This window comes from Phocicoccus schoeneichii, assembly GCF_014635565.1.
Lineage (GTDB): Bacteria > Bacillota > Bacilli > Staphylococcales > Salinicoccaceae > Phocicoccus > Phocicoccus schoeneichii.
The window spans coordinates 229,916-287,586 of the sequence record NZ_BMDB01000001.1 but is presented as its reverse complement, the minus strand read 5'-3'; the positions used below and the strand labels follow the sequence as shown (position 1 = coordinate 287,586).

Sequence of the window (57,671 nt, the reverse complement as noted above, 5' to 3'; positions counted from 1 at the left end):
TAATAAAAACAATACACATAATCAAAAAACACAGAAATCTAAAAATGAACAAAATGATACAAAGAAAAAATTAGCTGCTGGTGTAACTTTAACTGGACTTGCCACAGGAGCTAAGAAATCTATCCTTACTGCTAGAGATAAGTACAGTAAACAGCTTGATTCAGAGTTAGGTGAATCTAAAGATAAACTTAAAGGCCTGAAAAGTACCATGCTTACAGGCTTACGATCTGATAAAAATAAGCGTAAGTTAAGAGGATTATTACTCTTGATTCTTATTCCAATCACGTTACTATTTGCATTTATGATTGTGAGTAACTTCTGGCCAGAAGCCGAGGACTATACAGCAGATAATTCTGGTCAAGAAACAGAACAAGTCGATAACTCAGATAAAAGAGAAATCAATAAAGAATTCGAACAGAAAAAAGCAGAATTAGAAAAAGAGTTTGCTGCACGTGATAAAGAAAGCTCTGATAAGTCTTCAGATAGTTCTAATGACAAGCAATCAGCGGCTAGAGAATACTCGGATTCTGAAAAAGAATCTATGAAATCAGAAGCAGATAAAGCAATTGAAGAAAAAAAATCACAAAATAGTTCTACAAACTCGTCTGAATCTAATTCAGAAGCTACATCAACAGAAGACACAGATACTTCATCTGAATCAGAAAGTGATGAAACTGAGTCTGAATCAGAAAGTGACTCTGAAACTGACAAAGATGAAGCGACTGCTGTACATGTTGTAAACGGTAAGGATAATTTATACCGTATTGCAATTCAGTACTACGGAAGTGGTTCTGAAGAGAATGTACAAAAAATCAGAGACGCTAATGGTATTTCAGGTAATGAAATTAGCGTTGGACAAGAACTCATTATCCCTTAATTAAAAAGATTGGAAGTTGAATTTACATGATAAACATTGCAATTGACGGTCCTGCAGCAGCGGGCAAAAGCACAATCGCAAAAAGAGTTGCAACAAACTTAGGTTATAAATATTTAGACACAGGTGCAATGTACCGTGCAATTACACTTTTCTTTCATGAAAATAGTGATACAGATTTAAATAAACTGGCTGAACTGATCGATATCGAATTTTCACAAGAAGGCAAACTGTTTCTAAATGATAAAGATGTAACAGATAAAATTCGTGAAAGTCATATTACAAAGAATGTTTCTCAAGTAGCAAGTCTAAGAGAAGTCAGAGAATTTTTAGTTGATTTACAAAGAAAAATCGCATCGAAAAAAGGATATGTATTAGACGGCAGAGATATCGGTTCAGTCGTACTTCCTGATGCAGAACTTAAAGTATTTATGACAGCAAGTCCTGAAGTACGTGCAAAGAGACGTTTGATTGAAGAACACTCAAGAGGCAACATGATTGAATTATCTACATTGATTGATGAAATTATTGAAAGAGATACGAGTGATATGACACGTGACATATCACCGCTCATTCAAGCTGATGATGCTGTACTTGTATCTACAGATGAACTCTCAATCGATGAAGTGACGAATGAAATTGTAGAACTCGCTAACAAGAAAGTTATAGGTGAAAAATAATGTTATACAGCACAGTAAAATTTATCGTAAAAATATTTTATAAACTAAGATTTAAAATTAATGTTGTTGGTGAAAATAATATACCGAAAGATGGTCCCGTGTTACTTACAAGTAACCATTCATCTTTGTATGATCCACCTCTTGTTGCGATATTCTCAAATAGAGAAATGTCATTTTTTGCGAAATCCGAACTTTTCAAATATCCAGTATTTGGACAACTCATTAGAAGGCTAAATGCGATCCCAGTAAATAGAGGTAAAGGTGACCGAGCTGCACTAAAAACTTCTGTAGATGCTGTTAAAGACGGTAGAATGCTTCTCATCTTCCCTGAAGGTGGTAGAAACTTAACAGGTAAATTAAAACCTCTTCAAGAAGGTGCAAGCTTTATTGCAATGAAGAGTAGAGCAAAAATAGTTCCGGTTGCAATCAAGGGTTCATACAACAGAAAAGAAGGTATTACCTTAGTATACGGTAAACCGATTGATGTAGATGCGTTAGTAGAAGAAGGTAAAAAACGTAAGGAAATTACAGAAATATTAGAAAATCGCTTAAAAAATATGCTAAAAACACCCGTTATCCTTGACAAAAGAGACAAAATATAAGAACTTTATAATATTAACGGTTTTATATTGGAGGCTATCACATGACTAACGAAGAACACTTAGAAGAAAATTTAGAAGTTAATGTAACTTCTGAAGAAACACAGAACGAAAAGTACAGTGAAGGTGACACAGTTTCAGGAAAAGTATCTAAAATCGAAGAAAAATTTGTAGAAGTAACGCTCGAAGACGGTGTCATTGGTATTGTTCCAATCAGCCAACTGACTTCAAAGCGTATCGAAACTACAGATGAAGCAGCAACACTTGATCAAGATGTTACTGCAAAAGTAATTAAAGTCGAAGATAATACGACACTTATATTATCAATTCGTCAATACGACAATGAAGCTGCATACAAAGCGCTTGAATCACAAAAAGACAATGATGAAACAATCAGTGCAACAGTGATTGAAGTTGTTCCTGCAGGACTCGTTGTAGACGTTGGTGTTAGAGGATTCATTCCAGCATCACTAATTTCAACAGAATATGTTGAAAACTTAAGTCAGTTTGATGGACAAACTTTAGAAGTTAAAATTGAAGATGTTGATGAAGAAAACAACAGAGTGATCCTAAATAGACGTAAATTAGAAGAAAAAAGCCAACACGAAGAACGTCTAAAAGTTCTTGAAGATCTACAAGTTGGAGACATCGTTAAAGGTGAAGTTGTTCGTACGACTAACTTCGGTGCATTCATTAATGTTAACGGTGTAGATGGGTTAGCTCATATCTCTGAATTAAGCTACGAAAGAGTAGAAAATGTTGAAGATGCTGTTACAATCGGTGAAACTGTAGACGTTAAAGTTCTAAACGTTGATCCTGAGTCAGAAAGAATCTCTCTTTCAGTTAAACAAGCTGGCGAAAGTCCATTCCAAAAATTCTTTAACGAACATCAAGTTGGTGATTCAGTTAAAGGAACAGTAAAACGCTTAGTTGACTTCGGTGCATTTGTAGAAGTAGCTGCTGGTGTAGAAGGATTTGTACACGTGTCAGAGATTTCACATGACCATGTTGGCCATCCTGAAGACGAACTTAAACCTGAACAAGAAATAGATGTTAAAATTATCGGATTTGATCCTGATAAAGAGAAAACATCATTATCAATCAAGGCACTTACAGAAAAGCCAAAAAATGATAACAAAAATAAGAATACAACAGTGTACACTGATTCTGACGAAGAATCATTAACACTCGGTGATATTCTTGGCGACAAACTAAAAAAATTAGATCTATAATTTTACTTTAGAGCGATGCAAATCGCTCTTTATTTTTTTGTTCAGTTAATTTAACAATAAAATATGGTAAAATATTATTGAAATGAGGGAAATATATGAACATGCCTACAGTTGCAGTTGTTGGTAGACCAAACGTTGGTAAATCAACTCTGTTTAACCGTATTATTGGTGAAAGAAAATCAATTGTAGAAGATACACCAGGCGTAACCAGAGATAGAATTTACGCGACTGGAGAATGGTTAGGTAAGGAATTCCATATCATCGATACAGGTGGTATAGAAATTAAAGATGAGCCGTTCCAAAAACAAATTGCAATGCAAGCTGAGATTGCAATTGATGAAGCAGATATTATTGTCATGGTTGTCAACGGTCGTGAAGGTGTTACAGAAGATGACACTCACGTCGCTCGTATTTTACAACGTGCAAAAAAACCAATTGTATTAATGGTAAATAAAATTGATAACTTTGAAATGAGAAACGACATCTATGAGTTCTATTCACTCGGAATCGGAGATCCATTCCCTGTGTCTGGTTCACACGGACTAGGCTTAGGAGACGTATTAGACGAAGTCATTTCTCATTTCGATAACTTAAATATTGAAGAAGAGACTGATGATTCTATTCATGTGTCACTTATCGGAAGACCAAACGTGGGTAAATCTAGCTTGATTAACGCAATCATTGGTGAAGAGCGTGTAATCGTGTCTGATGTTGCAGGTACCACTCGCGACGCAATTGACACGAAGCACACAGTGGACGGTGTAGACTATACTTTTGTTGATACTGCTGGTATCAGAAAACGTGGTAAAGTATATGAATCTACAGAAAAATATTCTGTACTTCGCGCAAATGTAGCAATTGAGCGCAGTGATGTCTGTATCTTAGTTTTAAATGGAGAAGAAGGCATCCGTGAACAGGATAAGAGAATCGCAGGTATCGCACACGAAGCAGGGCGTGCAATGGTTATTGTCGTAAATAAATGGGATGCAGTAGAGAAAGATGAACGTACGATGAAAGAATTCGAAGAAGAAATTCGTAAAGAGTTCTTATTCTTAGACTACGCACCAATTACTTTTGTTTCTGCTAAAACAACTCGAAGAGTACAAACAATCTACCCATTAATCAATCTTGTAGACGAATCACATAAACGTCGTGTTCAATCAAGTACACTAAATGAAGTGTTAGTAGATAGTATCTTAATGAATCCAACTCCAAGAGATAAAACAGGTAAAAAACTAAATATTTTCTATGGTACACAAGTAAGTGTTGCACCACCAACATTCGTCATGTTTGTAAACGACACAGAGCTCATGCACTTTAGTTATAAGAGATATTTAGAAAATAGGTTAAGACAAGCGTTTGATTTTACTGGTACACCAATCCATATCATAACGCGTCAAAGAAACTAGAATAGAGGGATTATATGAAGATTTCAATGATTGGTACCGGAAGCTTCGGGACAAGTTTGGCAATGGTATTAGACTCAAACGGTCACGATGTTTTAATGTATGGTCGTAATAAAAATACCGTTAATGAAATCAATCAGGAACATTCAAATAAAAACTATTTAAAAGATATAGAGTTAAAAGACTCAATAAAAGCAACAAATGATCTTGAAGAAGCCGTTGACCACGGTGAAATGCTCGTACTTGCTGTTCCAGTAAAAGCTATGAGAAGTATGGCAAAAACACTTAACGAGATGCTTACTAAACAGAATAAGAAGGTCTTAATTTGTCATGTAGCAAAAGGGTTAGAACTAGGTACTCATAAACGTGTATCAGAAGTTCTCCAAGAAGAATTTGATGAAAACAACTACACAGATATTGCTGTACTAAGTGGTCCTAGCCATGCTGAAGAAGTTTCTTTAATGTTGCCGACAACAGTAAGTGCAGCATCAGTAAATGAATCTGGCCGAAAAATTGTTCAAGATACATTCATTACCAAGCATTTTAGAGTGTATGAGAACAAAGACTTAATCGGAGTAGAAGTAGGTGGCGCACTAAAAAACATCATTGCAATCGCAATTGGTATTTTAGACGGCCTTGGTTTTGGAGACAATACAAAATCAGCTGTAATTACAAGAGGTCTGCATGAAATTGCTAGACTTGGTACTAAGATGGGCGCAGATCCACTAACATTTATGGGACTGACAGGTGTCGGTGACTTAATCGTTACAGCAATGAGTGAACACTCACGTAACTTTAGATGTGGTAAAATGCTCGCAAGTGGTCAATCTCTAGATGATATCATTGAAAATATGGGTATGGTCGTTGAAGGTGTTAATACAACTAAAGCCGCATATGAACTTTCTAATCAATTTGAGATTGATATGCCAATTACGAACGTATTATATCTCTATCTATTTGAAGGACTTTCTGAAGATGAAGCATTCTTTAGTCTAATGATGAGAGAAAAAACATCTGAAACAGATGGATTAATTAAACTTATGAAAAATAGAGTAGATTCGGAGTAAATTAAATGTTTGATATTTCAAGAATGGATTTAATGTGGGTTTCATTTTATTCTATGGGGGCTATGGCGCTTGCTGCCGTTTTAATCTTCCTTGCTAGATATAAAATCCCGTATCGATTTTTAAGTATTATCGTTTCAATTATTGCATGGGTACTACTTATTTTTAGTTTTATAACTATGATTTTAGTCTTAGGTGGTAGTAGTCATGGATAAGTTATTTAAATCATTAATTGTAATGTGTGCTGTATTCATGCTGTCTGGCTGTCTTTATCCACAAAGCGAAAGAGCGAAAAATGATGCGCCTAAAGAAGATCAAGTTTTAATTGTTCAAAATGCTGTCGACACGTTTCAAGAATCAAACGATGGGATATTACCGATAAAAACCCTGTCTGACCAACGTGAGTATTTAGAGCATCAAATTGACTTCGGTAGATTAGCTCTATATCTCTCTGAAATACCAACAACTGCATATGAAAACGGTGGTTATTATCAGTATGTCATCATCGATGCTGAAGAAGATCCAAAAGTTAAAGTTGCAGATTTAAGGATTACAGAAGAAGTAAGAAGTTTAACAACGCGTCTTAATATACTTGGTGATAATGTTAAACTCGGAGAAATGATAGGTCCAAACGTATATCAACTTGACCTGGATGCATATCACTTGAAAGATAATCCAACTGTAGAGAGTCCGTTTACAGGAAGAGATTTAAACGTATTTTATAACGGCGGCCGTGAGTTCATTATTGATTACCGAGAGGACGCACAAAAAATCATCGATGATAATGATTTAAAGTATAAAACAGGTGAGGATGTACGCTCTGTATTCTATGAATATACTGAAGTCGTACCACTTTATAGTCCTGAGCTTACGGTTGATGATAATAACAAAGTCATTTTTATGACGAGTAAACATAAGGAAAAATAAAGTATGTTTTTTGTTTTAAACAGTGAAAACCATTGAAGTGATAGGCTTCATATGGTAAAGTACAAACATAATGATTATTTCATTATACAGATAATAGGAGGTCATTTGACATGAACAAAACTGACTTAATTAATGCAGTAAGCGACAAAGCTGATTTAACTAAAAAAGACGCTGGAGCTGCTGTAGACGCGGTGTTTGAAGCAGTTCAAGAAGCTTTAACAGCAGGCGAGAAAGTACAACTTATCGGATTCGGAACTTTCGAAGTTCGCGAACGTGCTGCTAGAAAAGGCCGTAACCCACAAACTGGTGAAGAAATTGAAATTGCTGCATCAAAAGTACCTGCATTCAAAGCTGGTAAAGCACTTAAAGACGCAGTAAAATAATTATTTTTAGACCTAACTTCTGTTAGGTCTATTCATTTATAAAGGTGGATTTTCTTTGTTTAACATGGATATCTTATCTCATTTTAATGATGAGTACACAAAACCTCTTGAACCTATTATCACGTACGTAAATAATGAAACACATATATTGAAGGACTATGAAATAGTAAAAGCAGTCGTGACTTTTAACTTAGCTTTACTATTACTTGATAATGAGCCTGACAAAACAGACATGGAAAACCATGTCCTTTATGGGGACTTATACTTATCTATGTTTTATATCACTTTGTCAAAATACGAAGCATATGACATCTTAACAGACGTGTTAGATATCTCTAAAGAAATCATTAACTTAAAATCCTTATATTTAAAAGATAAACAACTCAAATCAATTGAAAAAACATACATACTTTTTGGTCCAATTCTCTATTTAAGAGATCGTTTTTTTATAGACCAAGATATAGATCAAGTGCTCGAACTAATAATGCAAAACGGTGATTTTAATGGCTAATAATAGAATTCAAACAATCTTTAACACAGTTTCAAAAGATTACGATAAGATGAATGATATCATCAGTTTTAAACAACATGATATATGGAGAAACCGTACAAACAAGGAAATTTTTGTTCATGATACTTCAGATGTTCTTGATTTATGTTGTGGAACTGGGGACTGGACAATCCAACTTTCTAACATGAATAAAAAAGCAAATATCATTGGATTAGACTTTAGTGAGAATATGCTCTTAGTAGCAAAACAAAAAACAGCACACATCAAAAACATCTCACTCACTCAAGGAGATGCAATGAATTTACCTTATGATGACAATTCATTTGATATTGTGACGGTCGGTTTTGGCCTTAGAAACCTTCCAGATTATCAAGCAGCAATTCATGAAGTGCACCGCGTCTTAAAACCAGGTGGACAATTTGTCATTTTAGAAACGTCTAACCCTAAAAACAAAATCGTTGGCTCATTATTTAATTTTTACTTTGGACGCATCATGCCGATGTTTGGTCAGCTCATCGCAAAAAGTGGTGATGAGTATAAATGGCTATACGAATCAACAAGAGATTTCGTATCAAAAGAAGAATTAAAACAGATGATGAAAAATAGTAAGTTTACGAATATCAAAGTAATATCTCATAACTTGGGAATGGCAGCTACCCATATTGGTTTCAAAGAAATCACCCATGAATAAGAATATTCGTGCCTATGTAAAGACAGATCTAAATGATCTTGAAGCACTTATAAAGATTGCTTTACAGCCAGATAAAAGCATCGTAAGCAACGAGAGCTTCGATCTTTACATTACAGGTGGTAAAAAGCTCAGACCTATACTATCTATATTAGTAGGGAAACTTGGAGCAAATGAACATAGAAGTTCCATACTTCATACAGCTGCTAGTTTGGAACTGATCCATATGGCTAGCCTTGTACATGATGACATTATTGATGATTCAAATCTAAGAAGAAATAGGAAAACAACGTATTATAAACATGGATATTTTCAAGCCATTAATACAGGAAACTATTTAATTTCTTCTGCTATTCGACTTGTTTCTGATATCCATAATCCAAAATTTCATCAAAGTTACTCGAGCATGATTAAAAAAATTGTTACAGGTGAATTATTTCAATTTGATACTCAATTTGATGATTCACAAACAATCGATGATTACTATGAAAAGATTTACAAAAAAACAGCTTTGCTCATTATGTTAAGTATAGAGCTCAGTGCTTACGCTGGTCATATTTCAGATGAAAAACGTAAGAAACTCACAGACTTTGGTTATAATATTGGAATGAGCTTTCAGATCATTGACGACTGCTTAGATTACACTGCAACTAAAAAAACACTTGGTAAACCATCATTCTCTGACTTAGAGAATGGTCATTATACATTGCCAGTGCTTTTATTACGAGATAAAGACTCATATTTCAAAGAAATGTTGCACGTCTATTCAATAGATCAATCAAGTAAAGAAGCGTTGATAGAGTATTTGCTTAACTCTGATGCAATAGAGTCCTCAAAAAGAGTGAGTGATGAATTTTTAGATAAAGCACTTGTCAATATAGAAGATATTGAAGACCCAATAAAGCGCTATTTATCTGAAATGGTTGAAAAACTACGTACAAGATTAAATTAATATACAAAACATATGAAAAAATGATAGAATAAGTAAAGAACTTTTAAAGGAGAATAACTTAATGGAAAGAACATTTTTAATGATTAAACCTGACGGTGTCCAAAGAAACCTTATTGGACCAATCGTTGCAAGATTAGAAAACAAAGGATTTAAAATCGTAGGTGCTAAGCTTATGCAAGTATCTGAAGATTTAGCAAAAACTCACTATGGTGAGCACGCTGACAAACCATTCTTCGGTGAATTAGTAGACTTCATTACTTCTGGTCCTGTTTTCGCAATGGTATTAGAAGGAGAAAACATCATTAAAACAGCACGTCTTGTTGTTGGTTCAACTAACCCACAAGAAGCTCTTCCAGGAACAATCCGTGGAGACTTTGGTCTTACAGTAGGTAAAAATATTATTCATGGTTCTGACTCACTTGAAAGTGCAGACAGAGAAATTAATCTTTTCTTTGACCAATCAGAACTAGTAGACTACAGCTTAATTAACAAAGATTGGATCTACTAATTAGATATAAAGCTGAGTATTTTATACTCGGCTTTTTATTTTACATAAAATTTTGAGGTGATTATATGAGATTTTTAACAGCAGGTGAATCGCATGGGCCAAAGGTCACAGCGATTGTAGAAGGTTTCCCATCAAATTTACCAATTGACAAAGAAAGAATGCAGAAAGAACTGTTTAAACGTCAAGGTGGCTATGGCCGTGGGCGTAGAATGCAGATTGAGAAAGACACGTTTATTTTTGGAAGTGGAATCCGTCACGGTAAGACATTAGGTTCTCCAATTATGATGGAAGTTCAAAATGATGACTTTAAGCATTGGACTAAAATCATGGGAGACGAACCATTAACTGAAGAACAACTTAGCGAAATGAAACGTGTTATTACACGTCCAAGACCTGGACATGCGGACCTTGTTGGTGGTCAAAAATATAATCATCGCGACTTAAGAAACATTTTAGAGCGCTCAAGTGCTCGTGAAACAACTGCACGTGTTCTTGTAGGGGCATTATGCTTAGAACTCTTACATGCATTAGATATTAGAATCACGAGCCGTGTCGCTCGAATTGGTACCGTTGAAGACGAAAATGAATATACGTTTAACGAAATTGTAGAAGGTATCGAGTCTTCATCTGTAAAAATGGTATCAGAAGAAAGTACTAAGGCAGCCGAAGCATTAATAGACCAAGCGAAAAAAGATGGCGATACGCTTGGTGGAATTGTTGAAGTAATTGTAGAAAACCCAATTATTGGTCTAGGTTCACACGTCCATTACGATACAAAGCTCGATGCTAAAATCGCTCAAGCAGTACTATCTATCAACGCGTTTAAAGGTGTAGAGTTTGGTATAGGCTTTAAGATGGGAGAGACACCTGGAAGTAAAGTTCAAGATGAAATCACATACTCTAAAGAAGATGGATTTACTAGAAGAACAAACAATCTCGGTGGATTTGAGGGTGGTATGACTACAGGTATGCCAATTATCGTGCGTGGTGTCATGAAACCAATTCCGACGCTGTACAAGCCACTTATGAGCGTTGACATCGATTCAAAAGAGCCATTTACGGCAACAATCGAACGTAGTGACCCAAGTGCAGTGCCTGCAGCTTCAGTAGTTGCTGAACACATGGTTGCAATTGAACTTGCGAAAGCAATTTTAGATAAGTTCGGTTCAGATGATTTTGGCGACCTTAAAAATGCAATTGATGCATACAATAAACGACTCGGTGAATACTAATGGAATTCCATACGACGTATAGTGACAACAATTACACAATTTACGTAGACAATGGAATTTTAAACGAAACACTACAAAAGTATACGAGTCAATATAACCAAGTGTTTTATATCATAGATTCACATGTATATGACTTACATGAAGAAAAGTTTACTAATTTTGATACTGTTATCAAGGTACCAAGAGGCGAATCGTTTAAAACGATTGAAAACACGATAGCTGTAATCGATGAACTACTCGATCAAAACATCAAAAGAAACGATCTCGTTGTTGTGATTGGTGGGGGTGCAACTGGTGATGGTGGCGCATTTGTTTCAAGCATCACACTACGCGGTGTAGATTATATTCATGTACCAACAACTCTGCTTGCGCATGACTCTGCAATAGGTGGAAAAACTGCAATCAACCGTCCGCATGGTAAAAACTTAGTTGGAACGTTTTATAGACCAAATGCGGTCATTTACGATCTTGATTTCTTTGAAACGTTACCGGAAGAAGAAGTGCTCAGTGGATTCGGTGAAGTTATTAAACACGCGATGCTTGCCGGAAAAGAATCTATTAATCGACTTGTTGATGAAACGAAAGATGGCTTAGATATTACGCGTCTCAATGAATTTATCTTATACGGTATTAAAACTAAGATGTATTACGTTTCAGTAGACGAAAAAGAGGATAATTTAAGGAAGTTTCTTAATCTTGGACACACGCTCGGCCACGCATTAGAATATTCTTTTAAACTTAAGCATGGACATGCGGTTGTTCTTGGAATTATTGGATCACTTTATATTTCTAATAAGATGTATAATGACATATTTGATTTAGAATCTTTAATAAGCTATTTAAAGAAAATTGGATACGATCTTTCACCACTTAAAGAGATGAATACGACAGAAATGATTCATTATATGTCGAGTGATAAGAAAAATATGCGTAAATCATTTATTGGATATATTATATTACGAGAATACGGGCACCCAGAATTGATTGAAATAAGTACAAGTGATTTAGAAGCACTCCTAAATGAAATGAAGGCGATAATATGAGAGAACTCTTAAATGGTAGTTTCAATGGAAAAGTGACTGTTCCTGGTGATAAGTCTATCACGCATCGTGCTGTGATGTTTGGTACATTGTCAAAAGGTACAACACATGTCTATCAGCCATTACTTTCAGAAGACACACTAGATACTGTTAATTGTATGGTGAAGTTGGGAGCAGATATTGACATAACAGATGAAAAAATCACAATTAATAGTCCAGGTGCAGAAAGTTTAACTTCTCCAAAAGAATTACTCTACACAGGGAATAGCGGTACTACGACAAGACTATTGATGGGACTTATTACTGGTCTTAATCTAAATGCAACAATTGACGGTGATGATACAATCAAAAAACGTCCAATGGACCGCGTTTCAATACCACTTGAAATGATGAACGCTAAACTGAAATTAAATAATGAACGTTTCACACCTGTCGAAATTTTCGAAAGTAAATTAGAGGGCATAGAATATGATATGCCTATTGCGAGTGCACAAGTGAAAAGTGCGATCATTTTTGCTTCATTACACAATAAAATTACGACAGTTATTCGTGAACAAGAAAAATCAAGAAATCACACTGAACTCATGTTAAAAGCGTTCGGTGGTAATATTGAAGTTGATGACACTACAATTACAGTAAACGGTGGAAACACACTTACACCAGTAGACGTCACTGTACCTGGAGATATTTCATCTGCTGCATTCTTAATGGTTTTAGCAGCGATTATTCCAGATTCAAAAGTAACGCTAAAAAACATTCTTTTAAACGAGACACGTAACGGAATCATTGATGTTTTTACTCAAATCGGTGCTGATATGACAATTGAGAACATTGATGATTCTCTAGAAAAGCGTGGGAATATTACAATCACTTATAAACCTAACTTAAAACCATTTACTATTAGTGGTGATATTATTCCAAAATTAATCGATGAAATTCCAATTCTTGCAGTTCTTGCATTATTCTTAGATGGTGAGAGTATTGTGAGAGATGCAGAAGAACTGCGTGTGAAAGAAACTGACAGAATTATGGCTGTTACAAATGAATTATCGAAATATGGTGCAGAATTTGAAATATATGAAGATGGATTTAAAGTTCTGCCAAGTAAACTTAAAATACAAGATATAGAATTTAAGAGCTATCATGATCATAGGATAGCAATGATGTTAATCGTAATGGGTATCAAAATGAATCATGATATAAAAATTGACAACGTAGAGTGCATCAACATCTCATATCCTAATTTTATTGATGATCTTAAATCACTGAAGGGAAGATAGACTATGAATGAGTCAATCTTAAAACTGATCGATGAATTAAAGCTCGGTCAATATGATATTGATAAAATAGAATCATTTACAGAAACGTTGCGCGATTACACAGAAGAGAGCGATCTTGAATTACTCTTTGTACTTGGTGATATGCTAATGCAACTCGGTGATACGATTCATGCATTAAATATATTTGAGTATCTATACTCTATAGTAGGGCATGATGATAATTTACTCAGCTACATTGTCGAAATTTACATCGTGGATAATAGACTAGATGATGCATTACTATTAATTAATGATGCTGAGAAAACACCAACAGTTTTAATGCTAAAATCAGAACTCTTCCAGCAGATGAACTTAAACGATGTAGCATTAAAAGCATTATACGAAGCTCGTGAATTATCTGATGACAGGGTTATTGATTTTGCGATTGCAGAACTTCTATATTACATCGGTGACATTAACGATGCTGTTAGATTCTATCAGAATGTACTTGAGCATGATGTTGACAAAGTCAACAATATAAATATCCATCAAAGACTCGCAGACATTTATGTGAATCAAATGGATTTTGAGCATGCACTTTCACATTTGAATCAAGTTGACGAGAGTGAATATACAAATGATGATTTTTATCTAAAATCCATTATTTATTACTATTTAGAGCGCTATGAAGAAGCAGAAAAAACACTAATGAAAGTAGTCTCGAATGAGCCTTACTATACAAATGCATATATCCTCTTAATGAAAGTTTATGAAGAGAATTATGAGTATGATAAGGCATATCAGCTATTAGAAGATTATGTTGTTCTAGATAAAGAAAATGCAATCATTTTCTATAATCTAGGACGCTTGGCAATTCGTCTTGGCAAAGTTGATAAAGCGAACGAAAGTTTTAGAAAAGCGACAGCATTAGATGAGACTTATGACGATGCATATAGAATTCTCTTCCAAAATTTACTTACAGATGATACACCAGAAGATATCGAACATTATCTTCCGCACATTGATACAGATAACTTAACACCACAATCACTTCATTTACTCGCAAATATTGAGGCATTAAATGAAAACGATGAAGAAGCAAGTAAATATTATGAAACGGCATATTCTTATCTGAGAGAAGACATAGATTTCTTATATGATTATTATCAATATCTTTTAGAAATAAGAAATCCAAAGTACCTTGATGTTTTAAACAAGTTAATCAAACTCGATCCAAACAACACAGACCTTGCATTAGAACTTGAACGTCTGCGTGGTGAAGAGGATGAGTTTTAAAAAAGATTTTCTTGAATATGTCTTGTACTCATATGAATTTAAAGAAAATGATCCAGTCTATGTGTTAAATTATCTAAAGTCAATTAAATATTTTGACTCACGTGTGTCTCTAATAGATAGACATTCACCAATTTCTCTTACGATTTCTACTGAAGGTGCACACTCACATAGTATGATGTGTCATATTGATGATGAAATCTTGCTCACAGCTAGAGACATCATAGATAAAATCGACGAGACTGAACACCCTATATTTGTAGAAATTCATTTTAATCAGTTTGAACCTAAATATACAGAAGTTGTGTTTAGAGAACATGAACGATTAGAACACGTCGAACATGAATTACGTCATTCACTTTATCAACAAATTGAACAAGCGCTCGAGTCAAAAGATAAAGATAGATTTTTATCACTCACAAACGAGTTAAAATTATTGAACGAGGAGAGTAAAAATGCTCTACACAAGAAATGATTTAAACGTTATTAAAGATGAAATTGAATTTATTGATACTGCAATTATCCCAGTCGTAGATATCGATATGGATAGCATAAGTGTGAGCCGAGCTGAACAAATCGAATTTATTCAACTCATTATTATGATGCTAGAAAAGCAATTAAAAGGTAGACTACTTATTACACCGTTATTCACTGTAGTAGGGGAAGATGTCACTCCTGTTAAAATTTACAAAAATCAACTAAAAGAATATGGTTTTAAACACTCAATCGTCCTTTCATTTAAAGATCGCACAATTGAAGACACACCATTAATTAGAATGAACCATGTGCCCATCAGTGATATGGACAAAGATATTCTAGAAGCTATGGTTAAAGAAGAAATGACTAAAGTTTTAAAAGAAATTATACGTATTTGGAATAGTTAATGGTTTGTTCTATAAAAAAACATAAAAAGTTTGTCTAAAAAGTGAAATGTCATGTTGACCATGCTGTTTTAATAGGATAAACTTAATGTGTCTTAGTTATAAATATGTAAAAAAGTTTGTAGAGTTCGAGGGGGGAAAAGGAATGTCAAGTAAAGTTACACGACGCCAATTTCTAAACTATTCATTAATGGGTGTCGGTTCTTTTATGGCAGCCGGAATGATTTTACCTATGGGTAGATTCGCACTTGATCCACTGTTCAAAGATGCAGCAGCCGGGTCTGATATTCAAACGAGCATCAAGGTGAGTGAGATAACAGAAGAACCAACTAAGGTTGATTTCACGTATAACCAAAAAGATGCATGGTATGAAAGCGAAGTTACAGAGTTCGCATGGGTTTACAAAGAAGGAGATAAACTCATCGCACTTTCTCCTGTATGTAAGCATTTAGGATGTACAGTTACTTGGGCTGGAGACGATGGTAACCCAGATAAGTTCTTCTGTCCATGTCATAATGGTCTGTACACGAAAGATGGTAACAACGTACCTGGTACGCCACCACGTGGACCATTAGACCAATATGAAGTTGGCGAAAAAGATGGTTTTGTTACAATTGGTAAAAAATTCGAAAACGAGTTAGTGAAGTAAATAGGAGGGAGTTAAATGCTTAACCGTATCTATGACTGGATTGACGATAGAATAGATATCACACCAATCTGGAGAGACATAGCTGACCACGAAGTGCCAGAGCACGTAAACCCTGCCTATCACTTCTCAGCGTTTGTATATTGTTTTGGTGGATTAACATTCTTTATTACTGTAATCCAAGTTTTATCTGGTATGTTTTTAACAATGTACTATGTACCAGACATTGTTAACGCATGGAATTCTGTATACTACTTACAGAATGACGTAGCAGCTGGTATGATCGTACGCGGTATGCACCACTGGGGTGCGAGTTTAGTAGTTGTAATGATGTTCTTACATACGTTAAGAGTATTCTTTACAGGTGCTTATAAATCACCACGTGAATTAAACTGGGTTGTAGGAGTATTACTTTTCTGTGTAATGCTTGGACTCGCATTCACAGGTTATTTATTACCTTGGGACATGAAAGCATTATTCGCAACTAAAGTTGGTCTTGATATTGCTGAATCAGTTCCATTTATCGGAGAATGGATTAAAACATTACTCGCAGGAGATGCGACAATCATTGGAGCTCAAACGTTAACGAGATTCTTTGCGATTCACGTATTCTTCCTACCTGCAGCGTTGTTTGTATTAATGGGAATCCACTTCATTTTAATACGTCGACAAGGAATCGCAGGTCCATTATAGGATACTAAAGGGGAGGTAGAAAAAATGAAACGCGGTAAAGGTCTAACATTTGTTGGAGACTCAAGAGTATTAAAGTACGATAAACCAAAGCTTAACAGAGACTATTCTGAGTTCCCTGGTCGTACAGAAGAATTTTACCCAGACTTTCTATTGAAAGAATGGTTAATCGGAGCAATTTTCTTAGTAGGTTTTCTGTGCTTAACAGTCGCACATCCAGCACCTTTAGAAAGAATTGCTGATCCAACTGACACTGGTTATATTCCACTTCCAGACTGGTATTTCCTTTTCCTATACCAAATTCTGAAGTACTCATATGCATCTGGTCCATTTAACGTGATTGGTGCAATCATCATGCCTGGTCTTGCAATTGGAGCATTAATGCTTGCACCTTGGTTAGATGGTACTAAACACAGAGATTGGAAAAGACGTCCTGTTGCTACAGGCATGATGTTACTTGCAGTAGGAGTTATCTTCTACGCAACTTGGGAATCTGTGGCATACCATGACTGGGATGCTCAAAAAGCTCAAGGTAAGATCGTATTTTCTAACTTAGATGATTCAGATCCAGTGTTTAATGAATTAGTAAGAACAAACTGTACGAGCTGTCACGGTGGAGAACTTACAGGAGGTTCTGGTCCTGACTTAGTTACACCAGACTTAACTAAAGAGCACGTACAAGCGTTTGTAGAGAATGGTACAACTGACAGTGGTGGCTCAATGCCAGGATTCAAAGATCAGTTAACTGCTGAAGAAATCGAAAAAATTGCAGATTTCGTATCAAAACTTGAACTTACAGACAAAGCAGAATAAATTCAATAACCCTCAAGACATATGTGCTTGAGGGTTTTTTAATAGGTGAATGTATGTTTAATATCATGTATAAACTTATGTTTAATAAATATTTTTTAACTCTCTTATTCATTGCAAACTTTTTAGGTACTATTTATGGTTACTATTGGTATAAAGGACAATTATCTGAAACGCCACTATATTTTTGGCCATTTGTTCCAGATAGCCCAACAGCAACGCTATTTTTATGTGTATTAATTGCACTTATTCTAGTTAAGAGACATTCTGGTCTAATTGATGCTCTCGCCTTTACGACTTTAATTAAGTACGGTGTATGGGCAGTTATCATGAATTTTATGTATTTTGTTGAAATCGGATATGTAACAAACGTTGGTCTCATGCTCATTTGTTCACATAGTTTAATGGCAGTACAAGCACTTCTATTCGTTCCACATATGTGCATTAAATTGAGAGATTTTTTCATTACAGCAGTATGGTTATTCCATAATGATGTGATTGACTATGTCTATATGCAGTATCCACGATATGGAAGTCTTGATCGTATTGCTGAGCATATTGGTTACTTTTCATTTTGGTTAACAGTGATTGTAATTATACTTTTATATATACTTGTTCCAGTAGAGAAGAGAGACCATAATAATTGACTTTAATTTGTCTAATACAGTAAAATCGTTGTTATAGAAGATAGGAGAGATCAACGTGTTAATGTATATTCTTTATTTTGTTATACTAATGATTGTGCCTATGATGGCGCAAGCAAATGTAATGTCGACATTTAATAAGTATTCTAAAGTACGTTCTACTAGTGGGTTAACTGGTAAAGAAGTTGCTGAAATGATACTTAGAGAAAATGGTATTTATGATGTTGAAGTATTAAGAGGTCAAGGTCGTTTAACAGACCACTATGATCCAGGTAAAAAGGTCGTTGTCTTATCTCCTGATAACTATGACAAACCAAGCGTATCAGGTACTGCGGTTGCAGCTCACGAAGTTGGTCACGCAATCCAACACGCTACTGGATATCACTTCTTAAACTTCCGTTCAGCTCTTTTCCCACTTGCGAATATCGGAAGCAGATTCTCATTCATTCTGATCATCGCAGGTATCGCATTAACAGTTGGTATGCAAACAGCCGGTCCGTCACTCGGAACTTACCTCCTATGGGGTGGTATCGCGTTATTCGCATTTTCTGTGTTGTTCCAAGTTGTTACATTACCAGTAGAGTTTGATGCTTCAAATAGGGCCATGAAACAAATTAAACAATTAAATATTGTCGATGAAAAAGAACACAGACACGCTAAGAAAGTTCTTAACGCTGCAGCGATGACTTACGTCGCAGCAACAGCAGTTGCAGTAGCTGAACTTGTACGTCTTGTGTTAATCGCTAGAAATAATTAATAAGACCGCCTATGATGGCGGTTTTTTCATTTCACAAACGATTAAATTACATTTATACTTATATATATAACTTTAGGAGGTATGAATTATGAAAATTGGTGTAACGTGTTATCCAAGTGTTGGAGGAAGTGGCATCATTGCAACAGAGCTCGCTCTACAAATGGCAGAGCTTGGACATGAAATACACTTCATTTCATCTAGTGTACCATTTCGCTTAAATGGAAACGTACCAAACATCTACGTTCATACTGTCGAAATTAATGACTACAACGTATTTAAATATAGACCCTATGATATTACACTCGCTTCTAAGATTTCAGAAGTAATTGATATACATCAACTTGATGTGATACATATGCACTACGCAATCCCACATGCAGTGGCTGGTATCCTTGCGAACCACATGTCTCAGCGTAAAGTAGGTATTGTTACGACGTTGCATGGTACAGATATCACTGTGCTCGGTCATGACCGTTCGTTAGAGCGAGCAATTCGATTTGGTATCGAAGAATCAGATATTACGACTGCTGTATCAGAGAGCTTAAAACAAGAAACGATAGATATCGTTCATCCAGATAAAGATATTGTTACAATTTACAACTTTGTAGATGAAGACAAGTTCAATATGGATATCAGAGAACAGATTAAAAAAGAGATGAAATTACGTTACGGTATTAAAGAAAATACTAAAGTAATTATGCATTCATCAAACTTTAGAAAAATTAAACGCATAGACACGATCGTGCGTGCATTTAATGAAGTCCAAAAAGAAGTAGACTCAGTGCTTGTTTTAGTTGGAGATGGACCTGAAGCAATGACTGTTAAATCTCTTTCACAGTCTTTAGGAATTGAAGACAAAGTACTTCTTGTCGGGCAACAGTCTGACGTCGTGTCTCTATACAAAATGAGCGATCTGTTTATGCTTCTAAGTGAGAAGGAAAGCTTCGGACTTGCATTACTAGAGGCAATGAACTGTGGTAGTGTGCCTATTGGATCTAGTGCAGGTGGAATTAAAGAAGTGATTCAACATGGTAAAACAGGTCAAATTGTAGATGTCGGTGACTATAATGCAGCGGCTAAGTATGCAATTGAACTCTTGACAAATGAAGATAAATATAACACATTCCAACAGAATATGATTAAAGACATTAAAACACGTTTTAGTGAGGAAAAAATTGTCAATGAATATTTAGAACTGTATCAGTCACTGATTAAGGTGAATGACAATGAATAGGTTTGATCATGCAAAAACAGTATTAGAAACACTTGAGTCATATGGTTTTGAAGCCTATTTTGTAGGAGGCTCGGTCAGAGATTACATTATGGGACGTGAAATCCATGATGTTGACGTGACGACTAATGCTCGTCCAGAAACAATCAAAGACTTGTTTCAAAAAACGATTGATGTCGGAATTGAACATGGGACAGTCATTGTATTAATTGACGATGAGCCCATTGAAGTGACTACTTATCGAACGGAAACCACATATACAGACTATAGACGCCCAGATTCCGTGAGTTTCACAACATCATTACTTGAAGACCTTTCAAGAAGAGACTTCACCATGAATGCAATTGCAATGGATAAAAACATGAATATTGAAGATCCTTTTGACGGCCATATCGCTATAGAAGAAAAACGCATTGAAACAGTTGGTATTGCAGACGAACGTTTCAATGAAGATGCTTTAAGAATGCTTCGTGCAGTACGTTTCATTTCGCAACTAGAATTTAATCTGACAACAGAAACTGAAGATGCAATAAGAAAAAATGTTTCTCTAATTAAATATGTGTCAATTGAACGCATAGTAAAGGAACTAAAGAAGTTGTATGAAGGAAAGAATGTTACTGAAGCAAAGCATGCGTTAGTAAACACAAATATGTATAGGCATATCCCTTTCTTCAAAACTTTATCTAGAACAGAGATTATCGAAACCAATGCACACAGTTTAATTGATGAAATCGTCGTACAATTAATAAAGGATCCATCAATGTCATATGCAAATATCTTGAAATTATCAAATAATGAAACTAAGTATATTAAAAATTCTCTTAGATTATTAGATGATGCGAGAAGTAATTTAGAATCTAAAAGATTAGCATTTAAATATTCAGAAGATGTTATTGGCAATACTGTTTCACTCCTAGAATTAAATCCGATTCTCGATGAATCTTTAATAAAGAGAATTAAAGATGCAAAAATTGAGAAACAAAAACTACCTATAAAAAATCGTTCTGAACTTGAAATTAATGGTAGAATTTTAATGGAAAAGTTAAATAAAAAGGGCGGGCCATGGTTACAAACACTACTCACTAAAATCGAAGGTGAAGTGATTATGGGGCGCTTAAAAAATACTGAAAAAGACATATTAGAGTGGGTTTTAAATGAACAAGAAAACAATTTATGATTTAAATCATCACAAAATAAACTTTGCGCATATCAAAGAAGTCATTTATAAAGAGTCTGTCGAATCTACACAAACAATTGCTAAAGAGTATTTTTCTTTTAAAGAAGATAACTTTGTAGTGATTGCAGAAGAACAAACAAAGGGTGTAGGGCGTTTTAAAAGAGAGTGGAAATCACCAAACAATGGCGGCTTTTACGGCTCTTTTGTTTTTAGAGGATCTGTCAACAAAGACAAACTACCAGCATTTAACTTATTTATTTCTTTAGCACTTGTTGAAACGTTTAAATATTACACCGATGACATTGTACTGAAATGGCCAAACGATGTTTATTTACAAGGTAAAAAAGTAAGTGGTATTTTAACAGAGTGCTATAAGACGAGTGAAGAAGAAGGTATCATACTAGGTATTGGTATTAATCTGAATCGTACAAATCAGTCATTAGTAGATACTGCAATTACTCTCTCTGATGTATTTGAATCAGAAGTAAATATGTCATTATTTACAAACCAATTATTAAAAAAGATTAACCATTATTATGATTTGTATTTGTCTGTTCCATTCTGTGAAGTTAGAGATGAATATCTAAGGTACTCAAATGCACTGGGTAAAGAATTTACGATAACAACGCACGATGAACAATTCAATGGAAAAGCGATTGATATCGACGATCGTGGATTTTTGAAAGTTTATGATGAATCAGGTAAAATAAGAACTATTATGAGTGCAGACTTAAATATATAAATTTGGTGAAAAACTATGTTAAATCAGAGATATGCAGTAATCGATTTAGAAACCTCTGGTAACAACTTTAATACTGATAAAATATTAGAAATTGGTGTTGTATTCGTAGAGAACGGGCAAATCGTTGATGAGTACAGCACTTTTTTCTGTGACACGGATTACATCACTCCATTTATTTCTGAATTAACAAATATAACAGTGGATATGATTAAAAATGCACCGACATTTAAATCTAAAGCGCATGAGATATACGAACTCATAAAAGATTGTACGTTCGTTGCGCATAACGTGAGCTTTGACCTTACATTCTTGCAGAACGCTTTTAAAGCATATGGCATTGATTATACGCCACTACAAAAACTTGATACAGTGACTTTATCTAAAATCATGTACCCGATGGAACGTACATATCAGCTCGCACCGCTGACTGAATCACTAGGTATTGAGCTTAAAAGTGCTCACCGTGCATTAGATGATGCTAAAGCGACTGCACACTTACTATTATCTATTTTTAAGGAACTGAGTGGTATAAACCGTCACACTCAAATCCTAATGTTTAAAATCGCAAAATCTTTAGACAGTGACGTCGCGAGTCTCTTGTTTTCATCGATTTCAAATACAAAAGATAAAGAGACGCATGATTTAATACGTATAGATGACATTTATGTGCGTAAAATTGATGTTCATAAGGAAAGTACGTATAACTTTAAGATCGAGACACTATATGAGAAATTCTTAAAGTATAAAAACTTTAATCATAGAGATGAACAATTGGAACTCATCTATATTATCTATGATGCGTTAAAAAATAATAAAAAAGCAGCAATAGAGGCGTACACAGGGCTTGGTAAGAGTGAAGCAATGCTCATAGCAAGTATTGTTTATAGTGATGAAACTGGCAACCAAGTACTCATCTCAACGAGTAAGAGACTACTACAAAATCAATTATTCTTTAACTCAGTGTATGATTTATTGAAGTCTTCAAATATTGAGCATTACAACATCTCTATGTTAAAAGGGAAAAATAATTACGTTGATTTAGAAGCAGTGAATACACTCATGAAATTAGAGAATGACAATCATGAGATTATGATGTTGAAACTAAAATTACTCGTGTGGTTACAACAAACAATGTCTGGAGATTTGTCAGAGATTGACTTAAAAGGTCCAGAGCGCATGTATTATATGTCCGCGTTAAATCAAAACAGTCAATCTAATGATTATTTTTATAAAGAATCATTGAATCGTGCCAAACATTCAAACATTATCATCACCAATCATTATTATCTGTTTAATTGCTTAGAAGAGATTCCAACAAATCACATTGTAGTAGACGAAGCTCACCAACTAAAAGGTGCATTAGAAACAAGTCTAGAAGAGACATTTAAATATCCAGACTTAAAATTCTTGATGAGTCAAATTGGATTAGATAAAAAAGACCAATTACTCACAGATTATTTGAAACACAATAATTCTCAAAATGGGCATTATTTTGAAGCGATTATATCTGAAATTAGTGAGCATATTGATGTAATCTTCCAGTCATTAAATAAGAATGAATTCAAACGTGCAATTAAATATTTAAACTTTTCTATAGAAAAGTTGAATATCTTTATAAATATGTTATTTGGTACAAATGAGTTCCAAAATCTCTTTAATTACTTGCACAACTACAAAATTAGATTATCTAAGATGCTGAATGCATTAAATAAAGATCAGTTCGAAGTAAAAAAAGCAAAAAACTATACTAAAACAATATTAACAGTTCAAAAAGATTCAAAAGAAGCACTTTATAATAAAGCGCAACAGATATTGTCTCAAGTCCTGATTTCAGGAACGTTAGAAGTTAAGGGTGAGTTTAAGCATCTAGAAAAATGGTTTGGTGAATCACCGTTTGATCAGTATATTATCCGCTCTGAATCTCTGTTCAAGGATGTCGAATTATTTATTCCAAATGATATTTCAGACTTCAAAAAAACGGATGACTTTATGCTAGATTTAATTGATTATATGACAATACTATTAGAGAGTAAGCATCAAAAAGCCGTAATTTTATTTACAAGCTACGAACAATTAAATGAAACATACGAAATGATGATGGATACGGATCTTTTTAATACCATTCCCGTCTTAAAGCAGACGCCTAAAATCACACCAGATAAGTTACTTATTCAGTACAATCAATTAAGTCGTTGTCTATTACTTGCAACATCTTCATTTACTGAAGGTGTTAATATCGAAAACACGGACGAAAAAATTATATTTTTAACAAAGCTTCCGTTTCCTGTGCCAAATAAAGACAACTTCAAACAATTTTATAGTAAGGAATTGCCAGAGGCTGTCTTTATCTTCAGACAAATTTTAGGTCGTTTAAAGCGTTCAGATACGGATAAGGGAAAACTAATCTTATTTGATGAGAGATTGCTGACTAAAAACTATAGTAATGCCTTCTTAAAATACTTTGAGAAAGATAATATTACGCACCAAGACAGATATACTTTTATTGATTGGTTATCTGACCTATAATTAAGTAAATACGAAACGGAGGTGGCTTGTTTGCAAATTTCTAAAAGAATTAAATCACTATCAAGAAGCCAAACAGTCGAAATCACAAACCTTGCAAGACAATTGAGACAAGATGGAATAGATGTCATCAGTCTCTCTGTCGGTGAGCCAGATTTTACGACTCCAAAAGAAGTTATTGATTACGCGAGTCTTATGGCTGAACAAGGCAAAACAAAATATGTTGCTACAGATGGACTTCCTGAATTTAAACAAAGGATTCAAGAAAAAATGAAAAGAGACAATGGTCTTGACTACGAATTAAATGAAATTTTTGTAGGTGCGGGTGCGAAACAAGTCTTATACAATCTATTCATGGCTCTATTAGACCCAGGCGATGAGGTAGTTGTTCCTGATCCTTATTGGGTGTCATACACAGAACAAGTCAAACTCGCTGAAGGCGTGCCTGTTATTGCACATACAACAGCGGATACGGCATATAAATTAACACCTGAGATATTAGACGAAGTTGTTACAGAAAAAACGAAGATTCTCGTTCTCAATTCACCAAATAACCCAACAGGTTCAGTCTATACTTTAGAAGAGTTGCAAGCACTTGCTGATTATTTAGATGACAAAGACATCATGGTCATTGCAGATGAAATCTATGAAGTCCTAGTTTATGATGGTGAACATATTTCACTTGCATCGATTTCTGAAACAATGAAGAAGAACACAATAGTCATCAATGGTGTGAGTAAATCACACGCAATGACAGGTTGGAGAGTCGGTTACGCATGTGGTGATTCTGAAGTGATTAGTGCGATTACAAAACTTCAAAGTCAACTCGTATCCAATGTTTCAACGCCAGCACAATACGCAGCAGTTAGAGCATACGATATGGACCACACATTTTTAGAAGAATATAATCAATTATTCAAAAAAAGACGCGATAATGCCTATCAAAAAATGGTAGAATTACCTTATGTAACGTGTATTAAACCTGAAGGTGCATTTTATCTTTTCCCATATTTTAAGGAAACAGCAGAGAAGTGTGGGTTTAATACTGTGGATGATTTCGTCAAAGCAATTCTTAGTGAAAAACATGTTGCACTCGTTCCAGGTTCAGCATTTGGTTATCCTGATAACCTAAGACTGAGTTATGCAGTTGATGAAGACACGCTCAATGAGGCGATGGATCGCTTAAAATCATTTATTAAAGAAAAATTAGAAAACACACGAAAGTAGGATTTATTTCATGAAGATTACGATCAATGAAGCACCAAAATATAATGGAGAAACTGTTACAATTGGTTGCTGGTTACTCCAAAAAAGAGGTAGCGGAAAGATTCAATTCCTTCAACTCAGAGACGGAACAGGATTTATGCAAGGGGTAGTCGTTAAAGCAAACGACGAAGACTTATTTGAAACTGCTAAACACTTAACACAAGAAACATCTATGTATGTGACTGGTATAATCAAAGAAGATGGACGTTCAAGCTTTGGCTATGAAATGGAAGTCACAGGCATTGAAGTAATTCAAGCAGCAGAAGGTTATCCAATTACACCTAAAGAACATGGTCCTGAATTCTTACTAGATCATCGTCATTTATGGTTACGTTCTAAAAAACAACATGCTGTAATGAGCATTCGAAACCAAATCATTAAGTCCACATATGATTTCTTCTTTGAACATGGATTCAAAAAGATTGATACGCCGATTCTTACTGCAAGTTCTGCAGAAGGGACTACAGAGCTCTTCCACACAAAATACTTTGATGAGGATGCATATCTCTCACAAAGTGGTCAACTGCATGCAGAAGCAGCAGCAATGGCTCATGGGAAAGTATTTACATTTGGTCCAACGTTTAGAGCAGAAAAATCTAAAACAAGACGTCACTTAATTGAATTCTGGATGATCGAACCTGAGATGGCTTTCTATGATCACGAAGATAGCTTAAAACTTCAAGAACAATACGTACAATACCTTTCTGAGAATGTTTTAGAACACTGTAAATTAGATCTTGAAGCATTAGATAGAGATGTCACTGCTTTAGAAAAAATTAAAGCGCCATTCCCTAGAATTTCATATACGGAAGCAATTGATTTCTTACTGAAAGAAGGATTTGACGATATCGAGTGGGGCGATGACTTTGGTGCACCGCATGAAACGGCAATCGCAAACCATTTTGACAAACCTGTATTCATCGTGAATTATCCAAAAGCAATCAAATCATTCTACATGAAAGAAAACCCAGAAGACCCGAGAACTGTATTATGTGCAGACCTAATCGCACCAGAAGGATACGGTGAAGTAATTGGTGGATCTGAACGTACTTCTGACTACGATGCATTATTAGAACGCATTAAAGAGTTAAATATGGATGAAGACACGTACCAGTGGTACTTAGACCTTCGTCGTTACGGTTCAGTTCCACATTCAGGATTCGGTCTTGGACTTGAAAGAACTGTTGCTTGGTTATCTGGAGTGAAACACGTTAGAGAAACAGCTCCATTCCCAAGATTATTAAACAGATTAGAACCATAAGATATACATGATAAAGAGATATTAGTTCACTAATATCTCTTTATTTATAGGAGGCATTATGGACAATTATATTAAGTATATTCAAATCCCTGTAAATAAAATTCTTTTTGACCATTATGCTGATCTTAATTTAGATGAAAAATCACTTATTGTATTGCTGCGTTTAATTGAAAAAGAGAATGAAAAATTTGCTGGATTTGATTCTTTAATCAGTGGTACAACAATGAGGAAACAAGAAGTCATCAGCATTATCCAAGATTTAATTCAGTTAGACTTAGTAGGTATTGAAACTAAGGAAATAGACAACAAATGGGTTGAAATGTATACATTTGATACACTCTATCAGAAACTCACACAATTTATCACTCCTGTTACGAAACCTAAGAACAGAAGTAAAGAAGATATCAGTGAAGTATTTCAATATATCGAAAGTCTTTATGGGCGAGCACTGACACCAGCTGAATTTGAACGTATAAGCGAATGGATTAGTACAGATAACTATGATACTGAAACGATTAAACAAGGCGTAGATATGGCCTTTAAAAATGATGTCACTTCACTTCAATACGTTGAACGCATTTTAAGTACATTAAAGAGAAAAGAAGTTAAAGATAATTATCTAAAACCTAAAAATTGGTTGGATGGAGAATCATAAATGTTAAGTAAAAAGAGAACGATTGAGGCACTCGATGTTATTGCATACATGTTCCCTGATGCTGAAGCAGAACTCAATTATTCAAATTCGTTCGAGCTGACAATTGCGGTATTGTTATCCGCTCAAGCAACAGATGTTATGGTGAATAGGGTGACAGATACTTTATTTAAAAAATATAAAACACCTGAAGACTATTTGAGTGTGCCTCTTGAAGAGTTGCAAGATGATATTAAGATTATTGGTCTATACAGAAACAAAGCTAAAAACATTCAAAAATTGTGTAGAGATTTAATCGATAAGTTCGATGGAGAAGTACCAACGAACTACGATGATCTCATAACACTCGCTGGTGTAGGAAGAAAAACAGCAAACGTGGTTTTATCGGTTGCATTTAATACACCAAGAATTGCAGTAGATACCCACGTTGAACGTGTGGCTAAGAGACTTGGAATTGCGAGATATAAAGACAGTGTACTCCAAGTAGAAGAAACGTTGATGAGAAAAATTCCAGAAGACAGATGGAGTGTCGCGCATCATCAATTAATTTTCTTTGGAAGATATCACTGTTTAGCAAGAAATCCGAAATGTGACACATGCCCACTGTTATATATGTGTAGGGAAGGGCAAAAGAGAAAACGCGCTGAAGAACGTAAGTTGAAATAGGAACCTGAACCAATCAGGTTCCTTTTTTGTACTAGAAGTTAATTAAATAAAAAATTACAAATATTATACCACTAACAATGATAAAGCTCAGCTTGAAGAATGATTTGTCTTCATCTTTCACTTTTCTTTCTAAAATCCTTAAAATGAAGAACATAGTTATCGCTGCACATAATAGTATAATGAAAATATTTACTTCTAAATAAATCATGGTTACGAATAAAATGCTGTAGATGGCTCCTAGCAAAACACCTAATACATACTTGTCCATAAATATACTCCTTATGTTTTATTTATTAATAAAATGGGTATTGATTATTAATTTATAGTATAAGGAGAGGTTTTATGAAAAGCAAATTTTTTGTTGCACTGTCTGCCTTGTATTTAACGATAATCATAACTGTTTCTACCCCAGTCAGTTTAGCTAATGTTGAAAGCGGTAATTTAGGTGACTTTAACGAGTTAATAAAATTGTCAGAAACCTACAAAGAATATGAGAAGATTATGATTGATGGAGAGCCTGAGACTATTGAAAATATTTATGATTCAAATAAAAAAGAAGTAGTTGGTAAAATAATTAGATATGAGATTGAGTATAATTATAATCCCGATAATATTGTAAATGAAATATCATATCTAGTTTTTACAGAAGACAATTTAACAAATAAAATTAATAGTTATATAGTGGACAATAGCTCACTATATAAAGAAGGTATTATTAAAATTATTAATACTACATCTAATTATATTGAAGAATTTGATGTTTCACAGGAAGATTTTTACATTGATTATAAAAATGATATCGATGCCGAGATTAGTCTCCAACTAAAAAAATCAAAATCATCATCTGAGGCCGAATATCTGTGTTTCAATTGCACACAATATATTTCAAATACAGTAGATTATAGTTCAAGTTGCCATACTGCCTTTGGATATATATGCGGTGCAGTTGCAATTTATAGTCAAATGCCCGGCTTTTTACTTTGTGCAGGTGTAGCGACATTATCATGTTGGGTTCCACCTAGAAAAGTCTGTGTAAAAGGTAATTGGCATACTTCTTGTCTAATTCAGTCAGAGTTACCAGCAATGTAGAGTTATGATTTTACTAAAGATATTAATATTTATATATTACACATTTAAATATTACAATATTTTTTAAAAAAAAAGCATGTTTTCTAATTAATTTAGAAAACATGCCGTAAGTTTTTATTAACAAGTTAAATTAATCACACTATATTAATATATATTCTATCATAAATGTTTTTATTCTCCTGAATTTGATTCAGAGTCTGAGCCAGAATTGTCTGTGTTTGATTCATCACTAGAGTTGTCTGTTGATGATCCATCATTATTTTCTGTTCCTGAGTTATTGCTATTGTCTGTTTCAGTCTCAGGCTCTTCTTCTTCAGTTGCTTCTGTGTCAGTTGAATTATCTTCTGTATTGGTTGAACCAGAGTTATTGTTAGATTCTGATTCTGTGTTTTCTTCTGACTTTTCAGTTTCATCGGTGTTGTTTGTATTTGAGTTGTTATTTGAGTTATTTTGGTTTTGGTTATATTGGTAATTTTGTGAGTTCTGTGTATTCCAAGTATTCGTCTGTGTATTTACATTACCTTGACCTAGGTTAAAAATTTCATATTGACCTTTTTTCGCCAATTCATTTCCGTTTACACGTTCTACTGAACTTGGCATTTCAAAGTCTTGGCCATTGAATGAACTGATCTTCGTCATGATATCTCTAAATAACCATTGTGGTGTTATGTGTTCGTCTGATCCAACGAATGACGTTTCACCGTCTTTTTTAGTCTGTGTAAATCCTGTCCATATACTCACCGTATATTCTGGTGTATATCCAATAATCCAAGCATCTTTCGCTGAATTATCTGGAAGATTGTATTCGTCAACTGTTTCATTTGAATATGATGTAGTACCTGTCTTACCAGCAATGTTTAAACCTGGAATCTTAATGTAATCGGCAGAACCCCATGGTTCAAATGTACCTTTTAACATATCTGTAATCATAAATGCTGTAGAGTCATCCATTGCTTGATGTGATTCATAATCAAAATCGATTCTTTCATCTTCTGAATCAATAATATATCTTACTGAGCCTGCTTCGTTGAACGTTCCACCATTCCCAAATGCTGCATAGGCTTGTGCCATTTGTAACGGACTAAATCTAGATTCATAACCACCAAGGACGTCGTTGAATGTCAGTGTATAGTTTCCATCTTGCTTCTTAGCGTAGTCTAAGCCTAGACCTTCTGCGAATTTTTCTGGAGCATTTTTACCTGCTTCTTCTTGTACTTCTTCAAATGTTTTAACAGCCGGTATGTTAAAGCTTCGTCGTAATGATTCTCTAATCGTTACTGTTCCGTGATTCTGATTATCATAGTTATAGATGTTCGCACTGAATTCTTTAGGTGTATATTCTTTTTCATCTTTGATTGTTTGGTCTGTACGCCAATCTAAATTCTCAATTGCTGGACCATACGCTAAGATCGGTTTCATTGTTGAACCAACGTTATGCTGAGTGATTGCTAAATTTTCTTTTAGAACTTCTCTGTAATCACGACCACCTGAAATTGCTCTTAATGCACCTGTTTCTGTATCAATAATTGTAGAGGCGATGTTAAAATCATCACTCTTAAACTTGTCATTATAGAAATAATCACGATTATCTACAACACCTTGTAAATATTCTTGTGCATCTTTGTCCATATTTGTGTAAATATCAATTCCACTCGCGAGTAGTTCTGATACATCTGTATTTCTAAGTTCATCTGACTGAGCTAATTGCTGTTTTACCATATTAATATAAGACGCGTATTCAGGATCATTGGGCTTGTCTGATGCTCTTTCTTCTTCTGTTCTAGAAACTAAGTTATCTGCTAAGTCGATGTTTACTGCTTCGTTATATTCGGCTTCTGTAATACGACCGTGGTGAAGCATAAGTTCTAATACTCTGTTTGCACGGTTATTTCCAGCCTCTTTGTCGATGTATAAGTTATACACGTTCGGTAGGTTAGGGAGACCTGCTAAATATGCTGCTTCTTTTAAATTAAGATCTTCAAGTTCTTTATCGAAATAATAAATACTTGCAGTTCTCACTCCGTAAATGCCATCTGAATAATAAATCTTATTTAAATACATCTCTAAAATATCGTCTTTAGAGTATTCTTGTTCTAAACGGTATGATAGATAAGCTTCTTGTGCTTTTCTTTTAATTGTCTTTTCTTCAGTAAGGAAGGCACGTTTTACGACCTGTTGCGTTATTGTACTTGCCCCTTGTGAACCAAACCCTTTAGTTAGGTTACTTACAACTGCTGATGCAAGACGTTTAAAGTCAATCGCACCGTGTTCATAGAATCTGTTATCTTCTACTGCAAGTACTGCATCTGTCACCATTTCAGGTGTGTCTTCAATATTAATGTATTCTCGTTCTACCCCTTGGTATATGGTTGTTACGAGTTCATCATTTTGGTCGAACACTCTAGACGGAACTGGGTCTTTTAGCTTTTCCATACTAAAAGCAGGAGCTGTTGAAGCAAAGTATGCAAAAATTAATGCACCGACTACAAGAAATGTAATAAATAAAAGACTTCCATAGAGTAGGATTTGCTTAGATAATGACTTCTTACTCCTCTTATTCTTATTTTGATTTTTTCTAGACATTGATTTCGTCATAAAGTTACCTCTCTTTTAAGAAAAACTCATCCACAGCTCGTAAATAATCGTATCTCGGATTAAATTTCTCTTGAATTAAAATACTCTCAGATTTGATGGTCTGATAGGGAATAGACTTTTTGCCATCATTTAATATATACTCATCCCAATGAACTAAAAATCTTTCAATCGGGTACAACATCACTTCGTTATGTGCACTGAAGCGTATGATTAAAAATACAATGCCACCATTCTGATGACATTGTCTCATGTGCTCGACTTGATGTGAATGTATGTTAATGAATGGAAACCGTGTTTTATTTTTAGTTTCTTTCGCTTCAAAGTCTATATATTTTCCTTTATAAATTCCGTTATAATCAGATGTTGATGGCGTTTTATAATACGCCTCACTGATCTTGGCTTTATTTCGTGATGGATAATCAACTTTAACCACTGTGATTGGTGTCGGTTTTTTGTGAATTACTGCAATATTTTCTTTTAAATAATACGTGTTTGTTTGATCCAAGTCCTTTTCAAGCGTCATACCTCGTGACCCATAATTCACACGACTCGTTGACTTGATTGGATTATTTGTTTTAAGTGTCCCTCGTTTAATACCAGAAGGATATTTCAACAGAATCACACCTTCACATGTTCATTCATACTAAACTATTATACAATAAAAATTGCATACTAATCTAATGATAATTATAGGGAGAGAGCGTGTTTTGTCAAATAATTGCACACAGCACATGTATCTACAATTCTTAGACGAATTGAAACATCGTTACAAAAATGCCAAAAATGGACGCACTTATCATTTCGATACTGAAATTCAACCATTTTTAATACATTCAAAAATGATTGCAAAGTGTATTGATGATTGTGACCTAGACAGTCGTTTTACTTACAAAATAAAAGACAAGGTCATGAGTACAATAACAGAACTTGCTATGAGTGCGCACATCGAACGCTTCAGCAATAAACTTTTCACCGAAATGCACAAATACATTTCGCACTGGTTTTTTTATCTAATTGAGCGTGATTCAAAATGAGAGTACTCATTTTAGGATATAGAAATTATGAACTAAATATTTTTAAACATTCTCAGCCTGAGGTCACTGTTTTAAAAAAGTTTTTAAGATATAAAATTGTTCAGTATCTGGAAGAAGGTGCGGAGTGGTTTATTCTACAAAACCAACCAGGTATTGATATGTACGCAGGTGAAGTATTGTTAGAGCTTAAAAAAGAAGGAGAGTATGATTTTAAATACATCATATTAAAACCATTTTTAGAGTACGATGACCGTTTTAAGGATGAAGACAAGCTTATTCTAAACCAAATAGAACAGGGGAGTGAGTTTTCCAATTACATCTTTAATCGTAAATATGAGGATCCTTCTATGTTTAGAGCAATCAACTCATTTTTAGTCCAAAACAGCACGGATGCACTTATATTATATGACGATGCACAAGAGTCTAACTTAAAATACATTTATAATCTTTTGCTTGAATATTCGACAAAACATACGTATAATATTGAAAGAATTCAATTTGATGAAATCAATGACTTTATAAATAGTGACTTTTAGTTAAGGTGGGGTAAGGATGAACGAATATTCTCTAAACCTATCTGCAAAAGATATATTTGAAAAAGATTTCGAAAAAACTATAAGAGGGTATCGCCCGATTGAAGTGGATACTTTCTTAGACGATGTCATTGCAGATTATCAAAGAATGGCAGATATGAACAAAAATCTGCGCACTTTAGAAGAAGAGAACAAAAAGCTCAAAAAAGAGATTGAAGAATTACGTATTCGCGTGGCAACACGTGGTCGCAGTGATGTTTCAGAGTCACAAAACCAACACATTGATATTTTAAAACGTCTATCGAATTTAGAAAAAAAAGTGTTTGGTAATACTAAATAACGGTGGATCGGATAATCGCTCAAGATGAATTCTTGAGAGGAAAGTCCATGCTCACACAGTCTGCGATGACTGTAGTGTTCGTGCTTGACGAAACAATAAGTCAAGGCAGCAATAGCTGACGGCAGCGTCGATTTCTAAGTCTATTGATATGAAATCGTGCTTGAAAGTGCCACAGAGACGAGTTTACATAGAAATATGTAAAGTGGAACGCGGTAAACCCCTCGAGTGAGCAATCCAAACAAGGTAGGAGCACTCTTTGCGAGGAATTGAACTCAAATAAGAGATATTACGAGAGTAATATAGACAGATGATTATCACTATTGTGTGAGTGTAAACTAGTGCACGTTTAACACGGTAGTACAGAACATGGCTTACAGAGAAACCGTACTAGTATAGCTCTCCAAATTGGAGAGCTTTTTTGTTATTATTATATATTGTTTTTATCTATTTAATAAAAGTTAATTTAATAAGAACTTGAAGTAAAAATCAGATAGAATAGAGTTAATACTAAAGTTAAGGATGTCTTATATGAAATTTAAATTATTAGCTAATACACCGATGGGTCTAGAAAGAGTAGTCGCAAATGAGTTAGAATCTCTCGGTATTGAAACACGTTTAGAAAATGGTCGTGTTTATTTCGAAGGAGACGAACGCACTATTGTCGAAACGAATATGAAATTACGTACAGCAGAGCGTATCAGGATTATCATTGGCGATTTTAACGTCACTACTTTTGATGATTTGTTTGAAGAAGTATTCAGATTACCTTGGAGTGATGTCTTAGGGCCAGACTCAGAATTTCCTGTAACAGGACGATCACACAAGAGTACATTGTTCTCAGTCCCTGACGTTCAACGAATCACGAAAAAAGCGATTGTTGAAAACTTGAAAAAAGCATTCAATATGCAAGGAAAACTTCCTGAGACTGGTGCACGTTACAAAGTAGACATCAACATTTTAAAAGACCGTGCACTTGTAACCATTGATACTTCAGGAGATGCGCTTCATAAACGTGGATATAGAGTTCTTCAAGGGGATGCACCTATTAAAGAGACACTTGCAGCATCTATGCTTCAACTTGCAAATTATACGGGTGACAATCCATTATACGATCCATTCTGTGGGTCAGGAACAATTGCTATCGAAGCCGCAATGATTGCAAGAAACATTGCACCTGGTTCTAATAGAGACTTTGATTCTGAGAAATGGGACATTATTCCACAAGAATTATGGCAAGAGGTTCGCGTTAAGTGTGAAGACGAAGCTGATTATAATAAAGAGGTTGAGATCTATGCATCTGATATTGAAAGCCGCATGATTGATATTTCTAAGCGTAACGCAGATGAGGTTGGACTTTTAGATGACATACATTTTAAAACTCTAGATGTACATGACCTTGAAGTCACTCATAAAAACGCACAAATAATCACGAATCCACCATATGGTGAACGTATTGGTGAAGCAAAAGCAGTTGAAGACATGTATCGTAAGATTGGTCGACTCATGGAAAACGACGAAACACTTAATGTCTACTTAATGACCTCTAATAAAGAATTTGAACTTATCATTGGTAAAAGAGCTACACACCGTAGAAAATTATTTAATGGGTATATAGAAACAACTTATTATCAGTATTGGGGAAATAGAAATGGAAAGTAACGACACGCTTCTGACTCTTTATAAAATAAGAAAAGAAATCCAAAAGTCCAACAACTTAGAACTTTTAAATCAAATTAATCATACAATTAAAAAGACATTTGAAGACTTATTTGTAATTAGCTTTATCGGTCATTTCTCTGCAGGTAAATCAAGCATGATTAATCATCTCTTAGGTGAAGATATTTTACCATCGTCGCCAATTCCAACAACGACGAAGACGGTGCAAGTAGAAATGAGTGATATCGACGATATCGAGGCTTTTATAGATTTAAACCACTACGTTGAAATCAATTCTATTGACGAGTTAAAGACGATTAACAAAACAGATGTAGATATAGAATATATCAAACTCAGACATCAGACAGATCGATTTAACTTGAAAACAGTATTCCAAGACACGCCGGGAGTAGATTCTACCACACGAGCACACGAAGAGAGTACGAATACATTCTTACTTGGAAGTGACTACATCTTCTTTACCGTGGAATACAACCACGTTGAAAGCGAAACAAACTTAAAGATGTTAAAAGAAATTGAGAACTTAAACATTCCTTATTCATTAATTATCAACCAAATAGATAAACACAATGAAGAAGAAATTACGTACCATACATTTATAAATCGTGTAAAAACAACGCTTAAAAACTGGGATATCACTCCAGAAAATATATACACAACATCAATTTTCGATTCAGTCTATCGTCAAAATGACAAATTAATTGAAGACATCAAATCTTTAGAGTCTAAGAAACAATCATTTAAAGAGTTGTACAGAACACGCATCATTCAAAATATCGAAGAAGAGCATTTAAATTATCTCGATGACCAAATCGAAATGAATTCCGCACAAGATAAAAAAAGAGATGCTGTTGTTTCACAAATTGATTATTTAAATGAACAAATCAACGACAACGAAAAAGAGTCGATTGTCCAAGACACTGAAAAATTAGATGACTATATTAAACAAACAGTAAAGTCGATTGTTACGAATAGTTATCTCTATCCGTATGATGTGAAAACTAAAATTGAACAGTTTTTTAAGATCGAGAATAATGAAGTACCGAATCTTGGATTCTTTGGTAAAAAGAAGAAGCGCGCTGAAATGCGTAAGAACACTTTAAGTGAACTAAAGACAGAAATTCAAAAAACGATTGATACAGAAATCAATACACAAGTGAACTTGATGTTTAAAGATCTTAGTTTAGTGGGTAATTATTTCAACTTTAAATGGGATGATAGATATATCACAGAAACAGATACAAGTGAGTCTAACGATAAGTTTGTGAAACTTTACATGGATAACTTAAAACAGCAACTATCACGAGACATACAAAATGATGCAGTATATTTTAAATCAAATCTAACTCACGAAACACATACAGATTCAAATGATGTTGCACCTTTAATTGAAGAAAGAACGAAGCTAGAATATGCACTTAAACTCATCGACTTAAAAGAAGTATTTAAGAGCGAAAGTTACAAAAACTTATACATCCATATGGACGACGAGCTAAAACAACTGAGTGAAAGCATCGAAGTACCAATGGAAGAAATCGAAGAATCGAATGAAGTTTTATCTAAAAATGAATTCTTAGCTGAGGAAAGTTTATCTAATTTAAATACTGAAAATCTTGAAAATATCATTCAAGAACTTAAAAAACTTCCAAGATATCAAGATGCATACGGCTTATTTTACGATAAATTCGAACGCTTTAAAGATAACCACGGTAACTTGAGTGTATTTGGCGGATTTAGCGCAGGTAAAAGTACATTTATTAATGCACTTGTTGATTCTGATGTACTGACTACAAGTCCAAATCCAACAACAGCAAGTATAACTGAACTTTCAAATGACAGCCATAGTTATATTCGTTTTAAAACAGAAGATGTTCTATTAAAAACATGTGTCGCGGTTACAGGGAAACAAACGGATTCCATTGAAAGTCAAATTAAGTTATTAAAGAGCAAAAAAGATATTCCTGAAGTATTTAAACCATTTGTAAAAGGTTTAATTGAAAACTTTAGAGAGTACAATGACAAACTCGGTCAAAAAATTGAGTATTCAAATGAACAAATCGACTTTATTACAAGTAACGATGAGCATGCATTATATGTTCAAAAAGCATATATCGGATTAAATAATGAAATCTTGAATCAAGTAACAATTGTCGATTCACCAGGAATTAACTCAATTAACCAGCGTCACACGAACGAAACAATCAACATTATTGAAAACAGTGACATGATCATTTATGTTGCCTACTTCAACCATATATTTACACGTTCTGATGAACAGTTCTTAAAATATTTACAGTCAGTTAAAGGACAACGTTTCGCAATTACTGTCGTGATTAACGCCATCGACTTAAGAAAGAATGACCAAGAGCTTTATGACGTAGTCGAGTATATGTCGAATACTTTAAATGCTCTAGAGATAAAACACAGAATTTACCCAGTATCTTCAAGAGAAGCAAGACGTGGAGAAGAGCCTTACTTTGAAAAAGCAAAAGTTGAGCTGATGGAACAGCTTGAAATTGAATCGAGCCAAATGATTGAAGCGAGTATCAACGAGAACTTAAAACACTTAGTGCAACGTATTCAGTCAAACATTACTCAGTTTGAAGAAGGAGAATCTCATCTAGAAAATACGATTCGTGTACGTAAAGAAATGCAAACAGAAATGGACCACTTTACTGCTAAAAAGGTATTAAATGAAGTCAATGTTGAAAAAGAGAACTTATTCTCGTTCTTAAGAAGACAGCTTGAATTAAAAATTTATGATCAGTTAACTACAATGATTACTATTAATGAGGCAAAAGATAAGTCATTCATTAAAAATGGAGCAGTTGAAATTAAAGAACATATCAATCATTTCTTAAATATTGAACTCTCTACAATTTTCAACGTGTTATATAGAACGGCATATCGAGCATTAGAAGTTCTTTATCAAACTGAGAACACAAGACTTATGGAAGCAAACATATTAAGTGATTTAATGCTTCATGATGGTCAGAAGAATCAACTTTCAATTACATTAGAAGAAACTACATTTAAAAATGGACTAACAAACGTTTCAAAAAAGAATAAAACAGCGAGAATCTTAAAAGAAGAACTTCTCATATTCTCAGAAAGAGTTGTTAGTTCTATTGATTTTGAATCACTGAAAGCACAAGTGGATGAAAACATTGACGATTTTTTAAACAGTGTAGATGAAAAATCTAATGATTCACTCACACAAATTATTAATGAGTTACAAGAAGAAGTTAAACCACTAAATGAATCAGATTATAAAGAGGATCAAGAGTTATTATCTAAAATCAAACAGAATTTAGGTGCATAAAATGACAATTATTAATGAACACTCATTATTAGAATTAGATCCGAGCAACACACGATTTGTAGATGCGAGAAATGTATTTATGAATGCACAAAAGACAGAAGAGTTAATTAATAGAGAACCATTTACAAATACGACACATGTTCCTGAAACTCCTTATATGGTGTCTGCAGCAGGAAATGGCCATAATAAAGGGCGTAGTCCTGTGCCATATGGCAAAGTCATTCATACGCTCTATAACGACTTAATGAAAGATGTAGATACAATTGTCATCTTCTCTTTCGATAGTAGCTTTCACCATACGAGACTTTATTATCTTTTTGAACTATACGGTTTAGAATCAACACTCTATATCGGAAGTAAAGATGTATTGCAGTCGTTTTTAAAAACAGTGACAACTTTACCAGTAAAATTAAGTAGTGAGTTTAATGCACGAGAGTTAGAGTTAAACTCTACTATTTATATGACGATGGATGAAGTAAAAGAAGCGATTAAGAACAAGAAACATCTACTCATTGATGTTCGTGATTATAAAAGATATATCGGTAGTGGGGACGCACTCGATTTAAAAAGTGGTCATATTCCAACTGCTGTTAATATTCCAAATGCGTCACTTTATGTGGACGGAAATTTATCTTTAGACTCTATTCCTGATCAATTAGAGCTCATTAAAAAATTCGATTTTGTTACAGTTTCATGTGGTTCTGGAATGAGCGCAACACCAATGTTTGTATTTTTAAAATACCATAATGTACCTGTGAAATTATATGGTGGTAGCTTCTCAGAATGGATTACAGATGATCAAAATGAGATAGAAACATCGGTTAACACGTTAGAAAGTAGAGTAGATCGTATTGAATAAATTATTAGTTATTGACGGAATGGCGTTACTCTTTAGACACTTTTTTGCAACGTCATTTAGAAATCAATTCATGTATAACAATAAAAAAATCCCAACAAACGGAATTCAAGGTACAATTCGTCATATTTATAAAATTATTGAAATGGACGAACCTACAAATGTTATTGTTACTTGGGATATGGGGTCAAAAACAGTTCGTAACGAGTGGTTTAACAATTATAAAATCGATAGACCTGCACCACCAGAAGAATTGGTCCCACAATTTGACTACGTCAAAGAAATATTGGCAGAACTTGGATTTTTCCAAATTGGGGTAGTTGGATACGAAGCAGACGATATCATCGGCACATTAGCAAAACATCATAACAATATTACAATCATTTCTGGTGATAGAGATTTGCTTCAAGTCTTAGCACCAGGTGTAAACTTATGGCTGACTAAAAAAGGATACACTGAGTACAATAAGTACACTGAAGCAAGTTTTATTGAAGAATATGGTGTGACACCAGAACAATTCATTGATGTCAAAGCATTGATGGGAGACTCTGGTGACGGATACTTTGGCGTCAAAGGAATTGGCGAAAAGACTGCATTTAATCTTATTAAAAAGTACGGTAGTATCGAAAACTTATTAGAAAATATAGATACATGCACACCATCACAAAAGAGAAATATTGAAAATGATATGGAACATCTCTTGATGAGTCAAAAACTTGCACGCATTATTACTGATGTGCCGTTTGATATAGAAGAAGCGCTTAAACTTAGTCCATTTGTTTATAATGAAGCACTGACAATGGACGTTCTAAACGCCCATGACTTATCGATTTCAAGAAAATACATCGAAAGACTAGAACTCTAATGGCAACTGTCTACATCGATGCAGCAACAAAACAAAACCCTTATTTTTCAGTTGGTGCGGCTGTAATCAAGAATGATTCAGAAACCTTTGAAGAAACGTATATTCTTGGTAATATAGATAATAACGAGGCCGAATGGGCAACGTTGTTAAGAACAACCGAGAGACTTGTTGAATTTGGAATCACTCACGCAATTATTTATACTGACTCTAAAATAATTGTAGATACATTTATAAAAAACTTTGTTAAAGACATGAGATTTAAATCATATTACAATAAAGTGAATGAGTTATCGAAAGACTTCTCATTATTTCTTGTATCTCTGATTCCACGAGAAGAAAACAAGCATGCCGATCATTTGGCAAAGACTCGGTTATATAAAGAGTCAAAATAAGGAGGATATATGAATACAGAAGTATTAAAGAAGATTGCTACTCTTGAATCACGCTTTTGTAAAAATTGCCCTCTGAAAGAATTTAATCGTAGTAAACATGGTAAAACATATGCGCATCATTTTTGTATCAATGAGTGCTCAGTCGGTTTATCCATCAAATCTCATGGAAATAATTTATAACATATATAGGAGAATAACTATGCAAATTTTAAGAATTGAACCAACACCAAACCCGAACACTATGAAAGTAGTTCTTGATGAACACAAAGAAGAAATGAAATCTTCAACTCACACAGAAGTTTCTGATGAGAACCCAGAATTCATCAACCGAGTTTTAGAAATCGAAGAAGTGAAGAGTGTATTTTATGCACTCGACTTTATTTCTGTAGATAAACAACCAGCAGCAGAATGGGAAGTTGTTATTCCTAAAATTGAAGCTACATTTGAAGGACAAGACGATACAAAAAAGAACTAACACACGTTCCTGATAATTTCGGTGCTGCAGACGTTGAAGTCTTAACATTTAAAGGAATACCGTATCAAGTTAAGGTTCTCTTAAATGGTGAACATAGAAAGCAACTAGATGACCGCTTTATTGATGCGATGACTGAAGCAACGCTAGCAGATGACAATATCATATTCAACCGTAAATGGGTGAGCTTTGGCACACGTTATGGAGAAGTCGAAGACATCCTCACTGAAGTATACGATGAGATCGATGCACTGTATCCAGTAGAGCGCTTAGATTCACTCGTTCATGAAGCGAAGAATAAACGACCTCCTAAACCGAAAGTGTACAGTAAAGTAGATATAGAGACGTTTAAAAAAGAAACGGACTGGAAAAAGAGACTTTATTATCTAGACCATTTCGATACGCCAACAAAAGATGACTATCCACTTCTAGACTTCGCTTTGTCTGACGAAAAAATTCAAGTGCGTAGAATGAGTGTGTCTCTATTAGCAATGATAGAAGACAAAGAAACACTTAAGTACTTGAAAAAAGCAACCTTAGACAGAGCAATACCTGTAAGACGTACTGCAGGGGATGCCTATAGTGATTTAGGTTACACTGAAGGTTTAGAAGATATCTATCCTTTATTGAAGGATAAGAGTCCGATTGTCAGATGGCGTGCTGCGATGTTTATCTATGAAGTCGGTAATGAGGAAAGTCTCCCATACTTAATTGAAGTTCGTGATGACGAGAAATACGATGTCAGACTTCAAATTGAACTTGCGATATCTAGAATTGAAAATGGTGAAGCTGCTCTTGGGAGCGTGTGGAAACAAATGGAAAAGAGGAATTTATAAATGAATCCTTATGAAGCATATATGAAAGAGATGGCTGAAGGAATGCGTCGTGAACTGACGGATTATGACTTTAATGAACTCACAACACCTGATGCTGTTGTATCACACATGAATACAGTTAAAGATGACGAAAGTACTTTCGTTGTTATCAACAGTGTATGTGGATGCGCAGCAGGACTAGCTAGACCTGCTGCACGTACAGTGGCACTTCAAAATCCAATTAAACCAGATCACCTCGTCACAGTATTTGCAGGACAAGATAGAGAAGCAACTGAAAAAATGCGTGAATATATTGGCCAAATGCCTTCAAGTCCATCTATGGCAGTGTTCAAAGGTACTGAATTAAAACATTTCGTACCACGTGAACACATTGAAAATAGAGAAATCGAAGATATTATGATGGACTTAAAAGACGCATTTGACGAATATTGCATATAAAAAAGAGGAAAGGATCATCCTTTCCTCTTTCTTCATTAGATTGAACTAATCATTTTATTCGTAAATGCACATCGAAATCATGTAAAATGCAAGTAAAGTAAGACCAACGAACATTGTTGCTTCCATTTACAACACCCCTTATACGTAATCAATTGATTATCTATATTATATAAAATCTCACGCGTAAAAGAAAGGATAGATTTAAAATGAATACATTCGATAAAGAGTATCATGATCTTGCAAAGCGAGTATTGAAAGAAGGTACTTACAAAGACGACAGAACGAATACAGGTACTTATTCCATTTTTGGACATCAGATGAGATTTGATTTAAGTGAAGGTTTCCCATTACTTACAACAAAAAGAACATCTTTTAAACTGATTGCAACAGAACTCATTTGGTTTATGCGCGGTGATACAAACATTCAATATTTACTAGAGTATAACAATAATATTTGGAATGAGTGGGCATTTAAAAGATACGTGGAGTCAGAAGATTATCATGGTCCAGACATGACAGACTTCGGTAACAGAGCATTAGCTGACGAAGCATTCAATAAAGTCTACCAAGAAGAAATGAATAAATACAAAGAAAAAATCCTTACTGATGATCAGTTCGCATTAAAATACGGTGAATTAGGAAATGTTTATGGAAAGCAGTGGAGAAACTGGGTCGGACCAAGTGGTGAAGAGATTGATCAGCTTAAAAATGTTGTAGATTCAATTAAGAATAATCCAACATCACGTCGTCACATCGTCTCGGCGTGGAATCCTGCTGAGATTGAAACAATGGCACTTCCACCATGCCATACTTTATTCCAATTCTATGTGAAAGACGGTAAATTAAGCTTACAGCTCTATCAAAGAAGTGCAGATATATTCTTAGGAGTACCATTTAATATCGCGTCTTACAGTCTTCTTCTAATCATGGTTGCAAGAGAAACAGGACTAGAAGTTGGAAAGTTTGTTCATACAATGGGAGATGCCCATATTTATCAAAACCATCTAGATGCAATTAATACACAATTAGAACGTACTAGTTTTGCACCACCTACTGTTAAAATTAACAGTGACAAATCAATGTTCGAACTCGAATATGAAGACATCGAGCTCGTCAATTATGAAAGTCATCCATCAATTAAAGCACCAATTGCTGTATAGGAGAATAAAATGATTTCATTAATAGTCGCACATGCGAATCAAAATGTTATAGGCTTTAAGGGAGATATGCCATGGCACCTCCCTGCAGATCTAAAAAGAGTTAAAGCTCTTACTACAAGTAATACCATTGTAATGGGTAGAAAGACATACGAAAGTCTTGGGCGTCCACTGCCTAACCGAAAAAACGTCGTACTAACTAGAAATAAGGACTTTCAGCCTGAAGGCGTGACAGTTATTCACAATATAGAAGATATTCACTCCTTAGAGGGTAAGGTGTTTATCTTTGGAGGTAGTGGGTTATATCATGCTACAACAGATATCGTAGAAGAAATGTACATCACGAGAATTAAAGAAACATTTGCAGGTGATACTTTCTTTGTCGATTACGATTTAAATGATTGGGACATTATTTCAAGAGAATCATTTGAACCGGATGATAAAAACATCTACCCATATGAATATCTACATCTCATAAAGAAGTGATCAGATGAATTTTAAAAACAAATGGAAACTTTCCTTTTTAATTCTATTAGGAATTAACGTATTAGTAGTGATTAGTATTGTTTTAATGATTGTACTTGCACCAAAATACGATGAAGAAATCGCTGAATCACCATCTAAACAAACAGACATTCAAGTAATTACAAATAATGAGACAATAGAGAACATTATTAACCAATATATCGAAACAGACGATCTTTCTGTTAAAATTGATAAGACTAGTGTTTTACTCAACACTAAATATCCTGTACTTGGTAAAAGTATTGATATCGATATCCAGGTAGATCCAATCGTTCATAAAGATAAAATAATACTCAACTTGGTGAAAGTAGATATAATGAATCTACCGATCAGTGGTGATTATGTATATTCTTTTATGAAGAACTATATCCCACTTGAAGAAGGATTATCTTATAGTAATGACAGAAAAGCAATCATCGTCGATAGTTCTATTTTTACAAAAGAGATGGATATGGATGTAACAATTAACAACATCGATTACAAAAACGATGCATGGTATTTTTCAATAGACAACTTATTTAAGGAATGATTTAATATGCAAAAAGCAACACTCGCAGGCGGATGTTTCTGGTGTCTCGTTAAACCATTTAACCAGTGGGACGGAATCGAATCTGTCATTTCGGGTTATTCAAATGGAGACCTAGAAAATCCAACTTATGAACAAGTCGCTACAGGTACAACAGGACATACAGAATCTGTCCAAATAACATTCGATGAAAACACAATTACTTTTAAAGAAATTTTAGACATCTTCTTTAAAACATTTGACCCTACTGACAAAGACGGACAATTTGGTGATAGAGGAAGCATGTATATGCCTGCTATTTTTTATCACGATGATGAGCAAAAACAAATTGCACTTGACGTAATTGAAGACTTGGACAACCAAAAAATCTTTAGTAAACCAATCAACACACCTGTGTTACCATTTAAAAACTTTTATGAAGCTGAAGAGCATCACCAAGACTTTTATGATAAAAACAAAGCACACTACAATGCCTTTTACAAAGGATCAGGTAGAAAAGCTTTTATTGAAAATCATTGGAGTGAACAATAATGGAAAGAAGAAAATCAGTAGAAGATTTAACAGAACTCGAATATCACGTAATGAAAGAAAGCGGAACTGAGCGTCCTTTCCAAAATGAATTTGATGATCATTATGAAGAAGGAATCTACGTAGATAAGCTTTCTGGTAAACCTTTATTTAGTTCTAAAGATAAATACAATGCGATGTGTGGATGGCCATCATTCTCTAAAACAATTTCAGACTCAGTCTCTGAACACTTTGATGATTCACACGGTATGAGGCGTGTAGAAGTGAGAAGTGATTCATCTGATTCACATCTCGGACACGTGTTCCCTGATGGACCAGAAGAACTTGGTGGCATACGCTACTGCATCAACTCTGCATCTCTTGATTTTATCCCTAAAGAAGAACTTAAAACGAATGGATATGAGGAATATCTTTCGATTTTTGAATAGAGGTGTAATATGAAAGACGTGTCTTTCTATCAATATATGAAAACTAAGGTTGGTGAAAAATCAGATGAAGGTGTGCTTGCTAAACACCTCGTGAATGACTTTTCTTTCCCTAAGTTTTCAAAAGATTATGATGAAATTTCAGATTATCTAGAGAAAAATCCTTATGAAAATGTTAAACTCGATACATTCGATAAAACATTTTCAGAATATGAAAATTGGTTAAATTATTAAGGAGTTGTAAAAATGAGTATTCATATTAATGCAAAACAAGGCGAAATCGCGGACACTATTCTTTTACCAGGAGATCCACTTCGAGCGAAGTACATTGCTGAAACATTCTTAGAAGATCCTGTTCAGTTTAACGACGTAAGAAATATGTTTGGATATACAGGAACTTATAAAGGAAAAAGAATTTCTGTAATGGGTACTGGTATGGGTGTACCATCAATTTCTATTTATGTTAATGAACTGATGAACGACTACGGTGTTAAAAACTTAATCCGTGTTGGTACATGTGGAGCAATCCAAAAAGACGTTAAAGTAAGAGACGTTATCATTGCACAAAGTGCATCAACAGACTCATTCCAAAATAGAAAATTATTCAAAAACGTAGAATATGCACCAACTTCTGACTTCGAGCTTCTTTTATCTTCTTATAACGAAGCTAAAAAACGCGGTGTAGAAGTAAAAGTAGGTAACGTATTTACAGCAGATTCCTTCTATGATGCAAATGGCGATATCGAGCAATTAGCTGATTACGGTGTGCTTGCATTAGAGATGGAATGTAGTGCATTATTCACAATTGCTAAGAAATATGATGCGAGAGCGCTAGGTATTTTAACTGTATCTGACCACGTATTAACGGGTGAGCTTACGACTCCAGAAGAGAGACAAACAACGTTTAACGAAATGATCGAAATTGCGTTAGATGCTGCAGTACCATTCGCTGGCAACTAACTTCAATTAGAAATAGGTGAGATTTTGAACGATTCACATGATGAATTAAATGAGGAAAAATTACGTGGTCCAAGGCGTATTAACTTAAATATATTTTGGTTCTTAATCATCTTACTCTCAACAATCATACTGACAGCAATCATCACAGCGCTGAGCATTGATGGTCGTACTGAACGCGCAGTAAACGTTGGAACAGATACAAGACAAGAATTTGCTAAATTATATAACGTCTATGACACGATTACAAAAGAATATTATACAGATGTTGATAAGGAACAGTTAATTGAGAAATCAATTAAGGGTATGGTTGAAGGTTTAGATGACCCATATAGTGAATACATGTCAATTGATGAAACAGCTAAATTTGAAGAATCAATCACAGGTGAATTTGAAGGTATTGGTACGGAAATTATGCAAGAGAATAACGTCATTGTTGTTTCTTCGCCAATCAAAGGGTCACCAGCAGAAGCTGCGGGAATCCAAACTGGAGATAAAATCGTAAAAGTAAATGGTAAATCTATTGAAGGTGTGTCAACTTCTGAAGCAGCTGCAATGATTAGAGGTAAAAAAGGGACAGAAGTTATTCTGACGATTATTCGTGGATCTGATAAGCCGTTTGATATTAAAATTAAACGTGATAAAATTCATATCGACTCTGTGACTTTTGAAGAAAAAGATGATATTGGTCATATCAGCATTAATAGATTCCAAGAAGGGACTTCTGATGAATTACAGAAGTACTTAGATCAAGCTGCTGAAGATGACGTTAAAGATATCATTATCGACTTTAGAAATAACCCTGGTGGACTTCTCAATGAAGCTCTTGCGATGATCAACCAGTTTGTACCTAAAGGTGAAACATTACTTTATCTTGAATATGCAGGAAAAACGCGTGAAGTAGTAAAGGCACAAGTGGAACAAAATCCAAGCACTAAGAATTTTGATAATATTTATATCTTAGTAAATGAAGGTTCGGCATCGGCTTCAGAAGTGTTTACTGGTGCTTTAATGGACTTGACTGATGCTGAAGTTGTTGGCAATAAAACATTTGGTAAAGGTATTGTTCAAACAACAAGTGAATTTAAAGACGGTTCGCTCGTTAAATACACAAATTCAAAATGGTTAACACCTAATGAAACATGGGTACATGGTAAAGGTATTGACCCTGACTTTGTTATTAACACACCAGATTATACTAGGATTAAATATTTAGATTCAAGTGAAGTATATGTTATTGGTCAAGAAAATGATGATATTCTATCTATTAAAGTTGCTCTTGATGCTTTAGGATTCGACATTAAATCATTTGACAATACATTTGATAAAAATCTTGAATTAGAAGTGAAAAAATATCAAACTAAACACAATATTGAAGCTTCAGGCTTTGTCACTGGAAAAACAACAGAACAATTAATGGTTGACTTACGAAATCATATCAAAGAAAATGATACTCAGTTAAATCAATTAATGGACTATATTAAAGGTGAAAAAACGAAAGAAGAAGTGACGAAAGAAATGGAAGAGTATTCTAAATACATTCCAGTAAATAACGATCGTTCACTTGACGAAGAAGAGTCTGAAGAATAGTATTAAATCCGTACAAAGTTCGCTTTGTACGGGTGTTTTTTGTATCAAAATGAAATTCTAGAAAGAGGTAACCTATGAGTCAAAAACATAAAAGAGTGATTTTAACAGGCGGCGGTACAGTTGGTCATGTTATACTTAATAAGCTCATAATACCTGAGCTCATCAATAAGAATATTGAACCTGTTTATATTGGCTCTAAAACAGGTATTGAAAAGGAAGTCATCAGTACAACAGGAATTACTTATAAGCAAATTTCTAGCGGTAAATTACGCAGATATTTCTCACTAGAAAATGCTGTCGATGTTTTTAGAGTATTCAAAGGAGTATTAGAGGCACGTAAGATAATAAAAAAAGTAAAACCAGAATTCGTCTTTTCTAAAGGTGGTTTTGTAACTGTACCAGTTGTTTTAGCTGCTAAAAGCTTAAATATCCCAATCTACATTCATGAGTCGGATATTACACCAGGACTTGCGAATAAAATTGCGGGTAAGTTTGCAAATAAAATTTTTGTCACATTCGAAAAAACTCTTGAGTATGTGGACAAAAGTAAATCAGAATACATTGGTCCAGTTATTAGAGACGAGTTAAAACGTGGAAATGAATCTATTGGTTATGAATTAACAGGATTTGATCCTAATAAGGAGACACTCATGATTATCGGTGGCTCACTCGGTGCAAAACATATCAATGATTTTGTACGTGAACATCTAGACGAATTGACAGAAGCGTATCAAATCATTCATATCACAGGTCAAAATAATATTGACCATACGTTAGAAACATGTCATTATAAACAATTCGAGTTCGTAAAAAGTGAACTCGCGCATCTGTTATCAATCACAGATACAGTCATCTCAAGAAGTGGTTCAAATGCGATATATGAATTTTTAGCGTTAAGAAAACCAATGATCTTAATTCCTTTACCTTTATCACAAAGTAGGGGAGATCAGATCGAAAATGCAACATTTTTTGAAGAACAAGGATTTGCCATTAAGTTAGATGAGGAAGATTTATCCTTGTCGAAATTGACGGATGCTTTAACAAGAATTCACAAAGAACGTACATCATTTGTGAATCGCATGGATAACTTTGATGTAGGAATTACGTCATTAGAGCTTGTCGAAAAACTAGTTTCGGAGGAATAATATGAGTAGAGCAAAAAAGCTATCACTATTTATCGTGTTCACCATAATTTTTGGTGTTATCGCACTCTTTCATGAATCGAGACTAGGCAAGTGGATAGATAGAGAGGTCTATGAATTCATCTATGCGTCTGAAAGCTTTATAACAACAGCACTCATGCTTGGGTTTACGCAACTCGGAGAAGTGATTACTATGGTTGTTATGTCTATGATTGTAATAGTCATACTCATGCTATATCGTTTAAATATACACGCATTATTTATGCTTATTTCAATGATGTCTTCTAGCATTTTAATTCCGGTTTTAAAGCACTCATTCGATAGAGAGCGTCCATCATTCTTACGATTAATCGATATTTCTGGGTTCAGTTTCCCAAGTGGTCACAGCCTAGGATCCACTATATTCTTCGGAAGTCTGATGGTCATTATAAAACATACGAACTTAAATCACAAAGCTGTGATGTATGGATTATGTGCTGCATTTATTTTAATGATATGCGCTTCAAGAGTATATCTCGGTGTTCACTTCCCAACAGACGTATTAGCAGGGATGATGATTGGTACAGCAGTTGTATTTGGTGTAAGTGCACTATTACATAACAAGCTTAAAACCCCAACACCACAAAAAAGTAAATGATGACACACAATAACAAATATTATAGGTAGGTGGAGTAACTTGATTACAAATTTATATGAACAAATCACTTTAGAGAATGATAGAATCCGATTGATACCAATGCAGCTTTCTCATGCAAAAGATTTACACAATATAAATCATGAGAGCATTTGGACATATATGTTGTTCCAAGCAACCTCCGCCGACCTAATGAATGAATGGGTTCAAAGTGCGATTGATCTTAGAAACGAAATGAAATCTATTCCTTTTGTTGTAATTCTTAAATCTACTGGAGAGGTAATGGGAAGCACGAGAATCCAGCATATTGACTATGAAAGAAATAGCTGTGAAATTGGTGCTTCATGGTTTGGTGCACGTGCACAGCGTACATTCGTTAACTCAGACTCAAAATTCTTATTACTAGAATTCTGTTTTGAGACAATGAACATGATGCGCGTACAAATCCGAGCTGATGAAAGAAATGAACGCTCAAATAGAGCAATTGAACGCCTTGGATTTACAAAAGAAGGCGTACTAAGAAAAGAACGTGCACTGCACGGTGTTCCAAGAAATTTAGTTGTCTATTCGATCATCGACGAAGAATGGCCAGAGGTTAAAAAGAACTTATTAATTAAACAACAAAGTTACGCACAAGAAACACCGGACACACAAGCTTCAAATACTTAAATAAAGAGGACCACTCATAATGGTCCTCTTTTTATTTTGTATTAGTTTTTTGGTATTATTATGAATAAGAAGGTGACGAAGTGGCAAAAATTTTAATAATAGAAGATGAACAAAACCTTGCACGTTTTATTGAACTCGAATTAAATCATGAGGGGTATGAAGTAGATCAAATACACGATGGACTACAAGGTCTACATATGGCTCTAGAAAAGGATTATGACTGTATCTTACTCGATCTAATGCTTCCTGAAATGAATGGTTTAGAGGTATGCAGAAAGATTCGTAATGTAAAAGACACTCCAATCATTATGATTACCGCAAAAGACTCAACAGTCGATAAAGTTATAGGTCTAGATTATGGTGCAGATGACTATATCGTTAAACCATTTGAAATTGAAGAGTTACTTGCGCGTCTTCGTGTTATTATGAGGCGAACACAGCGCAGTAATAGCCAAGTGTTAACACTACATGATATTAAGATTGATCCGACTGCCTATAAAGTTTTTGTTGAAGACACAGAACTTGATCTTACAAAAACAGAGTACGAGCTACTCGTTATGCTAATTAAAAACCGAGATGTCGTACTCCGTCGCGAATCAATCTTAAACAACATTTGGGGGTATGAAAACGAAGTGGAAACCAATGTTGTAGATGTATATATTCGATATCTCAGAAATAAACTTAAACCATTTAAAAAAGATAAAATAATAGAAACCGTACGTGGTGTCGGATACGTGATTCGGTCATGAAGCAATCACTCAGAACACGGTGGATGAGATTATCGATACTGATTATTACTGGATCATTCATACTCTTTAGTACCTTCTTAATCTATGCGACAAGTATTTATCTTAAAGATTTAGAGTATCGTTCTGCGGATCGAAGTGTTAAAGAGATGAAGATGTTGTATGAAACAACACCAATCAACACTATTTCTGAACGAGAAATATATTCAAATCTCTTTGATAATCAGCGGTTTATCTTATTCACTGCAAATGGCGATGAAGTATATCAATGGCCAGTTAGAGGCGAAGCATTATTTAAACTAACAGAAGAAGAGATAACAAACGGTAGCACGGTGACTCGTGAATTTGATGGTGAAAAATATTTGGTCAGTACTGAACGTGTACAATCTAATTATTGGAATGGCTATATTGCCGTTATCCATCCGCTAAAAGAATATTACACTGTTCTACAAATGATTGTGATTATTGCAACATTAGTAGGTTTTATATCTATTTCATTCACATCTGTAATTAGTTTTTTCTTCTCGGGTCAAATGGTTAGGCCGATAAGAAGATTTACTAAACAACTGCAAGACGTTGAAAATAATGGTTTCTCTGAACGCCTGAATTTAACCACAAATATCGAAGAAATTGACCTCATGGTCGAGTCTTTCAACACGATGATGACTGCACTTGAATCATCTTATAACTCACAGAAACAATTTGTGGAAGATGCTTCGCATGAGCTCAGAACGCCACTACAAATCGTTCAAGGTCACTTAAACTTGATCAATCGATGGGGTAAAAACAATCCCGATGTACTCGAGGAATCGCTTGATATTTCGATTGTTGAATTGAACAGAATTCAGAAGCTTGTAGAAGAATTGTTACAACTCACTAAGAGCGAAAAAACAGAGCCTCTAGAACTGACAGAGTTTGATGTAAATGAGGACATTAAAGCGCGTATTGAAGCGATGAAGAAAATTCATCCAGACTATACGTTTATCTTAAATTTATCTAAAAAACCAATCTATTTAAAAATGAGTCAGTATCAATTTGAACAAATTTTAATTATTTTCTTAGATAATGCAATTAAATACGATACTATTAATAAAACAATTAAAGTTAGCACATTTTTAGATAAATACAAGCACAGACATATTACAATTAGGGATAGTGGAATAGGAATTCCTGTAAAAGAACAAGAAAAAGTATTTAATAGATTCTACAGAGTAGATAAATCTAGAAGTAGAGAACAAGGTGGTAATGGTCTTGGTCTTTCAATTGCAGAAAAAATTATTGAAGCCAATAACGGCTCAGTAAAAATTGAAAGTGTGGAAGGTGATCATACAACAATTCACATTAGTTTTCCTCCTAGATAATAATAACTTTTACTAATCATGAAGTTCTTTATTGTAAAGGGGTTACATGTTAAACTTAATACAAGTGAAAATTAACAAAGAGGTGGCAGTCAATGGAAGAAAAGGCGTTCGAAAATGCGCCTGTTAGTTTCGGTACAAACCTTGGTTTAATCTTAGAATATTACGATATGTATATCGAAGATAGACAAAGTGTTTCAAGCGAAATGAGAATTTTATTTGATTCTATTCTAGACTCAAAAGATCAGGTAAATCTGGGGACAACAGGTAGCACTAACAATACAGCATTAAAGGGGATTTTAAAGTGGCTCGTGGATATCAGAACTTACGGTCATTTAGTTGCTAAAGTATACCCACTTTACCCACCAACAATCTCTAATGCGCCAACATTTAATTTTGAAGACTATGGTTTTACTGAAGAAGATTTAAAGTCTTTAGATGTTGAAACGATTAGCACACATTTAACAGGTATGTTTGACAATGCATTAGATGCAGTCAAGTATCTTAAAGATGTTTATTCAGCACCACTCTCATATGAATACATGCATATGAATAACCAAGAAGAAAGAGCCTGGTTTGAAGAAAATATCGAAGTACATGGAGATATTTCTTATTCAAATGAAGAGAAAAAAGAATTATTTAAAGAACTAGCAAAAACTGAAGGTTTTGAAAAATATCTTCAAAAAAACTTTGTTGGTGCAAAAAGATTCTCAATCGAAGGCGTAGACAGCTTAGTGCCTATGTTAAACCATCTCTTAAAACTGATGGCAAACAACGAGCTGCCTAACTTACAGATTGGTATGGCTCACCGTGGACGACTGAACGTATTAACTCACGTTCTAAGAAAACCTTACACAATGATGTTAAGTGAGTTCATGTCTACAGACGCGTCTAAATTTATTCCTGAAGATGGATCATTAAAGAATACTTCTGGATGGATGGGAGACGTTAAGTATCACTTAGGTGGTAAGAAAAAATTCTCTGATTACGGAATTGAGCAAACAATTACACTTGCAAATAACCCATCACACCTTGAAATAGTTGGGCCAGTCGTACTTGGTAAAGCACGTGCTCAACAAGAAGATGTAAAGAGTGGAAACACGCCAGTACAAGATACAGATAAATCTCTAGCTGTAATCGTACACGGTGATGCTGCATTCCCCGCACAAGGGGTTAACCCAGAAGCCATGAACTTCTCAAACCTTGAAGGTTATACTGTTGGTGGAGCAATTCATATCATTACAAATAATAGAATTGGATTCACAACTGAAGAGTGGGATGCAAGATCGACACTTTACGCGAGCGATATTGCTAAAGGTTTCGATATTCCAATCTTACACGTGAATGCGGATGAACCTGAGCATGTATTAAAAGCAATCGAACTTGCTTTTAATTACAGACAAACTTGGAAGAAGGATATTGTCATTGATTTAATTGGTTACCGTCGTATGGGACATAACGAAATGGATGAGCCTATGACAACAAACCCAATGCTCTACAATGAAATCAAAAATCATCCAACAATTGAACATTTATATGGTGATAAGCTTGTTTCAGAAGGGGTAATCTCAGCTGACGAGAAAAATGAAACAATTGATTCTGTTGAAAAAACACTTCGTAGTTCGCATGATTTAATCGATAAAAATGACACGATTATCAGTGATAGAATCGACTTACCGGAGTTTACTAAAGCACCTCAGTTGAATACAACAGAAGTAGATATAACTGAAGACAGACTTAAGAAAATCAACGATGCATTACTCACTTATCCAGATTCATTTAAGGTATTTAAACGTCTTGAAAAAGTATTAGAAAGACGACGCTTACCGTTTGAAAATGAAGATGGGCGAGTAGACTGGGGACATGCTGAAGCACTTGCATTTGCAACTCTATTAGAAGATGGTGTAGCCATTCGTATCACAGGAGAAGATGCTGAACGCGGAACATTCGCACACAGAAACGCAGTACTTCATGATCCTGAAACTGGTGAACAATATACACCGCTTAAGAATCTAGAAAATGCGAAAGCATCATTTGATCTCCACAACTCACCATTATCTGAACTTGCAGTGGTTGCATATGAATATGGATATAACGTAGAGAACAATGAAGTGTTAACAATTTGGGAAGCACAATATGGTGACTTTGCTAATATGGCACAACCAATTTTTGACACATTCATGTCTGCTTCAAATGCGAAGTGGGGAGAGCAAACTGGTTTAACATTGTTATTACCAAACGCTCAAGAAGGACAAGGTCCTGAACACTCAAGTGCGAGAATTGAACGCTTCTTACAGTTATGTGCAGAAAACAACATGACGATTGCAAATGTCTCATCAAGCTCTAACTACTTCTACTTATTAAGAAGACAAGCAGAGAACTTGAATACAGACAAAATGAGACCTTTAGTACTTGCATCACCTAAGAGTCTACTTAGAAATAACACGACGTCTAGACCTTTATCTGAATTTATCGGTGGTAAATTCCATGAGATTTTATTCGACAATAAAGCACCAGAAAAAGTTAAGACTGTATTAGTTGCAAGTGGTAAAATGGCAATCGAACTTGAGGAAAAACTAGCGAGTGAACCAGATGATTCATTCTTACTTATTAAGTTAGAACAAATCTATCCATTCCCTAAACGCAACATCACTGAAGTTCTTGAAACGTTACCAAACCTGGAAGAAATTCGTTTTGTGCAAGAAGAGCCTAAGAACCAAGGGGCATACTACTTTGTATTACCTAAGTTCTTAGAAATGAAAACAGACAAACAAACATTCACTTTCGTAGGCAGACAAGAAAGCTCATCACCTGCAGAAGGATACGCTGGTGTGTATAAAATCATCCAGCAAAACATTTTAGAAGAAGCATTGAAAAAATAGGGGGCAGCACAATGGCTGAAATTATCGTTCCAGAATTAGCTGAATCAATCACAGAAGGAACTATCGCTACTTGGTTTAAACAAGTAGGCGATAGCGTATCAAAAGGGGAAGCAGTTCTTGAACTAGAAACAGACAAAGTTAACGTTGAAATCGTGAGTGAAGAAGACGGTACTTTACAAGAACAAAAGGCAGAAGAGGGAGACACTGTTGAAGTTGGTCAAGTTGTCGCTGTAGTAGGCGAAGGCTCTGGCGCACAAAAACAAGATGCTCCTAAAGAAGAAAAATCAGAAGAGCCTGTTAAAGAAACAAAAGAGGTTTCAGAAGAAAAAATTGAATCAGATCAGTCAATGGTCGTTGCAACACCATCAGCACGAAAACTCGCTCGTGAAAAAGGGATTGACTTAAAAGATGTAAATGCTGCAGATCCACGTGGTTTAGTGCGTTCTCATGACGTTAATAACCACAGTAATACGCCGACAGAGGCACCTAAGAAAGAAGAAAAATCTGCCATTATGGAAACAAATGCAAAACCAGAAAAACCTGTTATTCGTGAAAAAATGTCTCGTAGACGTCAAACAATTGCAAATCGTTTACTAGATGTTTCACAGTCTACAGCAATGCTTACGACATTTAATGAAATTGACATGACAGCTGTTATGGATTTAAGAAAGCGTAAGAAAGATGCATTCATCGAACGTAATGACGGTACAAAGCTTGGTTTCATGTCATTCTTTACAAAAGCTGTAGTTGCAGCTCTAAAGAAATATCCTGCAGTTAACGCTGAGATTGATGGAACAGATCTTGTTTATAAACAGTTCTATGACATTGCAATCGCAGTTTCAACAGATGAAGGTTTAGTTGTACCTATTGTTAGAGATTGTGACAGAAAGAATTTCGCAGAGATTGAAAGAGATATTGCAGATCTCGCAACACGTGCTCGTGAGAAGAAACTTACGTTAGATGAGATGGCAAATGGTTCATTTACAATCACAAACGGTGGTGTATTTGGTTCATTAATGTCTACACCAATCATCAATGGTACTCAAGCTGCTATTTTAGGTATGCATACGATTCAACGTCGCCCAGTTGCTATTGGTGATGATATTGAAATTCGTCCAATGATGTATGTCGCATTAAGTTATGACCACAGAATCATCGATGGATCTGAATCTGTTGGATTCTTAAAAACAATCAAAGAACTCATTGAAAACCCTGAAGATTTACTTCTTGAAGGTTAAATTATATGATATTAGATAGGTGTTAAACACCTATCTTTTATTTATTTTAAGGAGAATAAAATATGTTACATGAAATATGGCAAGATAATAATTTAGGACAAGTTAAAGTGACAAATGTAGATGCTAAAAAATATAAAGTATCTGATATGCTCACTGTTGATAAGGTGTATACAATCGTAAATGAGACAGAAGAATACATTTTTGTTGTAGACAATTCAGGTAAAGTCGGCGGTTTCTATAAAGATTATTTT

Annotated in this window: 62 protein-coding genes, 1 other RNA gene and 1 pseudogene (2 of these 64 running past the window's edge); 61 read left to right on the top strand and 3 right to left on the bottom strand. The window is 34.6% G+C overall.

Going from position 1 to position 57,671, the window contains the following annotated elements; all coding sequences use genetic code 11:
* The 32 genes from IEU51_RS01565 to nth form a co-directional block, all read left to right on the top strand.
* Nucleotides 1-877, top strand: partial view of a LysM peptidoglycan-binding domain-containing protein gene (locus IEU51_RS01565; RefSeq protein ID WP_186087882.1) — the 3' portion only. 212 nt of this gene lie to the left of the window's left edge; only the last 877 of its 1,089 coding nucleotides appear in the window; the start codon falls outside the window, past its left edge; its stop codon occupies nt 875-877.
* Nucleotides 878-897: 20 nt separating this feature from the next.
* Nucleotides 898-1,554, top strand: a complete 657-nt coding sequence (gene cmk, locus IEU51_RS01560; RefSeq protein ID WP_186088390.1) for a (d)CMP kinase — start codon at nt 898-900, stop codon at nt 1,552-1,554.
* The gene (locus IEU51_RS01555) at nt 1,554-2,156 is read left to right on the top strand and encodes a lysophospholipid acyltransferase family protein (protein ID WP_186087884.1); all 603 of its coding nucleotides are present in this window, start codon (nt 1,554-1,556) and stop codon (nt 2,154-2,156) included. Before cmk ends, IEU51_RS01555 begins: the two co-directional genes overlap by 1 nt.
* Before the next feature lie 41 nt (nt 2,157-2,197).
* Nucleotides 2,198-3,385: a 30S ribosomal protein S1 gene (gene rpsA / locus IEU51_RS01550; RefSeq protein WP_186087886.1), complete on the top strand. Its 1,188-nt coding sequence runs from the start codon at nt 2,198-2,200 to the stop codon at nt 3,383-3,385.
* Nucleotides 3,386-3,480: 95 nt separating this feature from the next.
* Nucleotides 3,481-4,794, top strand: coding sequence for a ribosome biogenesis GTPase Der (gene der, locus IEU51_RS01545; protein WP_186087888.1), 1,314 nt, complete (start codon nt 3,481-3,483; stop codon nt 4,792-4,794).
* Nucleotides 4,795-4,808: 14 nt separating this feature from the next.
* Nucleotides 4,809-5,858 carry an NAD(P)H-dependent glycerol-3-phosphate dehydrogenase gene (locus IEU51_RS01540; protein WP_186087890.1) on the top strand — a complete coding sequence of 350 codons (1,050 nt, stop codon included), beginning with the start codon at nt 4,809-4,811 and terminating at the stop codon, nt 5,856-5,858.
* Between the two features lie 5 nt (nt 5,859-5,863).
* The gene (locus tag IEU51_RS01535) at nt 5,864-6,070 is read left to right on the top strand and encodes a DUF2768 domain-containing protein (protein WP_186087892.1); all 207 of its coding nucleotides are present in this window, start codon (nt 5,864-5,866) and stop codon (nt 6,068-6,070) included.
* Nucleotides 6,063-6,782 (top strand): hypothetical protein, encoded by a 720-nt coding sequence (locus IEU51_RS01530; RefSeq protein ID WP_186087893.1) that lies wholly within the window; start codon nt 6,063-6,065, stop codon nt 6,780-6,782. The genes IEU51_RS01535 and IEU51_RS01530 overlap by 8 nt, the downstream gene beginning before the upstream one ends.
* 110 nt (nt 6,783-6,892) lie before the next feature.
* Complete coding sequence (locus IEU51_RS01525) at nt 6,893-7,165, top strand: HU family DNA-binding protein (protein ID WP_186077538.1); 273 nt, start codon at nt 6,893-6,895, stop codon at nt 7,163-7,165.
* Nucleotides 7,166-7,220: 55 nt separating this feature from the next.
* Entirely contained in the window at nt 7,221-7,676 is a 456-nt protein-coding gene (locus IEU51_RS01520; RefSeq protein ID WP_186087895.1) for a hypothetical protein, read from the top strand.
* Nucleotides 7,669-8,367 (top strand): demethylmenaquinone methyltransferase, encoded by a 699-nt coding sequence (locus tag IEU51_RS01515; protein ID WP_186087897.1) that lies wholly within the window; start codon nt 7,669-7,671, stop codon nt 8,365-8,367. Before IEU51_RS01520 ends, IEU51_RS01515 begins: the two co-directional genes overlap by 8 nt.
* Nucleotides 8,360-9,316 carry a polyprenyl synthetase family protein gene (locus IEU51_RS01510; RefSeq protein ID WP_186087899.1) on the top strand — a complete coding sequence of 319 codons (957 nt, stop codon included), beginning with the start codon at nt 8,360-8,362 and terminating at the stop codon, nt 9,314-9,316. Before IEU51_RS01515 ends, IEU51_RS01510 begins: the two co-directional genes overlap by 8 nt.
* A 61-nt stretch (nt 9,317-9,377) precedes the next feature.
* On the top strand, nt 9,378-9,824 hold the full coding sequence (ndk, locus tag IEU51_RS01505) for a nucleoside-diphosphate kinase (RefSeq protein ID WP_186087901.1): 447 nt from the start codon (nt 9,378-9,380) through the stop codon (nt 9,822-9,824).
* Nucleotides 9,825-9,889: 65 nt separating this feature from the next.
* On the top strand, nt 9,890-11,056 hold the full coding sequence (gene aroC / locus IEU51_RS01500; protein WP_186087910.1) for a chorismate synthase: 1,167 nt from the start codon (nt 9,890-9,892) through the stop codon (nt 11,054-11,056).
* Entirely contained in the window at nt 11,056-12,099 is a 1,044-nt protein-coding gene (locus IEU51_RS01495; protein WP_186087912.1) for a 3-dehydroquinate synthase, read from the top strand. Before aroC ends, IEU51_RS01495 begins: the two co-directional genes overlap by 1 nt.
* Complete coding sequence (aroA, locus tag IEU51_RS01490) at nt 12,096-13,376, top strand: 3-phosphoshikimate 1-carboxyvinyltransferase (protein ID WP_186087914.1); 1,281 nt, start codon at nt 12,096-12,098, stop codon at nt 13,374-13,376. Before IEU51_RS01495 ends, aroA begins: the two co-directional genes overlap by 4 nt.
* Before the next feature lie 3 nt (nt 13,377-13,379).
* Entirely contained in the window at nt 13,380-14,651 is a 1,272-nt protein-coding gene (locus IEU51_RS01485) for a tetratricopeptide repeat protein (protein ID WP_186087916.1), read from the top strand.
* Entirely contained in the window at nt 14,641-15,123 is a 483-nt protein-coding gene (locus tag IEU51_RS01480) for a YpiB family protein (RefSeq protein WP_186087917.1), read from the top strand. Before IEU51_RS01485 ends, IEU51_RS01480 begins: the two co-directional genes overlap by 11 nt.
* The gene (locus tag IEU51_RS01475) at nt 15,104-15,532 is read left to right on the top strand and encodes a DUF2487 family protein (protein ID WP_186087919.1); all 429 of its coding nucleotides are present in this window, start codon (nt 15,104-15,106) and stop codon (nt 15,530-15,532) included. Before IEU51_RS01480 ends, IEU51_RS01475 begins: the two co-directional genes overlap by 20 nt.
* A 142-nt stretch (nt 15,533-15,674) precedes the next feature.
* Complete coding sequence (locus IEU51_RS01470; RefSeq protein WP_186087921.1) at nt 15,675-16,178, top strand: QcrA and Rieske domain-containing protein; 504 nt, start codon at nt 15,675-15,677, stop codon at nt 16,176-16,178.
* A gap of 15 nt (nt 16,179-16,193) precedes the next feature.
* Nucleotides 16,194-16,868, top strand: a complete 675-nt coding sequence (gene qcrB / locus IEU51_RS01465; RefSeq protein WP_186077515.1) for a menaquinol-cytochrome c reductase cytochrome b subunit — start codon at nt 16,194-16,196, stop codon at nt 16,866-16,868.
* A 24-nt stretch (nt 16,869-16,892) separates the two neighbouring features.
* Nucleotides 16,893-17,678, top strand: a complete 786-nt coding sequence (locus tag IEU51_RS01460; protein ID WP_186087923.1) for a menaquinol-cytochrome c reductase cytochrome b/c subunit — start codon at nt 16,893-16,895, stop codon at nt 17,676-17,678.
* A gap of 77 nt (nt 17,679-17,755) precedes the next feature.
* Nucleotides 17,756-18,322 carry a DUF1405 domain-containing protein gene (locus IEU51_RS01455; protein WP_229713790.1) on the top strand — a complete coding sequence of 189 codons (567 nt, stop codon included), beginning with the start codon at nt 17,756-17,758 and terminating at the stop codon, nt 18,320-18,322.
* Nucleotides 18,323-18,383: 61 nt separating this feature from the next.
* Nucleotides 18,384-19,076: a zinc metallopeptidase gene (locus IEU51_RS01450; protein WP_408634873.1), complete on the top strand. Its 693-nt coding sequence runs from the start codon at nt 18,384-18,386 to the stop codon at nt 19,074-19,076.
* 88 nt (nt 19,077-19,164) lie between these two features.
* Complete coding sequence (gene bshA, locus IEU51_RS01445) at nt 19,165-20,310, top strand: N-acetyl-alpha-D-glucosaminyl L-malate synthase BshA (RefSeq protein ID WP_186087927.1); 1,146 nt, start codon at nt 19,165-19,167, stop codon at nt 20,308-20,310.
* Nucleotides 20,303-21,484, top strand: coding sequence for a CCA tRNA nucleotidyltransferase (locus IEU51_RS01440; RefSeq protein ID WP_186087929.1), 1,182 nt, complete (start codon nt 20,303-20,305; stop codon nt 21,482-21,484). Before bshA ends, IEU51_RS01440 begins: the two co-directional genes overlap by 8 nt.
* The gene (locus IEU51_RS01435) at nt 21,462-22,226 is read left to right on the top strand and encodes a biotin--[acetyl-CoA-carboxylase] ligase (protein ID WP_186087931.1); all 765 of its coding nucleotides are present in this window, start codon (nt 21,462-21,464) and stop codon (nt 22,224-22,226) included. The genes IEU51_RS01440 and IEU51_RS01435 overlap by 23 nt, the downstream gene beginning before the upstream one ends.
* A gap of 15 nt (nt 22,227-22,241) precedes the next feature.
* Entirely contained in the window at nt 22,242-24,752 is a 2,511-nt protein-coding gene (locus IEU51_RS01430) for an exonuclease domain-containing protein (RefSeq protein WP_186087933.1), read from the top strand.
* A 30-nt stretch (nt 24,753-24,782) separates the two neighbouring features.
* Complete coding sequence (locus IEU51_RS01425) at nt 24,783-25,976, top strand: pyridoxal phosphate-dependent aminotransferase (RefSeq protein ID WP_186087935.1); 1,194 nt, start codon at nt 24,783-24,785, stop codon at nt 25,974-25,976.
* A gap of 10 nt (nt 25,977-25,986) precedes the next feature.
* Complete coding sequence (gene asnS / locus IEU51_RS01420) at nt 25,987-27,276, top strand: asparagine--tRNA ligase (RefSeq protein WP_186087937.1); 1,290 nt, start codon at nt 25,987-25,989, stop codon at nt 27,274-27,276.
* Nucleotides 27,277-27,334: 58 nt separating this feature from the next.
* Nucleotides 27,335-27,931, top strand: coding sequence for a DnaD domain-containing protein (locus tag IEU51_RS01415; protein WP_186087939.1), 597 nt, complete (start codon nt 27,335-27,337; stop codon nt 27,929-27,931).
* Entirely contained in the window at nt 27,932-28,594 is a 663-nt protein-coding gene (gene nth / locus IEU51_RS01410; protein WP_186087941.1) for an endonuclease III, read from the top strand. It abuts the gene before it with no gap.
* Nucleotides 28,595-28,625: 31 nt separating this feature from the next.
* Here nth and IEU51_RS01405 read toward each other — a convergent pair whose 3' ends face one another.
* Nucleotides 28,626-28,862: a hypothetical protein gene (locus IEU51_RS01405; protein ID WP_186087943.1), complete on the bottom strand. Its 237-nt coding sequence runs from the start codon at nt 28,860-28,862 to the stop codon at nt 28,626-28,628.
* Nucleotides 28,863-28,936: 74 nt separating this feature from the next.
* Here IEU51_RS01405 and IEU51_RS01400 point away from each other — a divergent pair, with 74 nt between their 5' ends.
* On the top strand, nt 28,937-29,683 hold the full coding sequence (locus IEU51_RS01400) for a hypothetical protein (protein ID WP_188349256.1): 747 nt from the start codon (nt 28,937-28,939) through the stop codon (nt 29,681-29,683).
* A 171-nt stretch (nt 29,684-29,854) separates the two neighbouring features.
* On the opposite strand, the gene IEU51_RS01395 is transcribed toward IEU51_RS01400, so the two are convergent.
* Nucleotides 29,855-32,278, bottom strand: coding sequence for a transglycosylase domain-containing protein (locus IEU51_RS01395; protein ID WP_186087953.1), 2,424 nt, complete (start codon nt 32,276-32,278; stop codon nt 29,855-29,857).
* Nucleotides 32,279-32,282: 4 nt separating this feature from the next.
* Nucleotides 32,283-32,891, bottom strand: coding sequence for a Holliday junction resolvase RecU (gene recU / locus IEU51_RS01390; RefSeq protein ID WP_408634868.1), 609 nt, complete (start codon nt 32,889-32,891; stop codon nt 32,283-32,285).
* Nucleotides 32,892-33,009: 118 nt separating this feature from the next.
* Here recU and IEU51_RS01385 point away from each other — a divergent pair, with 118 nt between their 5' ends.
* The 28 genes and pseudogenes from IEU51_RS01385 to IEU51_RS01250 form a co-directional block, all read left to right on the top strand.
* The gene (locus IEU51_RS01385) at nt 33,010-33,312 is read left to right on the top strand and encodes a hypothetical protein (RefSeq protein ID WP_188349255.1); all 303 of its coding nucleotides are present in this window, start codon (nt 33,010-33,012) and stop codon (nt 33,310-33,312) included.
* The gene (locus tag IEU51_RS01380; RefSeq protein WP_186087957.1) at nt 33,309-33,848 is read left to right on the top strand and encodes an SLOG family protein; all 540 of its coding nucleotides are present in this window, start codon (nt 33,309-33,311) and stop codon (nt 33,846-33,848) included. Before IEU51_RS01385 ends, IEU51_RS01380 begins: the two co-directional genes overlap by 4 nt.
* A 16-nt stretch (nt 33,849-33,864) precedes the next feature.
* Nucleotides 33,865-34,185, top strand: a complete 321-nt coding sequence (gene gpsB / locus IEU51_RS01375; protein ID WP_186087959.1) for a cell division regulator GpsB — start codon at nt 33,865-33,867, stop codon at nt 34,183-34,185.
* A 3-nt stretch (nt 34,186-34,188) separates the two neighbouring features.
* An RNA gene (gene rnpB / locus IEU51_RS01370) (RNase P RNA component class B) lies at nt 34,189-34,564 on the top strand.
* 149 nt (nt 34,565-34,713) lie between these two features.
* Nucleotides 34,714-35,844 (top strand): THUMP domain-containing class I SAM-dependent RNA methyltransferase, encoded by a 1,131-nt coding sequence (locus IEU51_RS01365; protein WP_186087961.1) that lies wholly within the window; start codon nt 34,714-34,716, stop codon nt 35,842-35,844.
* A complete protein-coding gene (locus IEU51_RS01360; RefSeq protein ID WP_186087963.1) occupies nt 35,834-39,184 on the top strand; it encodes a dynamin family protein in 3,351 nt (1,116 codons plus the stop codon). The genes IEU51_RS01365 and IEU51_RS01360 overlap by 11 nt, the downstream gene beginning before the upstream one ends.
* A gap of 1 nt (nt 39,185) precedes the next feature.
* Nucleotides 39,186-40,043: a sulfurtransferase gene (locus IEU51_RS01355; protein ID WP_186087964.1), complete on the top strand. Its 858-nt coding sequence runs from the start codon at nt 39,186-39,188 to the stop codon at nt 40,041-40,043.
* The gene (locus tag IEU51_RS01350) at nt 40,036-40,905 is read left to right on the top strand and encodes a 5'-3' exonuclease (protein WP_408634867.1); all 870 of its coding nucleotides are present in this window, start codon (nt 40,036-40,038) and stop codon (nt 40,903-40,905) included. Before IEU51_RS01355 ends, IEU51_RS01350 begins: the two co-directional genes overlap by 8 nt.
* Nucleotides 40,905-41,297, top strand: a complete 393-nt coding sequence (locus IEU51_RS01345; protein ID WP_186087966.1) for a ribonuclease HI family protein — start codon at nt 40,905-40,907, stop codon at nt 41,295-41,297. The genes IEU51_RS01350 and IEU51_RS01345 overlap by 1 nt, the downstream gene beginning before the upstream one ends.
* A gap of 9 nt (nt 41,298-41,306) precedes the next feature.
* A complete protein-coding gene (locus tag IEU51_RS01340; RefSeq protein ID WP_186087967.1) occupies nt 41,307-41,477 on the top strand; it encodes a zinc-finger domain-containing protein in 171 nt (56 codons plus the stop codon).
* A gap of 19 nt (nt 41,478-41,496) precedes the next feature.
* Nucleotides 41,497-42,605, top strand: a pseudogene (locus tag IEU51_RS01335) (conserved virulence factor C family protein).
* Nucleotides 42,606-43,043, top strand: a complete 438-nt coding sequence (locus IEU51_RS01330) for a BrxA/BrxB family bacilliredoxin (protein WP_186087969.1) — start codon at nt 42,606-42,608, stop codon at nt 43,041-43,043.
* Between the two features lie 206 nt (nt 43,044-43,249).
* The gene (locus IEU51_RS01325) at nt 43,250-44,203 is read left to right on the top strand and encodes a thymidylate synthase (protein ID WP_186087971.1); all 954 of its coding nucleotides are present in this window, start codon (nt 43,250-43,252) and stop codon (nt 44,201-44,203) included.
* Nucleotides 44,204-44,212: 9 nt separating this feature from the next.
* Nucleotides 44,213-44,686, top strand: coding sequence for a dihydrofolate reductase (locus tag IEU51_RS01320; protein ID WP_186087973.1), 474 nt, complete (start codon nt 44,213-44,215; stop codon nt 44,684-44,686).
* Between the two features lie 4 nt (nt 44,687-44,690).
* A complete protein-coding gene (locus IEU51_RS01315; protein WP_186087975.1) occupies nt 44,691-45,254 on the top strand; it encodes a DUF2140 family protein in 564 nt (187 codons plus the stop codon).
* Between the two features lie 6 nt (nt 45,255-45,260).
* A complete protein-coding gene (gene msrA, locus IEU51_RS01310; protein WP_186087977.1) occupies nt 45,261-45,782 on the top strand; it encodes a peptide-methionine (S)-S-oxide reductase MsrA in 522 nt (173 codons plus the stop codon).
* Nucleotides 45,782-46,207 carry a peptide-methionine (R)-S-oxide reductase MsrB gene (gene msrB, locus IEU51_RS01305; RefSeq protein ID WP_186087986.1) on the top strand — a complete coding sequence of 142 codons (426 nt, stop codon included), beginning with the start codon at nt 45,782-45,784 and terminating at the stop codon, nt 46,205-46,207. Before msrA ends, msrB begins: the two co-directional genes overlap by 1 nt.
* 9 nt (nt 46,208-46,216) lie before the next feature.
* Nucleotides 46,217-46,438, top strand: coding sequence for a YozE family protein (locus IEU51_RS01300; RefSeq protein WP_186087988.1), 222 nt, complete (start codon nt 46,217-46,219; stop codon nt 46,436-46,438).
* A gap of 12 nt (nt 46,439-46,450) precedes the next feature.
* Nucleotides 46,451-47,164: a purine-nucleoside phosphorylase gene (deoD, locus tag IEU51_RS01295; RefSeq protein WP_186087990.1), complete on the top strand. Its 714-nt coding sequence runs from the start codon at nt 46,451-46,453 to the stop codon at nt 47,162-47,164.
* A gap of 24 nt (nt 47,165-47,188) precedes the next feature.
* Nucleotides 47,189-48,751, top strand: coding sequence for a S41 family peptidase (locus tag IEU51_RS01290; RefSeq protein ID WP_186087992.1), 1,563 nt, complete (start codon nt 47,189-47,191; stop codon nt 48,749-48,751).
* A gap of 74 nt (nt 48,752-48,825) precedes the next feature.
* Nucleotides 48,826-49,896 (top strand): undecaprenyldiphospho-muramoylpentapeptide beta-N-acetylglucosaminyltransferase, encoded by a 1,071-nt coding sequence (locus tag IEU51_RS01285; RefSeq protein ID WP_186087994.1) that lies wholly within the window; start codon nt 48,826-48,828, stop codon nt 49,894-49,896.
* A gap of 1 nt (nt 49,897) precedes the next feature.
* Nucleotides 49,898-50,530: a phosphatase PAP2 family protein gene (locus tag IEU51_RS01280; RefSeq protein WP_186087995.1), complete on the top strand. Its 633-nt coding sequence runs from the start codon at nt 49,898-49,900 to the stop codon at nt 50,528-50,530.
* A gap of 39 nt (nt 50,531-50,569) precedes the next feature.
* Nucleotides 50,570-51,196, top strand: a complete 627-nt coding sequence (locus IEU51_RS01275; protein ID WP_186087997.1) for a GNAT family N-acetyltransferase — start codon at nt 50,570-50,572, stop codon at nt 51,194-51,196.
* A gap of 80 nt (nt 51,197-51,276) precedes the next feature.
* Nucleotides 51,277-51,945, top strand: coding sequence for a response regulator transcription factor (locus IEU51_RS01270; protein ID WP_186087999.1), 669 nt, complete (start codon nt 51,277-51,279; stop codon nt 51,943-51,945).
* Entirely contained in the window at nt 51,942-53,303 is a 1,362-nt protein-coding gene (locus IEU51_RS01265; RefSeq protein WP_186088001.1) for a sensor histidine kinase, read from the top strand. Before IEU51_RS01270 ends, IEU51_RS01265 begins: the two co-directional genes overlap by 4 nt.
* Nucleotides 53,304-53,395: 92 nt before the next feature.
* Nucleotides 53,396-56,182 (top strand): 2-oxoglutarate dehydrogenase E1 component, encoded by a 2,787-nt coding sequence (locus IEU51_RS01260; protein ID WP_186088003.1) that lies wholly within the window; start codon nt 53,396-53,398, stop codon nt 56,180-56,182.
* Nucleotides 56,183-56,193: 11 nt separating this feature from the next.
* A complete protein-coding gene (gene odhB, locus IEU51_RS01255) occupies nt 56,194-57,420 on the top strand; it encodes a 2-oxoglutarate dehydrogenase complex dihydrolipoyllysine-residue succinyltransferase (RefSeq protein WP_186088004.1) in 1,227 nt (408 codons plus the stop codon).
* Between the two features lie 62 nt (nt 57,421-57,482).
* A protein-coding gene (locus IEU51_RS01250) for a DUF6501 family protein (protein WP_186088006.1) crosses the window boundary here: on the top strand, nt 57,483-57,671 show its 5' portion. It continues 12 nt past the right edge of the window; 189 of the gene's 201 nt are visible here — the first part of the coding sequence; it begins with the start codon at nt 57,483-57,485; the stop codon falls past the right edge of the window.

Excerpts from the sequence above, each read along its gene's own strand:
- IEU51_RS01285 (WP_186087994.1), top strand. The coding sequence starts at position 48,826 with ATGAGTCAAAAACATAAAAGAGTGATTTTAACAGGCGGCGGTACAGTT.
- bshA (WP_186087927.1), top strand. The coding sequence starts at position 19,165 with ATGAAAATTGGTGTAACGTGTTATCCAAGTGTTGGAGGAAGTGGCATC.
- IEU51_RS01535 (WP_186087892.1), top strand. The coding sequence starts at position 5,864 with ATGTTTGATATTTCAAGAATGGATTTAATGTGGGTTTCATTTTATTCT.
- IEU51_RS01515 (WP_186087897.1), top strand. The coding sequence starts at position 7,669 with ATGGCTAATAATAGAATTCAAACAATCTTTAACACAGTTTCAAAAGAT.
- der (WP_186087888.1), top strand. The coding sequence starts at position 3,481 with ATGAACATGCCTACAGTTGCAGTTGTTGGTAGACCAAACGTTGGTAAA.
- IEU51_RS01495 (WP_186087912.1), top strand. The coding sequence starts at position 11,056 with ATGGAATTCCATACGACGTATAGTGACAACAATTACACAATTTACGTA.
- IEU51_RS01540 (WP_186087890.1), top strand. The coding sequence starts at position 4,809 with ATGAAGATTTCAATGATTGGTACCGGAAGCTTCGGGACAAGTTTGGCA.
- IEU51_RS01480 (WP_186087917.1), top strand. The coding sequence starts at position 14,641 with ATGAGTTTTAAAAAAGATTTTCTTGAATATGTCTTGTACTCATATGAA.
- IEU51_RS01415 (WP_186087939.1), top strand. The coding sequence starts at position 27,335 with ATGGACAATTATATTAAGTATATTCAAATCCCTGTAAATAAAATTCTT.
- IEU51_RS01265 (WP_186088001.1), top strand. The coding sequence starts at position 51,942 with ATGAAGCAATCACTCAGAACACGGTGGATGAGATTATCGATACTGATT.
- aroC (WP_186087910.1), top strand. The coding sequence starts at position 9,890 with ATGAGATTTTTAACAGCAGGTGAATCGCATGGGCCAAAGGTCACAGCG.
- ndk (WP_186087901.1), top strand. The coding sequence starts at position 9,378 with ATGGAAAGAACATTTTTAATGATTAAACCTGACGGTGTCCAAAGAAAC.
- IEU51_RS01325 (WP_186087971.1), top strand. The coding sequence starts at position 43,250 with ATGAATACATTCGATAAAGAGTATCATGATCTTGCAAAGCGAGTATTG.
- IEU51_RS01475 (WP_186087919.1), top strand. The coding sequence starts at position 15,104 with ATGCTCTACACAAGAAATGATTTAAACGTTATTAAAGATGAAATTGAA.
- msrA (WP_186087977.1), top strand. The coding sequence starts at position 45,261 with ATGCAAAAAGCAACACTCGCAGGCGGATGTTTCTGGTGTCTCGTTAAA.
- IEU51_RS01355 (WP_186087964.1), top strand. The coding sequence starts at position 39,186 with ATGACAATTATTAATGAACACTCATTATTAGAATTAGATCCGAGCAAC.
- IEU51_RS01380 (WP_186087957.1), top strand. The coding sequence starts at position 33,309 with ATGAGAGTACTCATTTTAGGATATAGAAATTATGAACTAAATATTTTT.
- IEU51_RS01360 (WP_186087963.1), top strand. The coding sequence starts at position 35,834 with ATGGAAAGTAACGACACGCTTCTGACTCTTTATAAAATAAGAAAAGAA.
- IEU51_RS01320 (WP_186087973.1), top strand. The coding sequence starts at position 44,213 with ATGATTTCATTAATAGTCGCACATGCGAATCAAAATGTTATAGGCTTT.
- IEU51_RS01330 (WP_186087969.1), top strand. The coding sequence starts at position 42,606 with ATGAATCCTTATGAAGCATATATGAAAGAGATGGCTGAAGGAATGCGT.
- IEU51_RS01300 (WP_186087988.1), top strand. The coding sequence starts at position 46,217 with ATGAAAGACGTGTCTTTCTATCAATATATGAAAACTAAGGTTGGTGAA.
- IEU51_RS01455 (WP_229713790.1), top strand. The coding sequence starts at position 17,756 with ATGTTTAATAAATATTTTTTAACTCTCTTATTCATTGCAAACTTTTTA.
- IEU51_RS01435 (WP_186087931.1), top strand. The coding sequence starts at position 21,462 with ATGAACAAGAAAACAATTTATGATTTAAATCATCACAAAATAAACTTT.
- IEU51_RS01365 (WP_186087961.1), top strand. The coding sequence starts at position 34,714 with ATGAAATTTAAATTATTAGCTAATACACCGATGGGTCTAGAAAGAGTA.
- IEU51_RS01315 (WP_186087975.1), top strand. The coding sequence starts at position 44,691 with ATGAATTTTAAAAACAAATGGAAACTTTCCTTTTTAATTCTATTAGGA.
- IEU51_RS01340 (WP_186087967.1), top strand. The coding sequence starts at position 41,307 with ATGAATACAGAAGTATTAAAGAAGATTGCTACTCTTGAATCACGCTTT.
- odhB (WP_186088004.1), top strand. The coding sequence starts at position 56,194 with ATGGCTGAAATTATCGTTCCAGAATTAGCTGAATCAATCACAGAAGGA.
- msrB (WP_186087986.1), top strand. The coding sequence starts at position 45,782 with ATGGAAAGAAGAAAATCAGTAGAAGATTTAACAGAACTCGAATATCAC.
- deoD (WP_186087990.1), top strand. The coding sequence starts at position 46,451 with ATGAGTATTCATATTAATGCAAAACAAGGCGAAATCGCGGACACTATT.
- IEU51_RS01460 (WP_186087923.1), top strand. The coding sequence starts at position 16,893 with ATGAAACGCGGTAAAGGTCTAACATTTGTTGGAGACTCAAGAGTATTA.
- IEU51_RS01385 (WP_188349255.1), top strand. The coding sequence starts at position 33,010 with ATGTATCTACAATTCTTAGACGAATTGAAACATCGTTACAAAAATGCC.
- IEU51_RS01400 (WP_188349256.1), top strand. The coding sequence starts at position 28,937 with ATGAAAAGCAAATTTTTTGTTGCACTGTCTGCCTTGTATTTAACGATA.
- IEU51_RS01280 (WP_186087995.1), top strand. The coding sequence starts at position 49,898 with ATGAGTAGAGCAAAAAAGCTATCACTATTTATCGTGTTCACCATAATT.
- IEU51_RS01345 (WP_186087966.1), top strand. The coding sequence starts at position 40,905 with ATGGCAACTGTCTACATCGATGCAGCAACAAAACAAAACCCTTATTTT.
- IEU51_RS01555 (WP_186087884.1), top strand. The coding sequence starts at position 1,554 with ATGTTATACAGCACAGTAAAATTTATCGTAAAAATATTTTATAAACTA.
- qcrB (WP_186077515.1), top strand. The coding sequence starts at position 16,194 with ATGCTTAACCGTATCTATGACTGGATTGACGATAGAATAGATATCACA.
- IEU51_RS01260 (WP_186088003.1), top strand. The coding sequence starts at position 53,396 with ATGGAAGAAAAGGCGTTCGAAAATGCGCCTGTTAGTTTCGGTACAAAC.
- gpsB (WP_186087959.1), top strand. The coding sequence starts at position 33,865 with ATGAACGAATATTCTCTAAACCTATCTGCAAAAGATATATTTGAAAAA.
- IEU51_RS01405 (WP_186087943.1), bottom strand. The coding sequence starts at position 28,862 with ATGGACAAGTATGTATTAGGTGTTTTGCTAGGAGCCATCTACAGCATT.
- nth (WP_186087941.1), top strand. The coding sequence starts at position 27,932 with ATGTTAAGTAAAAAGAGAACGATTGAGGCACTCGATGTTATTGCATAC.
- aroA (WP_186087914.1), top strand. The coding sequence starts at position 12,096 with ATGAGAGAACTCTTAAATGGTAGTTTCAATGGAAAAGTGACTGTTCCT.
- IEU51_RS01525 (WP_186077538.1), top strand. The coding sequence starts at position 6,893 with ATGAACAAAACTGACTTAATTAATGCAGTAAGCGACAAAGCTGATTTA.
- IEU51_RS01430 (WP_186087933.1), top strand. The coding sequence starts at position 22,242 with ATGTTAAATCAGAGATATGCAGTAATCGATTTAGAAACCTCTGGTAAC.
- IEU51_RS01395 (WP_186087953.1), bottom strand. The coding sequence starts at position 32,278 with ATGACGAAATCAATGTCTAGAAAAAATCAAAATAAGAATAAGAGGAGT.
- IEU51_RS01440 (WP_186087929.1), top strand. The coding sequence starts at position 20,303 with ATGAATAGGTTTGATCATGCAAAAACAGTATTAGAAACACTTGAGTCA.
- IEU51_RS01450 (WP_408634873.1), top strand. The coding sequence starts at position 18,384 with ATGTATATTCTTTATTTTGTTATACTAATGATTGTGCCTATGATGGCG.
- IEU51_RS01530 (WP_186087893.1), top strand. The coding sequence starts at position 6,063 with ATGGATAAGTTATTTAAATCATTAATTGTAATGTGTGCTGTATTCATG.
- IEU51_RS01470 (WP_186087921.1), top strand. The coding sequence starts at position 15,675 with ATGTCAAGTAAAGTTACACGACGCCAATTTCTAAACTATTCATTAATG.
- IEU51_RS01485 (WP_186087916.1), top strand. The coding sequence starts at position 13,380 with ATGAATGAGTCAATCTTAAAACTGATCGATGAATTAAAGCTCGGTCAA.
- rpsA (WP_186087886.1), top strand. The coding sequence starts at position 2,198 with ATGACTAACGAAGAACACTTAGAAGAAAATTTAGAAGTTAATGTAACT.
- asnS (WP_186087937.1), top strand. The coding sequence starts at position 25,987 with ATGAAGATTACGATCAATGAAGCACCAAAATATAATGGAGAAACTGTT.
- IEU51_RS01510 (WP_186087899.1), top strand. The coding sequence starts at position 8,360 with ATGAATAAGAATATTCGTGCCTATGTAAAGACAGATCTAAATGATCTT.